38 protein-coding genes and 5 tRNA genes (2 of these 43 cut by a window edge) are annotated in these 46996 nt (G+C 46.4%); 15 read left to right on the forward strand and 28 right to left on the reverse strand.

What is annotated here, in order from left to right:
• A protein-coding gene (locus R8N46_RS12930; protein WP_318098388.1) for a transposase crosses the window boundary here: on the reverse strand, window positions 1-13 show its beginning. Its footprint begins 2168 nt before the window's first position; 13 of the gene's 2181 nt are visible here — the first part of the coding sequence; it begins with the start codon at window positions 11-13; its stop codon lies off the left edge, out of view.
• Window positions 1-809, reverse strand: partial view of a TnsA endonuclease N-terminal domain-containing protein gene (locus R8N46_RS12935; RefSeq protein ID WP_318098387.1) — the 5' portion only. The gene continues 19 nt to the left of window position 1, outside the view; only the first 809 of its 828 coding nucleotides appear in the window; the start codon lies at window positions 807-809; the stop codon falls past the left edge of the window. The genes R8N46_RS12930 and R8N46_RS12935 overlap by 32 nt, the downstream gene beginning before the upstream one ends.
• 123 nt (window positions 810-932) lie before the next feature.
• The gene (locus R8N46_RS12940; protein ID WP_005382944.1) at window positions 933-2126 is read right to left on the reverse strand and encodes an NAD(P)/FAD-dependent oxidoreductase; all 1194 of its coding nucleotides are present in this window, start codon (window positions 2124-2126) and stop codon (window positions 933-935) included.
• Window positions 2127-2305: 179 nt separating this feature from the next.
• Window positions 2306-2629 carry a universal stress protein UspB gene (uspB, locus tag R8N46_RS12945; protein ID WP_005379169.1) on the reverse strand — a complete coding sequence of 108 codons (324 nt, stop codon included), beginning with the start codon at window positions 2627-2629 and terminating at the stop codon, window positions 2306-2308.
• Window positions 2630-2720: 91 nt separating this feature from the next.
• Window positions 2721-3248, reverse strand: a complete 528-nt coding sequence (gene ftnA / locus R8N46_RS12950; RefSeq protein WP_005379167.1) for a non-heme ferritin — start codon at window positions 3246-3248, stop codon at window positions 2721-2723.
• Window positions 3249-3530: 282 nt separating this feature from the next.
• Here ftnA and uspA point away from each other — a divergent pair, with 282 nt between their 5' ends.
• Together uspA and R8N46_RS12960 are read left to right on the forward strand one after the other, a co-directional pair.
• Window positions 3531-3956 carry a universal stress protein UspA gene (gene uspA, locus R8N46_RS12955; RefSeq protein ID WP_005379165.1) on the forward strand — a complete coding sequence of 142 codons (426 nt, stop codon included), beginning with the start codon at window positions 3531-3533 and terminating at the stop codon, window positions 3954-3956.
• A 64-nt stretch (window positions 3957-4020) separates the two neighbouring features.
• On the forward strand, window positions 4021-4899 hold the full coding sequence (locus R8N46_RS12960; protein ID WP_017635030.1) for a carboxylate/amino acid/amine transporter: 879 nt from the start codon (window positions 4021-4023) through the stop codon (window positions 4897-4899).
• Window positions 4900-4968: 69 nt separating this feature from the next.
• Here the strand turns inward: R8N46_RS12960 and R8N46_RS12965 are convergent, their stop codons facing one another.
• From R8N46_RS12965 to R8N46_RS12975, 3 genes are all read right to left on the reverse strand, one after another.
• On the reverse strand, window positions 4969-5541 hold the full coding sequence (locus R8N46_RS12965; protein ID WP_213972337.1) for a hypothetical protein: 573 nt from the start codon (window positions 5539-5541) through the stop codon (window positions 4969-4971).
• Window positions 5542-5727: 186 nt separating this feature from the next.
• A complete protein-coding gene (locus tag R8N46_RS12970; RefSeq protein ID WP_025768285.1) occupies window positions 5728-6507 on the reverse strand; it encodes a class I SAM-dependent methyltransferase in 780 nt (259 codons plus the stop codon).
• A gap of 89 nt (window positions 6508-6596) precedes the next feature.
• Entirely contained in the window at window positions 6597-9722 is a 3126-nt protein-coding gene (locus R8N46_RS12975; RefSeq protein ID WP_318098386.1) for an EAL domain-containing protein, read from the reverse strand.
• A gap of 113 nt (window positions 9723-9835) precedes the next feature.
• Between R8N46_RS12975 and asnC the strand changes: the two genes are divergently transcribed.
• Entirely contained in the window at window positions 9836-10300 is a 465-nt protein-coding gene (asnC, locus tag R8N46_RS12980) for a transcriptional regulator AsnC (RefSeq protein ID WP_005389595.1), read from the forward strand.
• 66 nt (window positions 10301-10366) lie between these two features.
• On the opposite strand, the gene prlC is transcribed toward asnC, so the two are convergent.
• Window positions 10367-12409 (reverse strand): oligopeptidase A, encoded by a 2043-nt coding sequence (gene prlC, locus R8N46_RS12985; RefSeq protein WP_170897632.1) that lies wholly within the window; start codon window positions 12407-12409, stop codon window positions 10367-10369.
• A gap of 399 nt (window positions 12410-12808) precedes the next feature.
• Between prlC and R8N46_RS12990 the strand changes: the two genes are divergently transcribed.
• Window positions 12809-13648 carry a 23S rRNA (adenine(2030)-N(6))-methyltransferase RlmJ gene (locus tag R8N46_RS12990; protein WP_005379158.1) on the forward strand — a complete coding sequence of 280 codons (840 nt, stop codon included), beginning with the start codon at window positions 12809-12811 and terminating at the stop codon, window positions 13646-13648.
• A gap of 259 nt (window positions 13649-13907) precedes the next feature.
• Window positions 13908-15263: a glutathione-disulfide reductase gene (gene gorA / locus R8N46_RS12995; RefSeq protein ID WP_005379157.1), complete on the forward strand. Its 1356-nt coding sequence runs from the start codon at window positions 13908-13910 to the stop codon at window positions 15261-15263.
• 81 nt (window positions 15264-15344) lie between these two features.
• On the opposite strand, the gene R8N46_RS13000 is transcribed toward gorA, so the two are convergent.
• Window positions 15345-16250 carry a LysR family transcriptional regulator gene (locus R8N46_RS13000; RefSeq protein WP_162497013.1) on the reverse strand — a complete coding sequence of 302 codons (906 nt, stop codon included), beginning with the start codon at window positions 16248-16250 and terminating at the stop codon, window positions 15345-15347.
• 121 nt (window positions 16251-16371) lie between these two features.
• Between R8N46_RS13000 and xapA the strand changes: the two genes are divergently transcribed.
• On the forward strand, window positions 16372-17196 hold the full coding sequence (xapA, locus tag R8N46_RS13005; protein ID WP_213972335.1) for a xanthosine phosphorylase: 825 nt from the start codon (window positions 16372-16374) through the stop codon (window positions 17194-17196).
• A 105-nt stretch (window positions 17197-17301) separates the two neighbouring features.
• On the opposite strand, the gene R8N46_RS13010 is transcribed toward xapA, so the two are convergent.
• Both R8N46_RS13010 and R8N46_RS13015 read right to left on the reverse strand, forming a co-directional pair.
• Window positions 17302-17913, reverse strand: a complete 612-nt coding sequence (locus R8N46_RS13010) for a bifunctional 4-hydroxy-2-oxoglutarate aldolase/2-dehydro-3-deoxy-phosphogluconate aldolase (RefSeq protein ID WP_025624148.1) — start codon at window positions 17911-17913, stop codon at window positions 17302-17304.
• Between the two features lie 9 nt (window positions 17914-17922).
• The gene (locus R8N46_RS13015; protein WP_012841240.1) at window positions 17923-19299 is read right to left on the reverse strand and encodes a GntP family permease; all 1377 of its coding nucleotides are present in this window, start codon (window positions 19297-19299) and stop codon (window positions 17923-17925) included.
• Between the two features lie 153 nt (window positions 19300-19452).
• Here R8N46_RS13015 and R8N46_RS13020 point away from each other — a divergent pair, with 153 nt between their 5' ends.
• Window positions 19453-19977, forward strand: a complete 525-nt coding sequence (locus tag R8N46_RS13020; protein WP_053349770.1) for a gluconokinase — start codon at window positions 19453-19455, stop codon at window positions 19975-19977.
• On the forward strand, window positions 19977-21773 hold the full coding sequence (gene edd / locus R8N46_RS13025; protein WP_169628351.1) for a phosphogluconate dehydratase: 1797 nt from the start codon (window positions 19977-19979) through the stop codon (window positions 21771-21773). Before R8N46_RS13020 ends, edd begins: the two co-directional genes overlap by 1 nt.
• Before the next feature lie 2108 nt (window positions 21774-23881).
• On the opposite strand, the gene R8N46_RS13030 is transcribed toward edd, so the two are convergent.
• The 9 genes from R8N46_RS13030 to R8N46_RS13070 all read right to left on the reverse strand — a co-directional run bounded on the left by R8N46_RS13030 (window position 23882) and on the right by R8N46_RS13070 (window position 33721).
• Entirely contained in the window at window positions 23882-24211 is a 330-nt protein-coding gene (locus tag R8N46_RS13030) for an SMR family transporter (RefSeq protein ID WP_085570076.1), read from the reverse strand.
• Entirely contained in the window at window positions 24208-24612 is a 405-nt protein-coding gene (locus R8N46_RS13035) for an SMR family transporter (protein WP_005379135.1), read from the reverse strand. Before R8N46_RS13035 ends, R8N46_RS13030 begins: the two co-directional genes overlap by 4 nt.
• A gap of 267 nt (window positions 24613-24879) precedes the next feature.
• Entirely contained in the window at window positions 24880-25815 is a 936-nt protein-coding gene (locus R8N46_RS13040) for a LysR family transcriptional regulator (protein WP_005379132.1), read from the reverse strand.
• A 55-nt stretch (window positions 25816-25870) separates the two neighbouring features.
• Window positions 25871-26878 carry a substrate-binding domain-containing protein gene (locus R8N46_RS13045; RefSeq protein WP_017636149.1) on the reverse strand — a complete coding sequence of 336 codons (1008 nt, stop codon included), beginning with the start codon at window positions 26876-26878 and terminating at the stop codon, window positions 25871-25873.
• A gap of 226 nt (window positions 26879-27104) precedes the next feature.
• Window positions 27105-28124 carry an SPOR domain-containing protein gene (locus R8N46_RS13050; protein WP_213972334.1) on the reverse strand — a complete coding sequence of 340 codons (1020 nt, stop codon included), beginning with the start codon at window positions 28122-28124 and terminating at the stop codon, window positions 27105-27107.
• A gap of 157 nt (window positions 28125-28281) precedes the next feature.
• Window positions 28282-29232 (reverse strand): ABC transporter permease, encoded by a 951-nt coding sequence (locus R8N46_RS13055; RefSeq protein ID WP_005384239.1) that lies wholly within the window; start codon window positions 29230-29232, stop codon window positions 28282-28284.
• 2 nt (window positions 29233-29234) lie between these two features.
• Complete coding sequence (locus tag R8N46_RS13060) at window positions 29235-30212, reverse strand: ABC transporter permease (RefSeq protein WP_005379110.1); 978 nt, start codon at window positions 30210-30212, stop codon at window positions 29235-29237.
• 147 nt (window positions 30213-30359) lie between these two features.
• The gene (locus R8N46_RS13065) at window positions 30360-31913 is read right to left on the reverse strand and encodes an ABC transporter substrate-binding protein (RefSeq protein WP_005379109.1); all 1554 of its coding nucleotides are present in this window, start codon (window positions 31911-31913) and stop codon (window positions 30360-30362) included.
• Window positions 31914-32005: 92 nt separating this feature from the next.
• Window positions 32006-33721: an ABC transporter ATP-binding protein gene (locus tag R8N46_RS13070; protein ID WP_115385638.1), complete on the reverse strand. Its 1716-nt coding sequence runs from the start codon at window positions 33719-33721 to the stop codon at window positions 32006-32008.
• Window positions 33722-34382: 661 nt separating this feature from the next.
• On the opposite strand from R8N46_RS13070, the gene R8N46_RS13075 reads away from it, so the two are divergent.
• The gene (locus R8N46_RS13075) at window positions 34383-35108 is read left to right on the forward strand and encodes an HAD family hydrolase (RefSeq protein WP_005379107.1); all 726 of its coding nucleotides are present in this window, start codon (window positions 34383-34385) and stop codon (window positions 35106-35108) included.
• Window positions 35109-35303: 195 nt separating this feature from the next.
• Here R8N46_RS13075 and R8N46_RS13080 read toward each other — a convergent pair.
• The 5 genes from R8N46_RS13080 to R8N46_RS13100 all read right to left on the reverse strand — a co-directional run bounded on the left by R8N46_RS13080 (window position 35304) and on the right by R8N46_RS13100 (window position 35900).
• Window positions 35304-35380: transfer RNA gene (locus tag R8N46_RS13080), tRNA-Pro, on the reverse strand.
• A gap of 64 nt (window positions 35381-35444) precedes the next feature.
• Window positions 35445-35520, reverse strand: a tRNA-His gene (locus R8N46_RS13085).
• Window positions 35521-35568: 48 nt separating this feature from the next.
• Window positions 35569-35645, reverse strand: a tRNA-Pro gene (locus R8N46_RS13090).
• Window positions 35646-35714: 69 nt separating this feature from the next.
• Window positions 35715-35790: transfer RNA gene (locus tag R8N46_RS13095), tRNA-His, on the reverse strand.
• Window positions 35791-35823: 33 nt separating this feature from the next.
• Window positions 35824-35900: transfer RNA gene (locus R8N46_RS13100), tRNA-Arg, on the reverse strand.
• A gap of 335 nt (window positions 35901-36235) precedes the next feature.
• Between R8N46_RS13100 and R8N46_RS13105 the strand changes: the two genes are divergently transcribed.
• Window positions 36236-36649 (forward strand): c-type cytochrome, encoded by a 414-nt coding sequence (locus tag R8N46_RS13105; RefSeq protein ID WP_005384252.1) that lies wholly within the window; start codon window positions 36236-36238, stop codon window positions 36647-36649.
• Between the two features lie 73 nt (window positions 36650-36722).
• Here the strand turns inward: R8N46_RS13105 and rep are convergent, their stop codons facing one another.
• Window positions 36723-38738: a DNA helicase Rep gene (gene rep / locus R8N46_RS13110; RefSeq protein ID WP_005379104.1), complete on the reverse strand. Its 2016-nt coding sequence runs from the start codon at window positions 38736-38738 to the stop codon at window positions 36723-36725.
• 170 nt (window positions 38739-38908) lie between these two features.
• Here rep and R8N46_RS13115 point away from each other — a divergent pair, with 170 nt between their 5' ends.
• From R8N46_RS13115 to ubiK, 4 genes are all read left to right on the forward strand, one after another.
• Complete coding sequence (locus tag R8N46_RS13115) at window positions 38909-39490, forward strand: TetR/AcrR family transcriptional regulator (protein ID WP_005384254.1); 582 nt, start codon at window positions 38909-38911, stop codon at window positions 39488-39490.
• Between the two features lie 18 nt (window positions 39491-39508).
• Window positions 39509-40612 (forward strand): efflux RND transporter periplasmic adaptor subunit, encoded by a 1104-nt coding sequence (locus R8N46_RS13120; protein WP_213972333.1) that lies wholly within the window; start codon window positions 39509-39511, stop codon window positions 40610-40612.
• A 12-nt stretch (window positions 40613-40624) separates the two neighbouring features.
• The gene (gene vmeD, locus R8N46_RS13125; RefSeq protein ID WP_033907400.1) at window positions 40625-43747 is read left to right on the forward strand and encodes a multidrug efflux RND transporter permease subunit VmeD; all 3123 of its coding nucleotides are present in this window, start codon (window positions 40625-40627) and stop codon (window positions 43745-43747) included.
• A 131-nt stretch (window positions 43748-43878) separates the two neighbouring features.
• Window positions 43879-44130: a ubiquinone biosynthesis accessory factor UbiK gene (gene ubiK / locus R8N46_RS13130; RefSeq protein ID WP_005379099.1), complete on the forward strand. Its 252-nt coding sequence runs from the start codon at window positions 43879-43881 to the stop codon at window positions 44128-44130.
• 185 nt (window positions 44131-44315) lie between these two features.
• On the opposite strand, the gene ilvC is transcribed toward ubiK, so the two are convergent.
• Window positions 44316-45800, reverse strand: coding sequence for a ketol-acid reductoisomerase (gene ilvC / locus R8N46_RS13135; protein WP_005379098.1), 1485 nt, complete (start codon window positions 45798-45800; stop codon window positions 44316-44318).
• 143 nt (window positions 45801-45943) lie between these two features.
• Here ilvC and ilvY point away from each other — a divergent pair, with 143 nt between their 5' ends.
• Window positions 45944-46834 carry an HTH-type transcriptional activator IlvY gene (ilvY, locus tag R8N46_RS13140; RefSeq protein WP_318098385.1) on the forward strand — a complete coding sequence of 297 codons (891 nt, stop codon included), beginning with the start codon at window positions 45944-45946 and terminating at the stop codon, window positions 46832-46834.
• Window positions 46835-46996: the final 162 nt, after the last annotated feature.

Genomic DNA, 46996 nt, shown 5'->3' on the forward strand with positions numbered 1-46996 from the left:
TTTGAATTTCCATCTATCTTGACTTCCATGATTTCAATCATCCCTGATAGGACGATAGGGCGAGACAGGTCAACTGTTACTTCTTTGTCAGCCAACAGAGACTTTAACAACATCAAGGCATCATCTTGCGAAATGCCAATTTCATGAGAAAATGTTTCACAGATTTCATTAAATTGCATAGTTCCGATCGTCAACAGACGTTTAGCCACATCTCTAAATTCATTCGGTGTTGATGGGTATTTCTTGCGTTTAGCGTCTGTAATCCATTGAATATTCTTGGACTTAATCTGATTAAGCTCCGATAGGTAAAATATGTGAAAAGGGACGCCAAGCAACTCCCACCACACCCGCTCTATATCTAGTTTTTCGGCTGTTCTTTTGTCAGACAGTTTTTCTCTTGGTTTAACACATACAGCTTCATACCAAACCCTTTGACCATCACTACAGGTTAAAAGGAAATCGGTGGTCATGATGACAGGATCTTTGGTGACAGGGTGTTTCGGGTGCTCAATACCAAGTGATTGAGCGATTTTTAATGAGAGGGAGAGAGGAAGCAAAGGAAACTGCTCCCGAATATCTATAACTGAATCAGAAAACTCAGCCAAGTAGAAAAAACACGACTCTTGTTCCGATAGGGTATGGTGACTTCGACCTGATTTTATTCCTTCAATCTTACCGCTATGACCATGAGATTTAACATCTTGAACTCTTATCCAAGGTGTATAACTGGCTCCCTCACCTAAACCATAACTCTGTTTCAAAGCTCGCTTGAAGTCAGCGAGCTTCTCAAGTTTTCTTCGTCCAGCCACAACATATACTCAATCCAATTCGATACAGTGTATTATAGCCTAGTGTACAAACTTTATTATTCCAAAATGCTCCTTTGTACAAACTTTATCGACAGTGTACAAACTTTATTGTTCCAAAACAGATTAAACCCACTGCCCCGCAACAAAGCCGCTCGACCAGCACCACTGAAAATTGTAGCCCCCTAGCCAACCAGTCACATCCATCACTTCACCAATAAAATAAAGCCCTTTAATGTCTTTGCATTCCATGGTTTTCGAGGATAAGTGATCAGTATCGACACCGCCGAGTGTCACTTCCGCGGTTCGGTAGCCTTCAGTGCCATTCGGGGCGATATCCCAATGCTCTAGGCGCTCCACAATCGCCGCAAGCTCCTTTTGATTGAACTGTTTTAGCGGTTTATCGACTAGCTCTTTACGTTCAATTAAGACTTCAACCAGACGCTTAGGCAGCACTTTGGCAAGCGTATTCTTGAGTGACTGATTTGGATGCTTCTCACGACTGCGTTCTAATAACTCAGCAACATCATCGTTTGGCACAAGATTGATCAACACCTTTTGTCCGGCCCGCCAGAATGAAGAAATCTGTAACACTGCTGGACCAGATAACCCACGATGTGTGAACAACAGGGCTTCTTTGAACATGGTGCCATCTTCAGCCGTAATTTCCGCAGGTACCGCGATACCAGATAACTCAGCAAAGTCTTCTTTGTCTTCTTTATGTAGAGTAAATGGTACAAGCCCTGCCGTAGTTGGGATAACTCGAAGACCAAATTGTTCCGCGACTTTATAACCAAATGGTGTCGCCCCCAGTTTTGGCATCGACAAACCACCTGTTGCGATAACTAAAGACTCACATTCGACAATCTCAGTACCAGCATGCAAACGAAAGCCTTCATCAATTTTTTCAATCGAATGAACATCGCATTGGTAACGCTGCTCGATGTTCGGCATGTCACACTCAGCTAACAACATCTTCACGATATCTTTGGCCGTAAATGCATCGACACAAAACAACTGGCCGTGATCACGCTCTTCGAACTCAATGCCATGTTTACACACCATCGAGATGAAATCCCAGTTAGTGTATTGGGAGAGCGCCGACTTAACAAAGTGCGGGTTTTGACACAAATAGTGATTAGCTGAAACGTCGTAGTTAGTGAAGTTACAACGACCACCGCCCGAGATAAGGATTTTACGTCCTGGCTTTTTAGCATGATCGAGCACCAAAACACGGCGGCCTCGCTTGCCTGCTTCTGCAGCACACATTAAACCTGCTGCGCCTGCGCCAATTACAACAACATCAAATTTCTTACTCATCGGTAGCTCTTAGACTGATTGGTATCGAATCAAAATAAAAAAGGATGTGCACATTGCACATCCTTGCTTTCTAGGCGCGACATTCTACCGACAAATACCGAAAGGGAAAAGCGCTTAAACTCTAAGCGCTCTGTATGTCCGCAAAATCTCAGACAGAACAACTTCTGGATTATTGACTCTTAGAGAATGAAGGCCGCAAGTAGCGTCACGCCGAGCAACGCAGTCGATAGAACAAACAATTCACGCACTCTTTCACACTTACCAGTAAAAATTTCATCGTGGTGATGATGATATTCTTTACTTTTAATGTAGTGATACAACCTCACCTGCTTGGTGACATTTCCATGAGTAGTAAAAAAACCATTACCATCAACTTGCTGATATAACAGCGGATGCGCTTCACGCATGATATAAATTAGAGAACGAAGAGCGGTGAGATACCGGACCATATTAACTCCAGTTACCACCATTAGCGCAAATAAGATTGTGTCTCCACTGATCATCTTTTCCTCCCTACATCTTCAACAATGCTCAAGAGAAAAAGACGATCAACACTTCGTCTTTACCCGCTACTTACAACGTCCCAAAACGCGTTTACGCAGCTGGAGCATCCATGATTGAAGATGAACCTTCTTTCGCCATTTGTGCTAGATCTTTGTCAATGAAGAACAACGCTTTACCGTCTTCACCTACCAGTTCGATCTTATCTAAAATCCCTTTAAACAACTTCTCTTCTTCGTGCTGTTCTGACACGTACCACTGTAGGAAGTTAAACGTTGAGTAGTCTTGGCTAGTAAATGCAACGTGCGCCAGTTTGTTGATTTTTTCCGTGATCATTTGCTCATGTTCAAATGTCTCGCGGAAAACGTCACCTAGGCTCGCAAAGTCATGCTTTGGCGCATCAATAGCGCCTAAGATTGGCATTGAGCCAGTTTCACTCACGTAAGTGAATAGGCGTTGCATGTGCTCCATTTCTTCTACGGCGTGAGCGCGTAAAAATTCAGCCGCACCTTCAAAACCTTTGTCTTCACACCAAGCACTCATTTGTAAGTATAGATTGGATGAGAAAAATTCTAGGTTAATTTGCTCATTCAATTGTTCGACCATAGTTTGAGACAGCATGTTAACTCCTATTATTGTGCATGCAATATACCCAAGTAACCTCGAAATAAGTGACGCTGCGAGAATAGCTTGGTCCGGCAGACACGGCGAAGTTTCACTTCAACTCTAGTCAGTAACACTACGCTTATTTCAGCATATCAAAGTCACTTGGGTATAACGCCACTATAACATGATTACTGAGACAAGACTTTGTACCTACGGCACCGATATGAGATCACTTCAGCAAATTTTTTTTGGGGTTGGTGCTAATCTAAAACTATGACCTTACAAGGAGATAGCAATATGAGTTACAAACACATACTTGTGGCAGTCGACCTTTCAGACGACAGTAAAGTGTTGATTAAGAAAGCCGTATCACTGGCTAAACCTCTGGATGCGAAAGTCTCTTTTATTCACATCGACGTGAACTACGCAGAACTCTACACCGGGCTTATCGATATCAATATGGCAGAAGCGCAACATCAAGCAATGGAAGCATCGCGCACACAATTGGCAAACTTCGCTGAATATGCGCAATACCCAATTGCCCATACTTTAGTCGGTAGTGGCGATTTGAGTAATGAGCTGTGCGATACCATTCAAGATTACAGTATTGATTTGGTGGTTTGTGGTCATCACCAAGATTTCTGGAGCAAGATTCTATCTTCGACTCGACAGCTGATTAACTGCTCACCAGTCGATATGCTGGTCGTACCGCTAAAAGACTGATTGGCGCAGCGATAAAACTTGGTTAGACTGCGGGCACATTTGTTGTTGATAAAGATTCTCATCCATGGCTTATCTATCCGCAGTTACCCTACTTTGGGCATTCTCATTTAGCCTGATCGGCGTTTACCTCGCCGGTCAGGTTGATTCTTGGTTCTCGGTGTTCATGCGCGTGGCACTGGCGAGCCTGGTTTTCATTCCCTTTTTGAAATTCCGTGGCGTTAGCAAACCCCTGATCGCGAAACTGATGACCGTCGGTGGCTTCCAGCTCGGCTTGATGTATTGCTTCTACTACCAATCTTTTTTGCTCCTTTCCGTGCCAGAAGTATTGCTGTTCACCGTATTCACACCCATTTACGTCACGCTAATCTATGACTTCTTGAAAGGTCGCTTTTCACCTTGGTACTTAGTTACCGCTGCAATAGCCGTATTTGGTGCCGCCTGGATTAAATTTGCAGGCATTAATGAAGATTTCCTACTGGGCTTTTTGGTCGTACAAGGAGCAAACCTCTGCTTTGCCATCGGTCAGGTGGGCTACAAATATATCATGGAGAGTGAACCCGTCGATTTGCCACAACACACCGTGTTTGGCTACTTCTACTTAGGTGCACTTTGTGTAGCAACCGTGGCTTTCGCGCTCATGGGTAACCTCGACAAACTACCTACCACTGCAACACAATGGGGCATTCTGACATACCTTGGGTTGATTGCTTCTGGTTTTGGTTACTTTGCTTGGAACAAAGGCGCGACTATGGTGAACGCAGGTGCACTGGCAGTAATGAACAATGCATTGGTTCCGGCGGGCTTGATTGTAAACATTGTGATTTGGAACCGCGATGTTGATGTCATGCGACTCGCCATTGGCGGTGCGATCATCATGCTATCCCTATGGATTAACGAAACCTGGGTGAAAAAGCGCGTAGAGATGAGCTACGCCAATAAGTAACGCAGCTAATCCTATAAACATTTCGACAATAAAAAACGCTCTCCGACTGGAGAGCGTTTTTTTATTTGATTAATGCACTTTGGCTTGTGAGATTGCGTTCATCAAAGCATTAGGTGGCGTTGGCAGCAACACTTCTAGTTTCGCATTACGCGCTTCCAGTTTACGCTGACGCTTAAGTAACTTTTGTTGTTTTTTCGCCACTTTTAGCAACTTCTTTTGCTGCTTATAGTGCTTTTTCAGTGCTTTTTTCGCTTTCTTGAGCGATTTTTTATCGGCCAAATCAAACAGTGCAGGAGCCGCCATCGACACTGGTGTCACCACTTTCGCGGCTTGTTTCTTCTCTTTCACTCGCTCGACCACACGTTTCACGATCGCCGCCTTTTCTGCGCTGTGTTTTGACGTGACGGAAATGGATTGCGCAGGCAGCGCTTCAGCTAACAAACCGCATGCTTGTTGCTCGTTTAACGGCTTGTCTTGGCATTTTTGTGGAGGAATTGCGGCTGGCTTACAAAGGGTATCTTTGGCCGATGAAGAGCGTGCGCAAGAACGACAAACGAATTTTGGTGCGACAACTAAACGATGGATATCACCAAGTTCTGCCGCGATCTGTTTGCGACTCATTTTACATAAACGTTTAGCCATTCTACTACTCCAGCTTCCCAGTTATCGACCGCATCACAACAAGTGAAATAATAATAATTCTTAGTTAGATATACAGTCAGGGAAGGGAATTAGCAAGAGAAAACTATCAATAGAGACGAGGAAAGAGAGGCTGAGTCACAGCACGACACACCGTACTGTGACAAGAAAAGTTGAGCCGTCAGGAAGTTATGCCATCGATGCTTTAACGTAGACATCGAAGCGATTTTTTTTCGTTTCAATCGCCATGGTCGGTTTTTTCTCGTTCAGCCAGTTAGCATAGTCTGGGCGTTTAACTACTACACGCTTTGTGGCTAACGCCATGGCTGGTTCTAGTAGGCCATCGGCGTCCAAATCAGCGCCAACCAACGATTGGAAAACGCGCATTTCTTTTTTCACGAGCGCCGACTTCTTTTTATTTTCTGGGTGCGGATACATCGGGTCAAGATACACCACATCTGGCTGGACAAAGTCTTTATCTTGCGCCAATTGTTCCAGCGCATCATGGCTAGAGGCATGGATTAGCGACATGCGCTCAGATACCCAGGTGCCGATTTCTGGGTCTTGTTTCGCTCGATCCAAGCCATCATCTAACAAAGCCGCGACGACTGGATGACGCTCGACCATCTGCACTTTACAACCTAGTGAGGCGAGCACAAACGCATCACGACCAAGACCTGCCGTGCCGTCTAACACGGTTGGCGTTGCCCCTTTGTTCAACCCCGCCGCTTTCGCAATTGCCTGACCTTTACCACCACCGAACTTGCGACGATGACCGACCGCACCACCAATCAAATCCACAAAGATTGCACCCAGCTTTGGCTCATCCACTTTACGTAGCTCCAAACGCTCGGTGGTTAGCACCAAAGCAAAATCGCTATCGTCAGTATGAGAAAGCCGCCAACGCGCAGCGAGTTCATCAAGATGAGATTGTTGAGACAGGTTTTCACAGATCAATTGCAGTTGCAAAAGGAGGCTCCAATAAAAATCGAGGTAACTGGCGCTGAGTGTATACCTAAGTTACCTATTAATGCTAGGTTGAGCTTGCTACGCAGAGGTTATACAACCGTCAGTTGCTCCACTAGCTCAGAAAGCGGCTTAGGATGACCAATACCGTAGCCTTGGCCGTAGTCCACACCGAGGTCTATCAAATGCTGCATGACCTGGTCATTTTCGACAAACTCCGCCACCGTCACTTTGCCTAGTTGTTTCGCCAAGTCATTGATTGAACGAACCATCACGCGGTCCATTTCATTTACGTTGATATCTTGCACGAAAAGACCATCAATTTTCACGATATCGACAGGAAGTTTCTTTAAGTAACCAAATGAAGACAATCCAGATCCGAAATCATCCAATGCAATCATGCAACCCAAAGCCTTTAGCTTGGTAAACAGCTCAATGGCTTGATCCAGATTGCTCATCGCCGCTGTCTCGGTGATTTCTAAGCAGATTTTTTCACACGGCAGAGTCGAACTTTCCAATCGCTCCAATAAGAAGTCAATAAACTCTTGATTCCCCATAGATTGACCTGAAAGGTTTATCGAACAGCGACCAAGCTGTTCAATCACCTCAGGACGCTGTTCAAACCACTCTAGCGTTTGAGTAATAACCTGCTTATCAATCCAATGGGCAATGTTGTAGCGCTCGGAAGCAGGGATAAACAGCGCAGGAGAAACATAATCACCGTACCCATTGCGAATACGCACCAAAATCTCAAAATACATTTGAGTCTCGTGCTTTTGTAAGCTTTTTATCGGTTGAGCAAACAGTTCTAAACGTTGATTCGACAATGCCTCATGCACCAAATTGACGCTCTGCATTTCCATCTGACGACGCTGCAACTCTTCGTTATCTAAGCTGAATAGATTATAGCGGTTACGGCCTTGCTCTTTAGCGGCGTGACAAGCAGAGTCTGCTTGAGCGTGCACCATTTGTGGCGTATCAGCGGTATGATCGATGATACGGATACCAATTGAGCAACTGATGAACAGGCGTGTGTCTTCCCAAATAAAGAGGTGTTCGCTTAGTGTCGAGATGATCAGTTTGGCAATATTGATGGCGCCATATTCGTCACAGTCTTTGAGTAACACCGCAAACTCATCGCCTCCCATTCGAGCCAAGATGGAATTGTACGGCAGAACGCCTTCCAGCATACTGGCGCAGAATTGAATCGCCGCATCACCTGCATCATGCCCAACCGTATCATTGAGGACTTTTAGCTGATCTAAGTCGAGGTACAGCATGGCGTGGACTCGACGATGGCTGTCCACTTCGCACAGTGCGGTCTTAAGCTCTAGTTCAAAATGGTTTCTGTTGTAAGTCCCCGTCAGTAAGTCATAGCGAGCTTGGTATTCCAATTTCTCGGAGAGCAGTTTGGTTTCGGTAATATCTTCGCCCACAATCAGCAGTTGCTCAGATTCACTCAGCGGACGAATATTCTCGCGCACCCAAACACGATGACCATTTGCATGACGATACTCGACTTCACGTCGCCAAACACCATGCACTTGCTGGTTGGGTTGCAATAACACTTGGCGAGGGAACAGCACTTTGTCATCAAAATAGAGCTCCCTCAGGCGATGTCCGAGCATGTCCATCGGTTTGTAGCCAAGAAGTAGTTGAGCAAATCGATTCACTTCTTGAATTCGGTTATTACTATCAAGCGTCACCATCATCACGGGCTGCTGCTCGTAATAGTTGCGTAGGGTTGACTCACGTTGGTAGAGCTTGTCCTCCATCAATTTACGACTGGTAATATCGCGCGCTTCAAACAAGTATTGCTTATGATTCCCTACTTGCTGAGAAAAAGGCTTGAGCGAAACTTCTAACACCAATGCGCCGTGTTCTTTACTCCAAATTTCAGCTTCAAACGTCGACACTTGATGGTGAGGCGCGTGGAAATACTCCTCTAGCAACGCTTGTGCTTTTTCACTCCAGTTGGGGTGAAACCAAAGTGGTCGGTCTAAGCGCAGTCCTTGGTGATAAAGTAAGGATTGAAGGTGATCGTTGCCCGATTTAAGCACACCGTTGGCATCCAAAATGCCCATATACTGCATGCTCTGATCGAAAATCGATTCTAGAATAGCCTGGCTTTCTCGCGCAGCGCTCTCACTGCGACGCATCCGCTGTAAATAATAACCCATCAGCAAAATGACCACCGACATCACCACAAACAGACTACCAAACAGGCGAATTTCCTTGGCAAAACGTTCAGAAAGCTTCATTGGCTTATTAAAAAATACCGCAGAAACCTCTTGTTCAGCCCCCAATCCCCAACGCGCTACCGCTTGGTAATCGAGCTTTATTTCAGAATCACTTTTTTTCACCTCAGGCAGAGGCTGATCAGGGTTATCCAAAACGAATTCAAGCATCTCTGCACTCTCAATACCATGCCGATAACCACTTTGAATAACCCCTCCAACTGCGCCATGACCCAAACCAATGTCATGCACCATAAACAGCGGCGCGTTTGAGACTTTGTTGACACCAACCCAGTCACGCTCGCTGCCTACCATACCTTGTTTATCTCGGTAATAGGTCCAGAACAAGACGACTTTATCGGAACTCAGTTTTGCGACTTGTTGTTTTAGATCGATGATGCTGTCTGGGACAAGTTGTACGATTTTGTCTCTATATTGCGGGAACTTGAGGACAAAATTGTCGATTTGATAACGCAACACCTCACCGGTCACCGAGTGGTCACTGACGATGAGAACTTGTGTGTAGTTCGGATGTAAGCGCTCAATAAGAGCGAGATTCGCTTCCAAATCGACATCTTCCATGACTCCGGTTGCATTCAGAGAACGATGTAAAGAAGGATGGTAGTTATTAATGCCGTTAAATATAACTGGGGTGTCTTTGATGATTGGGGCTAAACGCTGCATGAGTTCAAGTGCATTGTTATCGCTCACTAAAATGGCATCGAATCGCTCTTTGCGTAATTTCGTAAGATACAAGGATTTTAGTTGCGCAAAAAACTGCTCACTCTGGTTACGTTTCGAGTCTAGATAGAGCACACGCATGTCCAGCGCTCGATCGCCCAGCTGTTGCTCGATGCCTCGCTGTATGGAGTCCGTCCAGAAAAAACCCTGATGATAGGAGTGCACGACCAACACCTTCGGATCTGAGGCCGTAGCAAACGCGCTCCAACATAGCGCGGCAATAACCAGAAAACGCTGCACATTATCTCCATAGCTCGGAGTTAACCCGCAGTTACTCCTGCCAAACCTTGTGAATCCTATCCGCTATGAGTATAAAAGGGAGGTAAAACTCTATCCCTAACGGAAATCATAGTATGAATGCGAGCCTGCCGAAACTCGACGACCTTGACCGCGCAATATTAAAAACACTGATGGCTGACGCCAGAACGCCCTACGCAGAAATGGCAAAGCAGTTCGATGTCAGCCCTGCCACTATCCATGTGCGTATCGAGAAGATGAAGTCGGCGGACATCATCGAAGGAACGGAGGTGATCATCAATACTAAAAAGCTTGGCTACGATGTGTGCTGCTTTATTGGTATTAACCTCAATGCAGCTCGTGATTACCACTCCGCGTTAGAAAAACTCAACGCGCTCGACGAAGTCGTTGAAGCTTACTACACCACGGGCGCGTATAACATATTCGTCAAATTGATGTGCAAATCGATTGAAGAGCTGCAATTTGTACTGATCGACAAGCTGCAAGCCATTGATGAGGTTCAGTCCACGGAGACATTGATATCGTTGCAGAACCCGATCAACCGAAACGTAAATCCGTAAAATTTTTTATAAAAAATGTACAAAAAAGGCCAACCATTCGGTTGGCCTTGATGTTTTTTGCTCAATTTACGCCGCAATACCCGAATGGCGCAACAGTGCATCGATTTGTGGCTCGCGGCCACGGAAGCGCTTAAACAGCTCCATTGGCTCTTCACTGCCCCCCATTTCTAGGATGTTGTTCAGGAAGCTTAGACCCGTCTCTTTGTTGAAGATGCCTTCTTCTTCAAAGCGAGAATACGCGTCTGACGACAGCACTTCAGCCCATAGGTAGCTGTAGTAACCCGCACTGTAGCCACCAGCAAAAATATGGCCGAAGCTGTGTGAGAAACGCGCCCACTCAACCGCAGGAACTACCGCGACTTTCTCTTTCACTTTCGCCAGAGTTTCCAGTACACGCGCACCCACTTCTGGGTCATATTCAGTGTGAAGCGTGAAATCGAACAAGCCGAATTCTAGCTGACGCAAAATACCCATCGCAGATTGGAAGTTTTTCGCTGCGAGCATTTTGTCTAGCATCGCTTTCGGTAGCGGCTCACCAGTCTCATAGTGACCAGAAATGAACGCCAGAGCGTCCTCTTCCCAACACCAGTTTTCTAGGAACTGACTTGGTAGCTCAACCGCATCCCAAGGCACGCCATTAATACCTGAAACAGCACCTGTATCAACTTGCGTCAACATGTGGTGGATTCCATGACCAAACTCATGGAATAGCGTCACGACTTCATCGTGCGTGAACAGTGCTGGTTTGTCGCCTACAGGACGGTTGAAGTTACACGTTAGATACGCAACCGGCGTTTGCAGTTCACCAGATAACGTAATACGACGACCACGACAGTCATCCATCCACGCGCCGCCACGTTTGTGTTCACGAGCGTAGAGATCTAGGTAGAAACTGCCACGGAGTGTGCCTTCAGCATCAAAGATATCGAAAAAGCGCACAGATTCGTGCCAAGTGTCTACGCCTTCGCGCTCTTTTACTGTCATACCAAACACGCGGTTTAGCACTTCAAACAGACCGCTCACGACTTTTGACTCTGGGAAGTATGGGCGCAGTTCTTCATCCGAAATTTGGAACAGGTGCTGCTTTTGTTTCTCGCTGTAGTAAGCGATATCCCAAACGTTCAGCTCTTCAACACCAAACTCACTTTTCGCAAACTGACGTAACTCTTCGACTTCACGTTCACCTTGCGGTTTCGCACGTGTCGCTAGGTCATTCAGGAAGCCCAGCACTTGATCCGGCGTTTCAGCCATCTTTGTTGCTAACGACTTTTCACTGTAAGTATTGAAACCTAGCATACGTGAAATTTCATGGCGCAGTTTTAGCTGCTCAGTAATGATTTCTGAGTTATCCCATTTGCCTGCGTTTGGACCTCGATCAGAAGCGCGCGTCACGTACGCTTCGTACACTTCTTTACGCAACTCTTGGTTATCGCAGTACGTCATGACAGGTAGGTAAGATGGGATATCTAGCGTAATGAGGTAACCATCTAACTCTTTTGCTTCTGCGGCAGCTTTCGCTGCTGCCAGCGCCGATTCTGGCATACCTGCTAGGTCTTTCTCGTCTGTGATGTGCTTGGTCCAACCCATGGTGGCATCCAGCACATTGTTAGAGAATTTAGAGCTCAGCTCAGACATACGTTTGCTGATCTCGCCGTAACGGTGCTGCTCATCGGATGGCAAACCAATGCCTGATAACTCGAAATCACGCAGTGCATCAGTGATGGTTTTCTGCTGGGCACGAGTTAACGTTGCAAATTCTTCGCTCGCTTTGATGGTTTTGTACGCTTCGTACAACCCTTTGTGCTGACCAACCCAAGTGCCGTACTCTGACAAAATTGGTAGGCAACTTTCGTAAGCTTCACGTAGCTCTTCGCTGTTCACTACCGAGTTCATGTGACCCACTGGCGACCAGATGCGGCTTAAGCGATCATCCGCTTCTTCAATTGGCGCAATCACACTGTCCCAAGTTGGGTGAGCGTTGTCTTGTAGAACTTCATCGATTTTTGCTCGGCAGTCAGCAATCGCTTGCTCAACGGCAGGCTTGATGTGTTCTGGTTTAATTTGAGAAAACGGAGGTAGGTCCGTAAACGTCAGAAGAGGATTAGACATGAATAATTCCTTTTGTGTTTTGACTCTGTGATTGCCTGTCTATTTTGTGTAGATAGGCCAACTCAATGTACAGACGAGCCAGCAACATGGATTGGGGGAGCTCCGTTCCCTTTCTCTATGCCGCGATGACCATCATATAGTCAACCAGCGCTACTCTGTCCTTGAGTCTTGTTATACCTAAATGAAATTTCACACCCTTTTGAGTGCGAGAAACTCACCTAGTTCAATTCGATTACCAATAGTAAGTGTGGGTGACTTAAAGAAATTTCAATAGCGTCCCCTTATCAGAGGAACAGATTTGATTGGAAGTTCTACATCTTTAAGTTACTTGAGTATAATACCGCCATAGAGTGAAAATCACAGACCACACTCAGCCAAAGAGTGTTTCGAGAGTTTAATTTGTTAAGTTACCGCCACAGCTTCCACGCTGGCAACCATGCCGACGTGGTCAAACACATCGTTCAAAGCCTCATTCTTGATGCGCTGAAACAAAAAGATAAGCCATTCGTTTATCACGATACCCACTCGGGTGTGGGCCGTTACGATCTGACTCACGAATGGTCTGAAAAAACGGGCGAATACAAACAAGGCATCGCACGTATTTGGGATAACCCAAGCATTCCTGAAGACATCAAAAGCTACATCGATGCCATTAAAGTGCTCAACAATGGCGAGAAGCTGCGTTACTACCCAGGCTCACCACGTGTGGCGCGCGCGCAAATCCGCCCACAAGATCGCATGGTGCTGACCGAGTTGCACCCGGCCGATCACCCATTGTTAGAGCAAGAATTCCATCGTGATCGCCAAGTGAGCATCTTCAAAGAAGACGGATTCCAACGCCTCAAAGCAAGCTTACCGCCACAAGAGCGTCGTGGTTTGGTGCTGATTGACCCACCATACGAACTCGCGAAAGAGTACCGCGATGTGGTACGAGCGATTCATCAGAGCCATAAACGTTGGGCAACCGGTATCTACGCGATTTGGTACCCAGTGGTAAACCGCCACGACATCGAAGATATGATCGAAGGCTTGGAAGCACTGGGCATTCGTAAAATTCTGCAAATCGAGTTAGGTGTTGCACCAGATACCAACGAGCGCGGCATGACGGCATCCGGCATGATTGTGATTAACCCGCCCTGGAAACTGGAAAGCCAGATGAAAGAAATTCTGCCATTCCTGCAAGACGCGATCGCACCAGCAACTGGCCACTGGAAAGTGGACTGGATTGTGCCAGAGTAAGCACTTCAGTACTGATATCTTCAAGCGCAACGATATTCTCGTTGCGCTTTTTTATGCTCTCACCTTCTCCCTCCAATCGTGCTTATTCTTCTTTTTGTGCCTCTCATCGCTATTTGTCATAAGTATTGTCGCTTTTTCCCATTTAGGAATTAGTCGAATTCGATTTATGATAGTGGGATAACGGTGGCATTGAGTTCGGGCAAGGTCATCCCAATCTATCTATGTACCAGATAAAATTTATAAGCTCTTGGAGAAAGTAATGGCGACTCATTTTGACTATATCTGTATCGGTGGCGGCAGTGGCGGCATCGCATCTGCAAACCGTGCGGCGATGTACGGCGCGAAAGTTGCGCTAATCGAAGCTCAAGACCTTGGCGGTACCTGTGTAAACGTAGGTTGTGTACCGAAAAAAGTGATGTGGCATGGCGCGCAAATCGCAGAAGCGATGAACCTGTACGCAGAAGATTACGGTTTTGATGTCGACGTGAAAGGTTTCGACTGGAGCAAACTGGTTGAGAGCCGTCAGGCATACATCGGTCGTATTCACCAATCTTACGATCGCGTTCTAGGCAACAATAAAGTAAACGTGATTAAAGGCTTTGCTAAGTTTGTTGACGAAAAAACTGTCGAAGTAAACGGTGAACACTACACAGCAGATCACATCCTGATCGCGGTTGGTGGTCGTCCTACTATTCCAAACATTCCAGGCGCTGAATACGGCATCGATTCAAACGGCTTCTTCGACCTAGCAGAGCAACCAAAACGCGTTGCGGTTGTGGGCGCTGGCTACATCGCAGTTGAAATTGCTGGCGTACTGCACGCGCTAGGTACAGAAACGCACCTGTTCGTACGTAAAGAGTCACCACTGCGTAGCTTCGATCCAATGATCATCGATACGTTGGTTGAAGTGATGGACGCAGAAGGTCCAAAACTGCACACCCACTCTGTACCAAAAGAAGTGGTAAAAGAAGCCGATGGCAGCCTAACTCTGCACCTAGAAAACGGTGAAAGCCAAAACGTTGACCAACTGATTTGGGCAATCGGTCGTCACCCAGCGACAGACGCAATCAACCTAGCGTCAACCGGTGTGGCAACGAACGAAAAAGGCTACATCAAGGTAGACGAATACCAAGAAACCAACGTGAAAGGCATCTACTGTGTGGGTGACATCATGGAAGGCGGTATCGAACTAACACCAGTAGCAGTGAAAGCGGGTCGTCAACTTTCTGAGCGTCTTTTCAACAACAAACCAAACGCGAAGATGGACTACGATTTGGTACCAACTGTGGTATTTAGCCACCCACCAATCGGCACTATCGGTCTAACAACGCAAGAAGCAGAAGAGAAGTACGGCAAAGACAACATCAAAGTCTACACATCTGGCTTTACTGCGATGTACACCGCTGTTACTAAGCACCGTCAACCATGTAAGATGAAGCTTGTATGTGCGGGCGAAGAAGAAACGGTTGTTGGCCTACACGGCATCGGCTTCACGGTAGATGAAATGATCCAAGGCTTCGGCGTAGCAATGAAGATGGGCGCAACCAAAGCAGACTTCGACTCTGTTGTGGCTATCCACCCAACGGGCTCTGAAGAGTTCGTAACGATGCGTTAATTGCGCGCTAATCGCATTGCTGATTTCAGCGAATCATTTGAAAAGGTCATCTTAGGATGACCTTTTTTTGTTAGACCATGCTTAACTCGCATTCTCCAATAACGTGCGAATAAACTCGGCTTTGATAGCACTCTCCTGCTTACCGTCATGAATCAGACACAAGTCTGCACGCAGTGACTCTTTCAGCTTGATAAAACGAATCCCATGCCAATGATGCTGAGAAAACGTCGACGGCACCAACGTCACGGTATTGCTGTTTGCCACATACGCCATCAAGGTGCTTGGCTCCACCACTTGTTTGCCAAGATGGGGTGAAAAGCCTTCTTGCAGACAGGCATTGATGATGAAGTTTGCCGAGGCAGAATTCGCCAAACTCATAAACGCAAACTCACACGTCTTTAAATCTTGGAGCCGCAGCAAAGATTTGCTGGCTAACTCATGTTGCTCCGACACCGCCACCACAAACACATCTTTGCCCAAAGATACCGACTGATACGGATAAATGTTGAGTGCATCAGCAAAACGCACAATGCCCACATCGATTTTCTTCTCGCTAAGGTGCTTCTTTTGCGTCTCTGGGTTGAGGTCAAAAATGTCGGCGTGATAAGTGTCATGCTCAGCATGGAAGCGCTGTAACAGACGATCAAATCCGCCCCAAAATGCGCTACTTACCACACCAACTCGCAAAATGTTTCTCTGGTTCAACCCCACTTGCTGAACTTGATTGAGCGAGACATCCAAGGTCTGAAAAATCAGTTGGCATTTGGACTCCAACAATCGCCCGGCCTCCGTCAGCATGACGTTTCTTGAATCACGCTCAAACAGTTTGACGTTAAGCACCTCTTCCAACTCTTTGATGCGATTGCTCAACGGCGAATTGGTGATATTGAGGTTCTCGGCCGCCTTAGTGAAATGCTTGGTTTGTGCGACCTCGTAAAAGTAACGCAGCATCTTCAGCGTCACGCGCTCAAATGGTTCTGACTTCATGCATTGAGTCCTAGCGAATTTCATCATCCTCTTTTTAAGGATGATAGTAGCGAATAAAGCAAAGATAACCAGCGCAGAAAGTCACACAATAGAATCAACACACAACCAGAAGGTGACTAACATGAATCACGATCCAGTAATCGGTGCGCTACAAACCATTCGCGAACGCAAACCAAACTTCCAACCTAAAGCGGCGTTTATTTTAGGCTCTGGCTTGGGCGTATTGGCAGATGAACTACAAGACAAAGTGGTCATTCCATACGAAGAGCTCGAAGGCTTTCCGGTTAGCACCGTGCTAGGCCACTCTGGTGAGTTGGTACTTGGTACCATGGGTGGCGTAGACGTAGTGTGCATGAAAGGTCGCGGTCACTACTACGAACACGGCTCAATGAAGGTCATGACCACGCCCGTGCGCACCTTTAAAAAGCTGGGCTGTGAGTTTCTGCTCGTCACCAACGCGGCAGGCTCCCTTCGCCCTGAGCGTATTGATGTCGGTTCTCTGGTGGTATTTCATGACCACATCAACACCATGCCTGAATCGCCAATGATCGGTCCGAATGATGAAGAGTACGGCCCGAGGTTCTTCAGCCTCGCCAATGTCTACGACAAAGACCTGCGAGCAGAAGCGTTTGAAGTCGGCAAAGCCAATGGCATTCACCTCAATGAAGGCGTGTTTGTCTCTTACACAGGCCCCAACTTTGAGACCACAGCCGAAATCCGCATGATGCAAATCATCGGTGGTGATGTGGTGGGCATGTCGGTCGTGCCAGAAGTGATTTCTGCGGCGCATTGCGGCTTACCCGTATTGGCAGTGTGTGCGATCACCAACATGGCAGAAGGCTTGGGAGATGTAGAATTGTCTCACGCCCAAACATTGAAGTGCGCGAAGCTAGCCGAAGCAGATTTCATTCGCTTTATTAAGCGCTTTATGAAGCATCACTTCTAAAGCCGTTTCATTCCAAAAAGCAAAAGGGTCATCAAGTAACTTGATGACCCTTTTTCGTATCACGTTTTCTAACGTTCGGGGGTATTTCGGAGCCGTTTGTGCGTTTTACTTAACTGCGCGCACCAATTCAGCAATGCCTTCCCAATCGCCGTTGTCCATCATTGCGGTTGGCACCATCCAAGTACCGCCACAAGCCACAACCGATTTCAGCGCTAGGTAATCTTCCACGTTGGATGGGCTTACGCCACCTGTCGGCATGAATTCCACAGGGTAAACCGCCGTCAGTGCTTTCAGCATGTTTACGCCGCCTGATGGCTCAGCAGGGAAGAACTTCAACGTACGCAGACCCATTTCCATCGCTTGCTCAACCAAGCTTGGGTTGTTTACACCCGGTACGATAGTCACACCACGTTGCTGACAGTATTTCACTGTGGTTGGGTTGAAGCCTGGGCTAACGATAAAGTCCACGCCCGCTTCGATCGCGATATCCACTTGTTCTGTGGTCAGAACGGTGCCCGCGCCAATCAACAATTCTGGGTACGCTTCACGCATGATGCGAATCGACTCCGCCGCCGCTTCGGTGCGGAATGTCACTTCCGCACATGGTAAACCGTTTTCTACCAACACTTTTGCCAGTGGCAGAGCGTGTGCTACGTCGTTGATTGCGATAACTGGGACGATTTTGATATCTCTTAATCGTTGTTCAAGTGTTGTCATGGGGAACCTCTAAAGAATAAAGCTTAATGTTGCGACGATAATAAACGCGATACCGCCAAGTAACGTTTCCATTACCGTCCAAGTTTTTAATGTGGTTTTCTCATCCATCTCAAGCAAACGAGATACCAACCAGAAACCAGAGTCATTGAAGTGAGACAGTACCGTTGCACCACCCGCAATCGCGATTACGATAAAGCAAAGGTCTAGTTCACTCAAACCTGTTGATGCAGCCACAACTGGCGCGATAAGAGCTGCCGTAGTGGTTAGCGCTACCGTTGCCGAGCCTTGAGCAACACGCAGACAGGTTGAAATCACAAACGCCGCCACAATCACAGGCATACCTGTGTCTGTAAGAACGTCAGCCAGTGCATCACCGATACCACTTGAACGCAGTACGCCGCCAAACATGCCACCAGCACCCGTTACTAGGATAACGCCACAGATTGGAGCCAATGACTCACCACACAATTTTTCTAGTTTTGCCATGCCGTAGTCTTTGGCAAACACAGCCAGACAGACAATCAAAGTAATCAGCAACGCGACTGGAGTTTTACCTAGCATACGTAGGAACTCAACCAGTGCCGTTTTGCCATCAATCACACCCGCAACCGCCAGTGTGTTCAGTACCGTATCCAAACAGATTAGCAGGACTGGCAGCACAAGGATGGTCATAACCGTGCCAAATTTTGGTGCGTTGCGCTCATCCACCATCGCTTCGCCATTAAAGAAGGCTTTAGATAGTGGGATATCGAATTTTTTGCCCGCGTACAAACCAAATAGGTAAGCGCCAAGGTACCAAGTTGGAATAGCCACCAGAATACCCACCACCAATAACAGACCGATGTTTGCACCAAGGAATTCTGCCGCTGCAACCGGACCTGGGTGTGGTGGAACAAACGCGTGCATAACCGCAAAAGCACCAGCTGCAGGCAACGCGTATTTAATTGGTGAGCCACCAAAACGAGCCGCCACACTTAGGATGATTGGCATCATCACTACAAGGCCAGCATCGAAGAAGATTGGGAAGCCAAACAGTAATGAAGCGACGCCCAAAGCAAATGGTGCGCGCTCTTTACCAAAGCGACCAATCAAAGTGTCTGCCAGCACTTTCGCACCGCCAGTCACTTCAAGAATTTTACCGATCATCGCACCAAGACCAACCAGCAATGCCACGGAAGCCAGCGTGCCGCCGAAGCCGCCCATCATGGTCGATACGACTTTCTCTGAAGGAACGCCAGTGGCGATTGCCGTACCTAAACTCACCATAGTAAGGGAAGCAAAAGCATGGACTTTCAGTTTAATGATCAGAACGAGTAACGCTGCAATGGCAAGGCCTGCAATCGTCAGTAGGAACGTAGGATCTGGGGCTTGGGTTAATTGCTCCATAGGTTCACCTTTAAGAATTATTGTTTGTGTTATGGTTCACATTTATTTCAGTTACCGGTAACATGTTACCGATAACATGAATAAGATAAACCCATATTTTAAAGTGAATTCAAAAATTGAGATCACGCGCAAATTTGGTTATGAGGATAAGTTATGGCTGGTAGTAGTGTCATCGTTATGGGCGTTTGTGCTAGTGGTAAAAGCACAATTGGTGAGCATCTAGCGAAAAAGCTAGGGCGTAAATTCATTGATGGTGATGATCTTCATCCACGAGCGAACATTCAGAAAATGGCTTCGGGCCAGCCTCTGAACGATGATGATCGCAAGCCATGGCTAGAACGCATTCGTGATGCGGCGTACAGCCTAGAAAGCAAAAACGAACACGGCATCATTGTCTGTTCAGCACTGAAAAAGATTTACCGCGATCAGATCCGCGAAGGCAACAACAACGTGACCTTCCTGTTCCTTGATGGCGATATGGAGTTGATCCTTAATCGCATGCGTATGCGCAAAGGCCACTTCATGAAAGAAAACATGGTGAAGAGCCAATTCGAGACACTAGAGCGCCCAGACAACGAGCCTCAAACTCTGATCGTCAGTATCGACGGAGACATCAGCGACGTGGTGGAACGCTCTGCCGCTGAGCTAATCAAAATGCAAGCGATCGAGGTGGCGTAATGACTCACTCTGTTGTTCTTGAGGTCACACAACGTTTGACCGAGCGCAGCCGTGAAGCGCGCGCTGCCTTTCTTACTCGCACCGAAGTGCAAGCCGAAGCGGGCAAAGGCCGCGTTGGTTTATCTTGTGGTAACTTAGCCCATGCAGTCGCCGCTTCTTGCTCTTCTGAAAAGAAAAATATTCTCGATTTTACTCATGCCAATGTCGCGCTGATCAGCGCCTACAACGACATGTTGAGCGCCCACCAGCCGTACCAAGATTACCCAGTGCAAATCAAACAAGTGCTGGCGGACTACGGCCATACAGCGCAAGTCGCAGGTTGTGTGCCAGCGATGTGCGATGGGGTGACTCAAGGTCAAGCAGGCATGGATATGTCGCTGTTTTCACGTGACTTAATTGCGCAATCAACGGCGTTGTCTTTGAGCCACAATGTCTTTGATGCCACATTACTGCTTGGTATCTGTGACAAAATTGCCCCGGGGCAACTGATGGGCGCGCTGTCTTACGCGCACCTGCCGACTGCGTTTGTACCAGCGGGTCTGATGGCAACGGGCATCAGCAACGAAGAGAAAGTCGACGTGCGCCAAAAATACGCAGCGGGTGAAGTCGGCAAAGACGCTCTGCTGGATATGGAGTGTCGCGCTTACCATTCTGCGGGTACCTGTACGTTTTACGGCACCGCCAACACCAACCAGTTAGTGTTCGAAGCCATGGGCTTGATGCTGCCGGGCGCGGCGTTTATTCATCCCCATACCCAACTGCGTAAAGCGTTAACCGATCACGCCGCTCTGAAAATCGCCTCAATGACGGCGGGTTCTGCACACTTCCGTCCGCTGGCCGAGGTGGTCACAGAAAAGAGCTTGGTCAACGGCATCATCGCTCTACTTGCATCTGGCGGCAGCACCAATCACACCATTCATATGATCGCCGTGGCGCGTGCTGCTGGCATCTTGCTCACCTGGCAAGACATCAGCGATCTGTCGGATGTGGTTCCTTTATTAGCGCGCGTTTACCCGAACGGCCCAGCCGATATGAACGCGTTCCAAGACGCGGGGGGCGTGCCAGCGTTATTGCACCGCTTGAACCAATCCGAGCTTTTGCATCGCGATGTGAAACCCGTGTTTGGTGAATTTGAAGACCAAATGACGCTGCCGAGCCTTGTCGATGGCCAACTGACTTGGACACCGTGCCAAGGCAGCCAAGACGGTGACGTGATCGCCAAACCAGACGCCACATTCCAAAATACTGGCGGCACTCGCGTATTGACTGGCAACTTAGGCAAAGCCGTGGTGAAAGTGTCTGCGGTGAAAGAAGAGCAACGCGTGATTGTGGCACCAGCGATCGTATTCCAATGCCAACACGAAGTGGAGGCCGCGTACAAACGTGGCGACCTGAACAAAGACTGCATCGTTGTGGTCACACACAACGGCCCAGCGGCAAACGGCATGCCTGAACTGCACAAGCTGATGCCAATTTTAGGGAACGTGCAAAAAGCGGGCTTTAAAGTGGCGTTAGTGACTGACGGTCGTTTATCTGGTGCATCCGGTAAAATTCCGTCTGCGATTCACGTTTCTCCAGAAGCCATTCGTGGTGGCGCGATTGGTTTGGTGCGCAACGGTGATTTGATTCGCCTTGATTGCCAAACGGGCGAACTGAACAACTTAAGCGACACCACTGGTCGCGAGTTGATTCATTTCGATACCGAATCGACCCAACAAACTTGGGGACGAGGCTTGTTTAGCGTGATCCGCCAAAACGTATCGAGTGCAGAAGAAGGCGCAAGCTTTATTGTTTAAGGCGAGAAGAAAGACCTCGTCATTCCGACGAGCCTAGGCGAGATCAGGAATCTACTATCAACGTGTTGTGAAGCTAGAGAAAACTCCTCTGCCACTGCACTTTTTGTTGGTAGATTCTGAATCACGCTCGTCCCTCGCTGTTCAGAATGACGAGCTTTGGGATTAGCCTCAGTTCTTTCTAAAAAACGAATGAATCCGTCATTCCGACGAGCCTAAGCGAGATCAGGAATCTAATAGCAAAATGCGTGAAGCCAGAGAAAACTCCTCTGCCACAGCACTTTTTGTTGGTAGATTCTGAATCACACTCGTCCCTCGCTGTTCAGAATGACGAGTTTTTGAGATTGGCCACCGCTCTTTCTAAAAACGAATGAATCCGTAATTCCGACGAGTCTAAGCGAGATCAGGAATCTAATATCAATGAGCTGTGAAGCCAGAGAAAATCCCCTCTGCCACTGCACTTTTTGTTGGTAGATTCTGAATCACACTCGTTCCTCGCTATTCAGAATGGCAAGCTTTGGAGTTGGCCTCGGTTCTTTCTAGAAACGAATGAATCCGTCATTCCGACGAGCCTAAGCAAAATCAGGAATTTAATATCAGCGTGCAGTGAAGTCAGAGAAAACTCCTCTGCCACTGCACTTTTTGTTGGTAGATTCTGAATCACACTCGTTCCTCGCTATTCAGAATGGCAAGCTTTAGGATTGGTCACTGCTCTTTCTAAAAAAATGAATCCGTCATTCCGACGAGCCTAGGCGAGATCAGGAATCTACTATCAACGTGTTGTGAAGCTAGAGAAAACTCCTCTGCCACTGCACTTTTTGTTGGTAGATTCTGAATCACGCTCGTCCCTCGCTGTTCAGAATGACGAGCTTTGGGATTAGCCTCAGTTCTTTCTAAAAAACGAATGAATCCGTCATTCCGACGAGCCTAGGCGAGATCAGGAATCCACTATCAACGTGCTGTGAAGCCAGAAAAAACACTTCTGCCACAGCACTGTTTGTTGGTAGATTCTGAATCACGCTCATCCCTCGCTTTTCAAAATGGCAAGCTTTGGGATTGGCCTCAGTTCTTTCTAAAAAACGAATGAATCCGTCATTCCGACGAGCCTCAGCAGGATCAGGAATCTAATATCGACATGCTATGAAGTCAGAGAAAACACCTCTGCCACAGCACTTTTTGTTGGTAGATTCTGAATCACACTCGTCCCTCGCTGTTCAGAATGACGAGCTTTGAGATTGGCCACCGCTCTTTCTAAAAACGAATGAATCCGTCATTCCGACGAGCCTAGGCGAGATCAGGAATCTAATATCAACGTGCTGTGAAGCCAGAGAAAATCCCCTCTGCTACAGCACTTTTTGTTGGTAGATTCTGAATCTTGCTCGTCCTTCGCTGTTCAGAATGACAAGCTTTAGGATTGGTCACTGCTCTTTCTAAAAAAATGAATCCGTCGTTCCGACGAGCCTAGGCGAGATCAGGAATTTAATATCAACGTGCTGTGAAGCCAGAGAAACCCCCTCTACCACAGCACTTTTTGTTGGTAGATTCTGAATCACGAGCTTTAGGATTGGTCACTGCTCTTTCTAAAAAAATGAATCCGTCATTCCGACGAGCCTAGGCGAGATCAGGAATCTACTATCAACGTGTTGTGAAGCTAGAGAAAACTCCTCTGCCACAGCACTTTTTGTTGGTAGATTCTGAATCACACTCGTCCCTCGCTATTCAGAATGACGAGCTTTGAGATTGGCCACCGCTCTTTCTAAAAACGAATGAATCCGTCATTCCGACGAGCCTAGGCGAGATCAGGAATCTAATATCAACGTGCTGTGAAGCCAGAGAAAATCCCCTCTGCTACAGCACTTTTTGTTGGTAGATTCTGAATCACGCTCGTCTCTTGCTGTTCAAAATGACGAACTTTAGGATTGGCCTCTGTTCTTTTTAAAAATGAATGAGTCCGTCATTCCGACGAGCCTAGGCGAGATCAGGAATCTAATATCAAGGTGCTGTGAAGCCAGAGAAAACCCCTCTTCCACAGCACTTTTTGTTGGTAGATTCTGAATCACGCTCGTCTCTTGCTGCTCAGAATGACGATATCTAGCATTCAGTAAATTACATCAAGCGGTCTTCATCACTACGACGGCAGCAATCACCACAAAGATACCAAACCAGCCGATTGGTTTGAGTTTCTGCTTAAACAGCAAGGCTCCACCCACTGCGGTACCCAAGATACCGATCGCACCCCAAGAGGCATAAGCAATGGCTAAGTCGATCTCTTTCACCGCTTGTGCCAACAGCGTGAATGCTGTCAGTACCAACACAATCGCCGCAATGCCCCAGCTTTTATATTTAAAGCCTTTTGAGCGTGTCAGCGCCATATTGGCCATGATATCGACCAAGGCAGCCATCACGACAAATCCAAATGACATCGTAAAAAATTGACTCATGATTCGCACCTTGTACTAGTAGAAAATGAACGTTCTTTTGCCGGTTTATCGGCATTTTTCTTGGCGTTAGGTTGACCATGTGATTCCCCTAAGGTCACACACACAATGCCAACAACGGCTAACATCAAACCAAACAATTCTTGATGGTTTAAGTTGGCATCAAAGGCGATGATCGACACCACGGTGATCAACGAGATACCTAACCCTTCCCAAACAGCGTATGCCACACCTATCGATATTTTCTTCGCGGCAAACGCGAGAAAGTAGTAAGAGATTGCGATCAGCACATACATTACGATGTAGCCCCACCACCCGTGCCCTTGTCCGATAAGAGACATAGTGCTGGTGCCAGCCACTTCGGCAACGATGGCGAGCAATAAAAATAGACGTGCAACTAGCATGATTAATCCTCCATCAGAAATTAAAAAAATGCATAACGGAGAATGGTGAATGCCGCGTACCTGTATCGACATTCAAAAAGTTAAAAAGATAAAAATGAGCCACTTCTCCTGACTATTTGAGATAAGGTTAGCGCTGGGTAGGAAAAAGAGACAGGTAATTGAGATATTCATTTTTGAATATCTTAAGAAGTAAGTTGTCTATGTAATCACACAATATTGATAAGGTTAAAGCATCTACTCTCATTCAGCCGATGCCATAAAGTGACATCACTGCGTAAAAATCAGAGGCGTGTTGAGGGTTTGTCGCACCACTTTATGTAGGTGTCTGTGCAAAGGATGGTTGCGGTTGGTTTGAAGGAAACCGCCAGAGACAACAAACTGGCTAAACTCACGATTAACGGGTGGCATTGCGTAAGAGGCGAGTTCTGGCATCAACAATGCCGAGCTTTGACTGGCATACATAATCGCGTCGGTTTCTTGCAACATTTGGCAAGCCAAACGCAAATTATAGGACTTCAGTAACACTACTGGCTCATAACCCATGCGTCGATACTCGGACTCCACGGTACAAAGCGGTTTATATGACGCAGGCGCAGGCAAAGAGACGAGTGGTAGTTTGGACACCGTGTCCCAATCATTGCTGACTTTCGACAACGTTGGGTGGTTTTTGCGCGCCAAAATCACTCGTTTTTCAACGAATAACGGGCGCATGTAAATGTCTTTCGACAGCTCGGTCTCTTGGTCAAGAATGCAGTAATCGTGCTCGCCTTCTAACATTTCATCGTGCGAGTAAGTATTCCAGCTGGAAAAGGCAAAGTGCGCTTTGGGAAAGGCTCGATGACAACCAGTGAGCAGTCGCTGCCCTTGTTCATCCATCAAATAAGGGTCAGTTACAATCGCAATCTGCCCTTGGTATTGCAGTGGGTCGAACACTTCAAATTCTTGCACCACTTTTTCCAGTGGCGCAACCATATTGTCGAACTCGGCGGCGAGACGAATCGCCATGGGTGATGGCTCTACCCCATGTGCTTTACGCACAAAAAGCGGGTCATCAAACACTTGCTTCAACTTCATCACACCGCGGCTGGCGCTCGGTTGAGAAATGCCAAGCTGCATTGCGGCCAGCTTGATGCTGCGGTTTTCCACCACGGCTTTTAATAAACGCATTAAGTTGAGATCCAATGCATCCAGCTGATGTGCCATACCCTAACCTACCAATACCATTGATGAGCGAATACAAAGAGCAGTTAACAATTAGTTAAACACTCTCTCCCGACGTGATCTGATAACCCATATCGAAGACTTTTTCTTCTTGCGTTTCGCCTTTCAGGCGCGCAATTAATAGCTCTGCGCTCTTTACACCAATTTGGAAACGCGGCGTATCAACGCTGGTCAGTTTCGGACTGATGGTTTGACCGATATCCAGCGCGTTATAGCCCGCCACTGCCAATTGCTGTGGAACTTGAATGCCACGTTGCTGCGCACTCAGCATGGTGCCAATTGCGATGTCATCGTTGGTACAGAACACCCCATCGAGCGTTGGGTGCGTTTCCAGTGCACGTTCGAGCAAATCATGCGCTAAAGAAAAACTCGAATGATCACCAGTTAATACATGTTTAGGTTCTAGCCCTGCTTCTGTCATCGCGCGATCGTAACCTTGCATCCGCAATTTGGTTCGCGTATCCAGACGCGCGCCAAAATAGACGATTGTACGCTTCCCCGTATCTAGCATCTGCTTAACCACGGTGTACGACGCATCTTCATGATCGAGTCCAACCGCCATATCAATCGGCTCCGATGGCAGTTCCATGGTTTCGACCACCGGAATGCCCGCATTTTTGATCATCTGTAATGTACGCGGCGTGTGATGGCTTTCAGTTAGAATAAGCCCATCGACTTGATAAGAGAGTAATGACGCGATCTTGCGCTCTTCTTCAAGCTCATCGTAGCTAAAATGCGCTAAAAGCGTCTCATAGCCATTGGCTTTGGTCACCATCTCTATGCCCTGAACAAAGGAAGCAAAAATTTGGTTGGACAAAGACGGCAGTAAAATACCAATGGCTTTACTGGAGGACTTTGACAACATCGCCGGTGCACGGTTTTCGATGTAACCCATCTCTTCAATCGCAGTCGCAATCTTGGCCCGAGTCTTTTCTGCCACCGATTCAGGGTTACGCATATAGCGTGAAACGGTCATCTTCGTGACGCCAACCTGGTCTGCGACATCCTGCAATGTCGTACGAGTTTTCTTATTCTGTTGAGCCATAAATATGTGATTTATCAGTAATGTTACAAGTAACATTATGACGAATAGACTCTCTGCCGACAAGTTCAGTGAAAATAATTCGCAAAATGAGATGAATATCAGTGGTAGAGCGTATTAGCAAACGCATCACAAAGAAACGCCACTTAAATAGCGATAATATTTGAGACCGCAAAAAAGCCCCGAACTCGGGGCTTTCTTCTATATTTTGACCACAATATCTGAGTCGTTATTTCACGCACACCACGTTCAATAATGAGGTCCCGGTGAGCTGATTGGGCTCACGATCGGCGAACAAACCTTTCTTATCTTTGCCCCAATACGGCAGTTGCAGTGGCCATTGATTTTTTTCCATCACCCCAGACGCCCTCAGCGCTTTAAACTCTGCAGGGTTAGCTAAGCTCATACCCAGTTGCTGACATATTTTGTGCGAGTTTTCGTAGTTGAGGCGGTTCCACGGCTTACCATGTTCCATGTAAAACTGATTATGGTGATCGAGTAAATATGGGACCACGTACGTTTTGCCCTGTACTGAAGTTCTCAACCGAACTTCAATGTCATCATTTCCAGTGACAATTGGCTTCGCTTTGGTCTTAGCAACAGGCGTAGACGAAGAGCTATCACGTGAACTTTTTGCCTTGGTATCTGGCTTCTCTGCCCGCGCTTTAAAGGCGTCGGTATCAGATCGCACAGCAGGAACTGGCGCGGGTTTCGGGGTCACCGTCGGTGTTGGCTTAACCGAAGATGCGGCTGATTTCGACGATACAGTAGATTTAGGTGTAGGTGGTGTTACTGGTTGTTTCGTCCCTTTCCCAACCACTCGGATGAACGCCTCTTTGTAATTCGACAAGGTTTTGACTCCTCGTAAGTCATCCCTCGCATCAGACAATGCCTTGTAAGGTCCAATCAAACAGCGATAGCCTTTGGATTCAGGCTTCATCCATACGTCAGTCGTGATTTTACTATAGAGAGGCTTAGCTTTCGCGAGAGACATAGGCTTGGGTAGCAATCCGCATTGAATCCAGTAAAGGTAGTTGCCCCCCTGCGGCACTTTCTTTCCCCATACTCCGTTACCAATTGGGCACGTTTTCTCAAGCATCGGTAATTCTTTCTCGCTGGCTTGAGTGGCTTGGCAAAGGAACTCCTCCGCCGATACTGGGCTAGAAAACTGGGCGCATACCAGCAACAAGCCGAAAGCTAGGCTTGCTTGGAAGATACGAGATGGGTGTTGTGCCTTCTTCATTTCCATACACTTCACTCTAAATTAGTGGGTAAGGTCATTATGGCGGCAAAGCGCCAAAAAAATGTGAACAAAGAATAACTAGCAAAAAAAGAGCCGGAATTTGCATCCGGCTCTCAGTTTAGGAAGGAATTAAGCGAATTTACAACGCTTGGTGGGAAAATTCTTATCCTTTGTACAGTTTCGGGTTGAATACATCACGTAGCCAGTCGCCCAACAGGTTGATAACCAAAACCAATGTTACGAGCACGATGCCTGGGAAGGCAGTAATCCACCACGCACCTGAGAAGATGTAGTTAAAGCCGATGCTGATCAGCGCACCTAGTGACGGCTGATCAACAGGAAGACCCAAACCTAGGAATGACAGTGCCGCTTCCGACATGATCGCGTTCGCTACCTGTACCGTCGAGATAACCAAGATTGGCGATAGACAGTTTGGCAGAATGTGACGGAACATGATTCGCGGAGCTTTAAAGCCCATCACACGCGCCGCTTCGACGTATTCTTTCTTCTTCTCTGCCAATACCGAGGCACGAATTGTCCGTGCGTATTGCGGCCATTCAGCCACACCGATGATCACCACCAGCATCACCACTGCGTATTGGCTGTAAAAATCGCTGCCAAAGCTGGCTTTGAAAATGGCCGATACGATGATCGCCACCATCATGGTTGAGAACGATAGTTGAACATCGGCAAAGCGCATCAAGAAGCTATCGATACGACCACCGAAGTAACCCGCCGACAAACCAATGATGATACCCAGAATCAACTGAAGACCGACGGCTAAAAAGCCGATCGTCAAAGACAAACGAGAACCGTAAAGAATGGTCGATAAAATATCACGGCCTTGCTCATCAGTACCAAGAACAAAACGCTCATCGCCATCTTCCATCCACGAAGGTGGCAACTCAGAATCCATGATGTCGATAGACGTCAGATCGTACGGATCTGTTGGCGCAAGAATCGGTGCAGCCAATGCCAATACTAAGAACATCATAAAGACGGTAAAACTCGCCATCGCCACTTTGTCGCGTTTGAAGTAATACAGAAAATCTGACTCTTTGAAACGCTGCCACGCTGATGGAGCAGGAGCTGGTGTTAAATTTGATTGGCTCATGATTAAGCTCCTTTTCCAGTTAGGTTCACAGTTGGGTTGATGATGCCGTACAGCAAGTCAACGATGGTATTGGTTACCACGAAGATCAGACCAACAAAGATAACGTAGGCAGTGATCAGCGGTGTATCTACACGGTTGATTGCCTCTAGGAAAAGGAAGCCAGTGCCCGGCCATTGGAACACGGTTTCAGTAAGAATGGTGTAGGCCACCATGGTACCAATCTGCACACCACCTACTGTCAATACTGGCAGCATGGTGTTCTTAAGTGCATGTTGGTAATAAATCTTTTGTAAGTTCAAACCTTTTGCTTTGGCGAACTTAATGTATTCCGAACTCAGAACTTCCAGCATTTCTGAACGCACCAAGCGGATGAACAACGGCAACATGATAGACGCTAGCGCAATACAAGGTAGGATGAGGTGCTTGATACCATCAATGGTAAAGAAGCCAGATTCCCAACCGAGCACATTAGCGGTCTCGCCCCGCCCGTAGGAAGGCAGCCAACCGAGTTCTATAGAGAAGACATACATCAGCATGATTGCGGTTAAGAACACCGGAATCGAGATACCGACACTGCTCATCGCCATGACAAATTTGGTAAAAACACTCTTAGGATGAATCGCAGAGTACACCCCAAGCGGAATAGAGAAAACAATGATGATAAGCGTCGCGCCAAACACGAGCTCTAATGTAGCTACCAGCTTGTCGAGAATCACCTCAACCGCAGGTCGCTTGAAAAAATATGAGGTACCCAAATCACCTTGCAATGCATTACCCACAAAGCGCGTGTACTTTGTGATAAAGGGATCGTTCAGGCCCAAGTCGTCGCGTAGCGCTTGACGCTCCGATTCCGAAACCGACTGACCTACAAGCTCACGCAGCGGATCACCCAGGTTGTCCTGAATGGCAAACGCCACCAAACTGATCACAAACATCACTATCAGTGCCTGAAACAGGCGCTTGACCAGAAACGAAAACATTCCTTGCCCCTTAACTATCCATAGATCTCTAAATTAGAGAGAAAATTCAGTCTAAATAACCAACTCAATCCGACTGAAACAAAACTGAGTCGAGTGCTTTAAGTTGAGGAGGGAAATCCATCCCTCCTCAAAGTCGACTAACCGTGATTATTCAACCACTAGGTCACCGAAGTAAGGCATTACCATTGGGTTAACGATATCTGCCGCTTTCACGTTAGACTTCGCGCCCCATGCTTCACTTTGCCAGTGTAGCGGTACGAATGCTGCGTCGTTGTATAGTGTCGCTTCTACGCCCTTCAGCATTTCTGCACGTTTCGCAGGATCCGTCTCTACGTTCGCAGCTTCAACCACTTTGTCCATTTCTGGGTTTGAGTAGTAACCACAGTTGTACTGACCACGACCAGTTTCTTCGTTACGAGTCATGGTTAGGAACTCGTTGAAGTTCGCCGAATCTTCCGTATCTGAGTGCCAACCGATCATCAGCATGTCTGCCGCACACTTGTCGAACTCTGGCCAGTATTGCGCTTTTGGCATGGTCTTCAGATCAACCTTGATACCGATCTTAGACAACATTGCCGCCGCCGCTTGTGCTACTTTCGCATCATTCACGTAACGGTTGTTTGGTGCGATCATCGTTAGCGTCAGGCCGTTTTCGTAACCCGCTTCTTTCATCAGTTCTTTCGCTTTCTTCAAATCGTAGCGAGGAACCAGTTTGTCATCGTGACCTACGTAACCTGCCGGGCTTTGCTGACCAGCGGCCGTTGCGAAACCTTTCATGATTTTCTTCACGATACCTTCGTTATTGATTGCGTGAACAATCGCTTGGCGAACGCGAACGTCTTTCAATGCTTCGTTGCTGTTTTGGTTTAGTTGGAACGTGATGATACGAGTACCAGGTAGCGTAACTAGGTCGATGCCGTCAGCATCTTCAACGCGTTTGTGGTCGTTTGGCGCTACAGGGTGAATCATGTCAACACCGCCAGAAAGCAGCGCTGCTACACGAGTTGCGTCTTCTTTAATTGGCACAAGCGTTAGCTTATCAACGTTACCTTTCGACTCTTTGTCCCAGTAATCTTTAAAGCGTTCAAATTCCACTTTTACGCCCTGTTCACGAGAAGTCACAATGAATGGACCCGTGCCAGAAACGTTAGTCGATGCGAATGAATTACCGTGCTTCACTAGCTCAGACTTATCTTTGCCGTCCGCAGTTTTGCCAGTGTAGAACTTGCTGTCCATTGGGAAAATGTACGTTGCGGTTTGCAGCACTAGTGGGTAAGGACCTTTAGTTACAAGATCGAACGTGTTGTCGTCAACTTTGACGATTTTCTCGTACGGGTCGAAGATGTTTTTAAAGTCAGGAGAGCTTTGTAAACGCTGGAACGTCCACACGACGTCGTCAGCCGTTAGAGTATTGCCAGAATGGAATTTCACACCTTCACGCAGTTTGAAACGAACAGTCGTATCGTTAATACGTTCCCAGCTTTCCGCTAGGCGAGGCTCGAAATCCATTTTTTGAGTAAAGCGAACCAACGGATCAAATACCATGTGTGACATTTGCAGTGTGCCACCTGATAGCTGCTCATGTGGGTCAAGCGATACTGGGTCAGCTGCATAGCCAACTTTGATATCTGCTGCCATTGCGTTAAAGCTTAGGCCCGCAGCCATTAGCGCCACTGCTAATTTGCTTTTCATGGTTTTCATTTGCATAACTCCTTCATGCGGGGATACGGATCCCTTGTTGTTGTGTTTGCGTCTTTGTTATGACTAAAGGTTAGCCAAGCGAATTGCTTGGTTTATGCCGTTTCGATCTCTTCTCGCAAGCCTGTAAACTCCGGCATCAGAGAAATCAATTTTTTGCTGTATTCGTGTTGAGGTGCCGTGAATAACTGTTCTGTTGGTGCCACTTCTAAAAGTGTACCCATTTGCATCACACCTACTCGGTCACACATCTGACGAATAACAGGTAAATCGTGGCTGATAAACAACATAGTCAAGTTCAGCTCACTTTGCAGATCTTTCAGCAAGTTTAGAATTTGTGCCTGTACCGATACGTCCAGTGCTGAGGTCGGTTCATCACAAATCAAAAGTCGAGGACGAGTCGCCAACGCACGCGCAATAGAAATACGCTGACGCTGACCACCGGAGAATTCATGAGGATACTTTAGCCCAGCCATTCGACCCAAACCAACATGATCCAATAGGTCATTCACGATTTGGCGAGTTTCCGACTCGTTTTTCGTCAATTTATGAAAACGGATTGGCTCAGCAATAATATCAAATACCTTCATACGAGGGTTCATTGAAGTATACGGGTTTTGGAACACCATCTGCATTTGACGACGCATCGGGCGGCGCTCTTTCTCAGAGGTTAAAGCGGTCAGGTCAATGCCCTCGAATTTCACCTGACCAGAGTTAGGTTGGTATAAACCAGCAATCACACGTGCAATGGTCGATTTACCTGAACCAGACTCGCCCACCAAACCAAAGGTTTCGCCTTCGTGCACTTCAAAGCTCACATTATTAGATGCTTGCACGTATTCTCGGCGGCTCTCGAACAAAGAGTCTTTGGTCACAAAGCGAAGATTGACGTTCTTCACGTCCAAAAGCGGGCCAGCGTACTCACGCTCATCTTGGCTTTGTCCTAACCAGTGGTTCTTGATATCGAGTGGCTCCATTTCCGCCGCTTCTTCTATATAGCTTACTAACGGGAAACGATCTAGCTTTCTGTCTGAACGTGGTACCGCTGAAATTAGACTGCGAGTATAAGAGTGATCAGGATCGCCCAATACTTTGGCTGTTGGTCCAAACTCCACTAAGTCACCACGATACATTACCGCCACGCGATCGGTGACGTTGGAGACGACACCCATATCGTGAGTAACCAACATACAGCCGACATTGTTCTTGATACACAGCTCGCGGATCAAGTTGAGGATTTGGTCTTGGATAGAAACGTCTAACGCTGTAGTTGGTTCGTCCGCAATGATGAGATCAGGCTCACCAGCCAAAGCAATGGCAATGACAACACGCTGACGCATACCACCAGAGAATTGGTGCGGGTACTGTTTTAAGCGGTTTTCTGGTTGCGGAATACCAACCTGCTGCATAAGAGAAAGCGCGCGCTGATACGCCTCTTCATCAGAGACCTTCATGTTGGCGTGGATCGTCTCTTTCAGCTGTTGCTCAACAGTAAAAAGTGGATTGAGCGAGGTCATCGGATCTTGGAAAATAAAACCTATTTTCGAGCCGCGAACCTTACGCATCGCTTCTGGTGATAGGCCAGAAATTTTTTCTCCATCCAAGAAAACATCGCCGCTAGCAACGCGACCTGGAGGGCTAAGCAAATCAATAACGGCGTTACCAACGGTGGATTTACCCGCACCTGATTCGCCAACAACACCCACGATTTCACCACGTTCAATATGAAAAGAAAGTGACTTCACGGCAGCGTGAACGCCGTGTCGGGATGGGTATTCAATACGAAGGTTTTTCACTTCTAATAGTGACATTTCAGACCTCTACTGCCTTGTCTGTGGTATCGAATCATGCCAAAGGCACCATTCATCACCTGAATGAATCCGTTCAAATTCAGAATAATACTCTGAAATCTTAATGCGGAAATAATTTGGCAAAAATCACACAAAAAAGCAACAATTAAAGTATATTCCGCCGAAAAAACATTAAATAAACGCACAATTAGCGAATAAAAATGCATTAACAAGTATTTAACCATTTTCATATCACACTATTTTTGTGCGTCATGCACCAATAAAACTAGAAAAATGCTCTAAAAGCAAACATGAGCTAAACAAGATCATTAACCATATTATTCATGTGCATTTATTAACATTTAACAAACAATATCATATGCAAAAAGTGTTTTTTCAACATAAAAAACTATTAATAAAATAGTCGGCAAATACAAAAAGCCAAACTTAGGAAGAGAAAGGATAGGTCAAAACGTGAACAAAACAGCAAAACCACACAAATCCTGCTCCAATGCAGATTATGCGCCACTTAAGCGGTTTATTGACTAAGCAAAGGAAAGTACCGCTATCTTCATTCGTACGTCATAAGAAAACTCGCCGGTTTTAACCCTTTACGACACAATTGAGAGTGGGATAATAGATGAACAGTGTCAAAGCCAAGCCGTAAATAAAAGGAGCCCCTGTGCTTAAAGCGATTTTTTTTGATATGGACGAGACTTTATGTGCAACGTCACAAGCCGATAAAGTTGCAGGACAAGCGTTTACAACTTGGATTCATAAAACCTACCCACAAGTGACTGAGCCAAAAGCTTTTTTGCAGCGCTACTTACAGGGTGTATACAAAAAGCTGAATGCTGAGTTCCCTCACCTTGTTGCTCTGCTACCCGATGAAAATGCCTTCCGTTGTGGCCTGATCCAAAACATCTTGGCGGAGCAAGGCGTCAGCATCACTGCAAAAGAGGCTCAACAAGCTCAAGACTACTTTGACTCTGCACGTATGGGCGCGTTCACTTTCTTCCCTGGTGTAAAAGAAATGCTCAGCGACCTTCGTCAACATTACAAACTCGTCGTGATCACTAACGGCCCGATTTTTTCTCAACACCCTAAATTAAACGCGACACAAATGAGCAACTGGGTGGACCATATTATTGTGGGAGGAGAAGAGCCAGAAGAGAAACCTGCTACAAGTATTTTCCAAAAAGCGCTCGACTTGGTCGAAGTAAAACCAGAAGAGGCTCTACACGTGGGCGACTCTTTACCTGCTGACATTGCTGGCGCTAACAATATGGGCATTTTGAGTGTATGGGTGAATGCGACAGGCGCAAGCAACTCAACGGATATAACGCCAAGTTTTGAAATCCAAGAAACGGTAGAACTGAAAGAAATCCTTAAAACACTCGCCCAATAAAAGCAGCGGATTAGAAAACTACAAAACCCCAGACACTGCTCTGGGGTTTATTTTGTCAGCTCGAAAAGCATTTGGATCATAGGTGGTCAAAAGCCCCTAGAGCTGTACACTTTTGGGAAAAATTGAAATGGAATGCCGATTCTTTTCAGGAGAGATGCAAAAAAGCCCCAGTCTTTCGACTGAGGCTTTAAATAGTGGTCGGTGAAGAGGGATTCGAACCCCCGACCCTCTGGTCCCAAACCAGATGCGCTACCAAGCTGCGCTATTCACCGAACTGTATTTGCTGATTTTCTCAAATCAGACAGGACACTTCAACTAAGAAGTCACCTTAATTAATGGGGTGGCTAACGAGATTCGAACTCGCGACCACCGGAATCACAATCCAGGGCTCTACCAACTGAGCTATAGCCACCATCAATTTTTGCTGTTTACCGCTCTATTAGAGCCATAAACTAAATAGTGGTCGGTGAAGAGGGATTCGAACCCCCGACCCTCTGGTCCCAAACCAGATGCGCTACCAAGCTGCGCTATTCACCGACGATGTTTTATCTTGATTGAATCAAGATTGGGAGCAATGCTACCGCATTCAATCTAAAAAAGAAAGAATGGGGTGGCTAACGAGACTTGAACTCGCGACAACCGGAATCACAATCCGGGGCTCTACCAACTGAGCTATAGCCACCACTGATTTTTACCGATGTATCCTCCGAGGCAATGGTACGCCCGAAAGGATTCGAACCTTCGACCTTTGGCTCCGGAGGCCAACGCTCTATCCAACTGAGCTACGGGCGCATGCCCTATCGGCGGAGTGGAATAATACGGATATCACACTATGCCGTCTAGTACTTTTTTTACTTTTTTTATCGTTTGGTCTCTTTTTCGACAGTTATCTTCCGTTAAAGTGGATTTTTGATGTGATTCACGCCCTGTCATGGATAACTTGTTGTTTATTGCAACAAGTTATCGGGATATAATCACCCATTATTTACATTGATTTAACAGCTGCAACCAAGTTGTCTAATCATTCTATGCCATTCAGTGGAATTTAATGATTTCTCTGCTCGGCATTAATACTCTAACTATATAAATAGGTAAGTCACTTACCTCGGGAATGTGAAGTGGGTTTAATGGATATGTCTCGACAAATGATTAGCGTTTTGTTCGCTGCCTTAACGTTTTCTACGGCAGCTTTAGCTTCTGACATCAGCCAAACTGAATACGATGCGATCGCAGAACGCATCCAACCTGTCGGTGATGTTTATCTAGCGGGTTCTGAGCCAGTGAAAGAAGAGCCAACCGGTCCACGTGATGGCGCCACAGTTTATGGTACTTTTTGTATTGCTTGTCACGCATCTGGTGTAAACGGCGCACCTAAAACAGGTAATGCCGATGATTGGGCACCACGTATTGCACAAGGCAAAGATACGTTAGTGAAGCACGCATTAGAAGGCTTCAATGCGATGCCAGCCAAAGGAACCTGTATGGACTGTTCTGACGATGAAATCATCGCAGCAATTGACCACATGATTGAAGGTCTATAAGTAAAGACATCAACGAAAAAGGCTTGCCAGTTGGCAAGCCTTTTTGTTTTTAGTCAGTGAGAACAGGGTTACTTTACTTCTTAAACATTGCTCGAATATTGGCAATGTGTGCTTGACCTTTCGCCATACGCTCTTCTGCTGATACTGGCTTTTTGTTTACTTCCCATTCAACGTCATCAAATGGCAACTCATCCAAAAAGCGGCTTTGAGTCGGTTTGATCAACTCGCCGAACTGCCGACGCTCTTTGCACATAGTGAAAGTCAGTTCACGTTGCGCGCGAGTAATACCAACGTACATCAGGCGACGCTCTTCTTCCACGTTATCTTCATCAATACTGGTTTGGTGCGGTAAAATACCTTCTTCGGACCCAATTAAGTATACATATGGGAACTCAAGGCCTTTTGATGCGTGCAAGGTCATCAGTTGTACTGCATCACTGTCTTCATCTTCTTCACCGCGCTCCATCATGTCACGCAAGGTCAAACGTTGAACGACTTCTTTTAACGTTTTCTCTTCTTGATCGTAGTTGTCACCCTCTAGGTCCGCCACTATCCATGAATAAAGATCAGAAACGTTCTTCATTCGCATTTCAGCGGCTTTCGGACTTGCTGAAGTTTCGTATAGCCAATCTTCATAATGGATATCACGAACTAGCGAACGAACCGCTTCGACGGTATCACCACGCTCAGCTTGATCAGCAATCGCCACTAGCCATTGGGTGAAACGACGCAGGTTTTCTAGGCCACGTCCCGTTAGGTGCTGTTCGAGCCCCATTTCAAAGCTCGACTCAAACAGGCTCTTCCCTCGCATATTGGCATAACTGCCTAACTTCTCTAACGTTACTGGGCCAATTTCACGTCGTGGAGTATTCACAATGCGCAAAAATGCATTGTCGTCATCCGGATTAACCAAAACGCGCAAATACGCCATGATGTCTTTAATCTCTGCGCGCGCAAAAAACGAGGTGCCGCCAGAAATTTTATACGGTACACGGTTTTGCATCAGAGACTTTTCAATCAAACGTGATTGGTGGTTACCACGGTATAGAATCGCATAATCTTTATATTCGGTACGGTTTAGGAACTTATGCGCAATTAGTTCACCCGTTACGCGCTCTGCTTCATGCTCTTCATTTTTAGCCAACAACACTTTGAGTTTTTCACCGTCAGGAATTTCAGAGAACAAGGACTTCTCATAGACGTGAGGGTTGTTAGCTATCAAAATGTTGGCCGCACGCAGGATTCGACTCGTTGAACGGTAGTTTTGCTCTAGCTTAATCAAACGCAAATTTGGATAATCTTCACCCAGCAACACGAGGTTCTGAGGTTTCGCACCACGCCATGAATAAATAGACTGATCGTCATCCCCTACAACCGTCAATCGCCCACGTTCTCCGACAATTAATTTGACCAGCTCATACTGACTCGTGTTGGTATCTTGATACTCGTCAACCAGTAGGTAACGGATACGATTCTGCCAACGCTGACGAACATCTTCATGATTACGTAAGAGTAAAACGGGCATCAAAATTAGGTCATCAAAATCGAGCGCGTTATAGGCTTTCATTTGCTTTTGGTACATATCAAAACAGAACGCAAACAATTGTTGCTGTTCACCTTGCGCACGCGCTTTGGCTTGCTCTGGCGTCAACATGTCGTTTTTCCAGTTGGAAATACAACTCAGAAGCTGACGTAGCAGATCTTTATCACCATCAAGCTGCTTTTCGGTAAGTTCTTTGAGCAGCGCTAGCTGGTCTTGGTCATCAAACAGTGAGAAGCCCGCTTTCAACCCTAAATGCTTGTACTCACGCTTGATGATGTTCAATCCTAAAGTGTGGAATGTTGATACCATCAAACCTTTAGACTCACCTTTCCCTAACGTTTGACCTACACGCTCCTTCATTTCACGTGCTGCTTTGTTGGTAAACGTCACCGCAGCAATATTACGCGCTTTGTAACCACATTGCTGAACCAGATAAGCGATTTTATTGGTAATAACACGAGTTTTGCCCGAGCCAGCACCAGCTAGCACTAGGCATGGACCAGACACGTATTTCACGGCTTCATCTTGACTAGGGTTCAGCTTCATAGAAATTCTCTGCGGGTGATGAATGTGGCGCCTATGATAAAGGGGTGGCCTCGTGAAAGCTATGCTGATTTCTTGTAATTTTCACACCAATTAAGTGCAATATTCTGTTGCATAAATAGCGGGTATTTAAGCTATAATGAATGAACGTTCATTCACTAAAGGGTGACATTATGAAGGATAACCCTGCTGTAGATAAACGAGAACAAATCTTAGTCGCTGCTGAACAACTCATTGCTGAATCTGGCTTTCAAGGGCTTTCCATGCAAAAGCTCGCCAATGAGGCAGGTGTCGCAGCAGGGACGATTTACCGTTATTTCTCAGATAAAGAACATCTTTTAGAGGAACTACGCCTTAACGTTGCTAAGCGTGTTGCTACTGCGGTGCAACTAGGTGTTAGTGAAGAGATGCCTTTAAAACAGCGTTATCGAACCATGTGGCTCAATATTTGGAATCTAGCGAGCTCGAACTTAAGTGCGATCAGCAACCGAGTCCAATATGAGTCTTTACCCTGTTCAAATAGTAGCAAAGCTCGGGAACTTGAGAGACAAATGTTTGCCCAAGTAGATCTTCTTTTTAATCAGGGTAAAGACGAGGGAGTATTCAAGCTTCTCGATAACGAAGTACTTTCTGGATTAAGTTTTGAGGCAAGTGTTGCACTTGCTCGGAAACACGCTTTGGGATTTTATCAACTGGATAAGACGGCATTAGAGGCCGCTATTGAAGCCAGTTGGGATGCAATTATTAAACACTAACTTGGAGTTCTTAATAGAATGAAAAAGTGGATTTTGATGCTATCAATTGTTTTATTACTTTTTGGTAGCGTTGTTACATACAGACTAATTGATATCAAAGACAAAATGGAGCAGTTTGCCAATCGCCCTGAACCAGCATTCCCAGTAACCGTAACTGAAGTGCAAGCGGTGGATTGGGTACCAGTCATCGAGGAAATTGGTTTTATCGAGCCAAATCAAGGCGTGACGGTAGCGAACGAAACGAGCGGTGTTATCGATAAAATCGCATTTGATTCCGGTACTCAAGTCAAAGCAGGTCAGCCACTAGTACTGCTTGACTCTGACGTTGAGAAAGCGAATTTAAAGAGCTCGCAAGCCAAGTTGCCAGCAGCAGAAGCGAAATACAAACGCTACCAAGGGCTATTTAAAAAAGGCTCTATTTCTAAAGAAGCGTATGACGAAGCAGAAGCGAACTACTTCTCCTTAAAAGCGGACATTGAAAGCTTGAAAGCGACCATCGACCGACGCGAAATCAAAGCGCCATTTGATGGTGTAGTAGGTATTCGTAACGTGTACCTCGGTCAGTACCTACAAGCGGGTACCGATATTGTTCGCCTGGAAGACACCAGCGTGATGCGTTTACGCTTTACCGTGCCGCAAACCGATATTTCACGTATCAATATCGACCAAGAAGTGGATATCTTCGTGGATGCCTACCCAGAACAGCCTTTCAAAGGTTCAATTTCTGCGATTGAGCCTGCGGTTAACGTACAAAGTGGTTTGATTCAAGTTCAAGCGGATATCCCTAACAGTGACGGTAAACTGCGTAGTGGTATGTTCGCGCGTGCAAACATCATTCTGCCTAAGTTAGAAAATCAGGTCACTCTACCTCAAACCGCGATCACATTTACGCTATATGGCGACAATGTTTACATCGTAACAGAAGAAGATGGCGAAAAACGCGTTAAGCAGCATGTGGTAAAAGTTGGCGAACGCTCTAAAGATATCGCACACATTCTAGAAGGCGTGAAGCCAGGTGATGTGGTAGTGACATCGGGTCAAGTCCGTTTGAGTAACCATGCGAAAGTAAGCATTGTCGAAAGCGATGCAACTACCCCACCTGCTGAAACACCAATGCTTTAAGTTGGAGGCATCATGCGCTTTACAGATGTTTTTATAAAACGTCCAGTTTTAGCGGTATCGATCAGCTTTTTGATTGCATTGCTTGGTTTGCAAGCGGTGTTCAAAATGCAAGTTCGTGAGTACCCTGAAATGACGAATACGGTGGTCACCGTGACCACCAGTTACTACGGTGCAAGTGCCAACTTGATCCAAGGCTTTATTACTCAGCCATTGGAGCAAGCGGTGGCGCAAGCCGATAATATTGATTACATGACTTCGCAATCGGTACTAGGTAAATCAACCATTACTGTCAACATGAAGTTGAATACTGACCCGAATGCAGCATTGGCTGATATCTTAGCGAAAACGAACTCAGTACGTTCTCAGCTTCCAAAAGAAGCCGAAGATCCAACCGTAACCATGTCGACAGGTTCGACAACGGCGGTACTGTACATCGGCTTTACGAGTGACGAGTTATCTTCAAGCCAGATCACTGACTACCTTGAGCGTGTAATCAACCCGCAGTTGTTCACTGTAAACGGTGTATCCAAAGTTGACCTGTATGGTGGTATGAAGTACGCACTGCGCGTATGGCTAGATCCTGCCAAAATGGGCGCTTTGAAGTTGACCGCTACGGATGTGATGAGCGTTCTTAACGCCAACAACTACCAATCTGCAACCGGTCAAGCGACGGGTGAGTTCGTACTTTATAACGGTAGCGCAGATACTCAGGTATCAAACGTTGCTGAACTTGAAGCATTGGTCGTGAAAACTGGTGAAGGGGATGTCATCCGTCTAGGTGATATCGCTAAAGTAACGCTGGAGAAGAGTCACGACGTTTATCGCGCAAGTGCAAACGGTCAAGAAGCCGTGGTTGCGGCGATCAACGCAGCACCAAGCGCTAACCCAATCAACATTGCAGCAGACGTACTTGAACTGTTGCCTCAGCTTGAGCGCAACCTACCAAGTAACATCAAAATGAACGTGATGTACGACTCAACTATCGCCATCAACGAATCGATTCACGAAGTAGTGAAAACGATTCTTGAAGCAGCGGTCATCGTACTTGTGGTTATCACACTGTTCCTAGGTTCATTCCGCGCGGTAATCATTCCTATCGTGACCATTCCACTTTCATTGATTGGTGTGGCAATGGTGATGCAGGCAATGGGTTTCTCTTGGAACTTGATGACGCTACTGGCGATGGTGCTTGCCATCGGTCTGGTGGTGGATGACGCGATCGTTGTACTAGAAAACGTTGACCGTCACATCAAAGAAGGGGAATCGCCATTCCGAGCTGCAATTATTGGTACGCGTGAAATTGCGGTTCCAGTTATCGCGATGACATTGACGCTAGGTGCAGTGTACGCGCCGATCGCATTGATGGGTGGTATCACCGGTTCATTGTTCAAAGAGTTCGCTTTGACACTGGCAGGTTCAGTATTCGTATCCGGCATCATCGCTTTGACACTATCACCAATGATGTGTTCGAAGATGCTGAAGGCGAACGAGAAGCCAAGCAAGTTTGAGCAAAAAGTTCACCATGTACTTGATGGCATGACTAATCGCTACGCAAGCATGTTAAAAGCAATAATGGCTAGCCGACCAGTGGTGATCGTGTTTGCGATAATTGTATTCGCAAGTTTACCAGTCCTATTCAAGTTTATTCCTAGCGAGCTAGCTCCATCTGAAGATAAAGGTGTTGTAGTACTCATAGGGACCGCACCATCAAATTCGAATTTGGACTACATCCAAAACACCATGGATGATGTGAATAAGATTCTCTCTGATCAACCAGAAGTGGAATACGCTCAGGTATTTAACGGTGTACCGGATTCTAATCAAGCGTTTGGTTTAGCTACACTCAAACCATGGGGCGAACGAGAAGCGAGCCAAGCAGAAATCAAACAGCGTGTTGGTGGGCTTGTTTCGAGCATTCCGGGAATGTCTATTGCTGCCTACGAAATGCCGGAGCTACCAGGTGCTGGTTCAGGCCTTCCTGTACAGTTCGTAATTACAACGCCAAACAACTTTGAAAGTTTGTTTACCGTTGCAAATGACATTCTGTCGGAAGTAGCAAGCAGTCCAATGTTTGTCTATTCCGATCTGGATCTGAAATATGATTCTGCAACGATGAAGATCAAGATCGATAAAGACAAAGCAGGTGCCTACGGTGTGACTATGCAAGACATTGGTATCACCCTCAGCACCATGATGGCAGATGGTTATGTAAACCGTATCGACCTAAATGGCCGCTCTTATGAGGTAATTCCTCAGGTTGAGCGTAAATGGCGTCTAAACCCAGAATCGATGAAGAACTACTATGTACGCTCTGTGGATGGTAAAGCGGTTCCATTAGGTAGTCTGATTACCATTGATGTGGTGGCTGAGCCTCGCTCTTTGCCACACTTCAACCAGCTAAACTCAGCAACTGTGGGTGCTGTTACAGGCCCTGGTGTTTCGATGGGGGATGCAGTTAATTGGTTTGAAAATATTGCACAAACCAAACTGCCTGCAGGGTATAACCATGATTACATGGGCGAATCTCGTCAGTTTGTAACGGAAGGTAGTGCCTTGTATGCAACCTTCGGTCTTGCACTTGCGATCATCTTCCTCGTTCTGGCGATTCAATTTGAATCACTCCGCGATCCTATTGTCATCATGGTATCTGTACCTCTGGCAATATGTGGTGCCTTGATCGCATTGGCCTGGGGTACGGCCTCGATGAACATATACTCGCAGGTTGGTTTGATCACGCTGGTCGGCCTAATAACCAAGCACGGTATCTTGATCTGTGAAGTCGCCAAGGAAGAGCAGTTACATAATAAACTGTCTCGTATTGATGCGGTGATGGAAGCTGCGAAAGTGCGTCTTCGCCCTATCCTAATGACCACTGCAGCGATGATCGCAGGTCTGATCCCACTGATGTACGCAACAGGTGCAGGTGCCGCGCAACGTTTCAGTATCGGTATCGTCATCGTTGCTGGCCTTGCAATCGGTACACTGTTCACACTATTCGTGCTACCTGTGATTTACAGCTACCTAGCTGAAAAACACAAACCTCTGCCAGTATTTGTTGAAGACAAAGACTTGGAGAAGTTAGCGCGAGTTGACGAAGCGAAAGCAGCTCATCGTGAATTAGCGGATAACAGATAAGCTATTAAGGCATTCAAAAAGGTCACTTCGGTGGCCTTTTTTATTGCCGCTCTCTTTTTTGCCATCTAAATGGCGACTTTCACGTATCATTTACTTAAAATGAGGACAAATCAAAAGGAGTTTTAGCCACTATGTTTGACCCAAAGAAATTAGAGCAAATTGCTAAACAGATTCACGACTCAATGCCTCAACCTGTAAAAGAGTTGGGCTCTGATGTCGATCAGAAAGTTCGTCAAGTAATCCAAGGCCAGCTAAACAAGCTAGATGTTGTAAGTCGCGAAGAGTTTGATGTTCAAACTCAAGTTTTACTACGTACACGTCAAAAGCTAACAGAAATGGAACAGAAGTTGGCGCAACTTGAAGAAAAGCTTGCTGAAAAATAAGTATCAAAGCGCTCCTCACAAAGGAGCGTTTTTCTTATCGGCGCGCAGATAAATCGGCTAAAAACAAAAAGGCTTGGTCAACGGCGACCAAGCCTTTTGATTAGATGTTGTGTTTTATTTTGTATTTATCACTCCAGTCTGGCCAGAGTTCATTTAATATTTTCTCTACTTTGAAGCAAAGAAAATTAGCCACCAACCGCGATGCGCTTCATATCTGTCATATAACCACGTAGTTCTTCACCGATGTACTCTACAGGGTGGTTACGGATTGTTTCATTCACAGCGATAAGAGTCGCGTTATCCACTTGGTTAGACGTTTCACCTAAACCTTTACCAATTACGTCAGTATTTACGGCTGGCATAAACTTCTCACGTAGAAGCGGCGTTGCTACGTTAGCGAACAGGTAGTTACCGTATTCAGCCGTATCAGAGATAACCACGTTCATCTCGTATAAACGCTTACGTGCGATAGTGTTTGCGATAAGTGGCAGCTCGTGTAGAGACTCGTAGTAAGCAGACTCATCGATGATGCCAGAAGCGGTCATCGCTTCAAATGCTAGCTCAACACCCGCACGAACCATAGCAACCATCAGGATACCGTTATCGAAGTACTCCTGCTCAGAAATTTCTACGTCAGTTTCTGGGTAGTTTTCGAAAGCAGTTTCACCCGTTTCTGCACGCCAGCCTAGTAGGTTTGCATCGTCGTTTGCCCAGTCAGCCATCATCGTGCTAGAGAAGTGACCTGTGATGATGTCATCCATGTGCTTGTTGTATAGCGGACGCATCAGCTCTTTTAGCTCTTCAGAAAGTTCAAATGCTTTTACTTTCGCAGGGTTAGTTAAGCGATCCATCATATGAGTGATACCACCAAACTTCAGAGCTTCCGTGATCGTTTCCCAGCCGTATTGAAGAAGCTTGCCTGCGTAGCCAGGATCGATACCATCAGCAATCATCTTCTCGTAACACACGATAGAGCCAGCCTGTAGCATGCCACAAAGGATAGTTTGCTCACCCATTAGGTCAGATTTCACCTCAGCAACGAAAGAAGACTCTAGACAGCCTGCACGGTGACCACCGGTTGCTGCAGCCCAAGCTTTCGCGATATCCCAACCTTCACCTTTTGGGTCGTTCTCTGGGTGAACAGCGATAAGAGTCGGTACACCGAAACCACGCTTGTATTCTTCACGAACTTCCGTACCTGGACATTTAGGTGCAACCATTACTACCGTTAGGTCTTTACGGATTTGCATGCCTTCTTCAACAACGTTGAAACCATGAGAGTAACCCAGTGCTGCGCCTTCTTTCATTAACGGCATTACCGTCTCAACAACGTTTGTGTGCTGCTTATCTGGAGTAAGGTTTACTACTAGATCAGCTTGTGGAATTAGCGTTTCGTAGCTACCTACCTCAAAACCGTTGTCTTTTGCGTTTTTGAATGACTGGCGTTGCTCATCAATCGCGGCTTGGCGAAGCGCATAAGCAACGTCTAGACCAGAGTCGCGCATGTTCAGACCTTGGTTAAGACCTTGAGCACCACAACCTACAATGACTACTTTCTTACCTTTCAGATAATCCGCTTCTGAAGCGAACTCACTGCGGTCCATAAAACGACAACGACCTAATTGGTCCAACTGCTCGCGCAAGTTTAGGGTATTGAAATAATTAGCCATCTGGGTGCTCCTTTGAGATTCTTCCATTGAGGTCAGTAATTGCCTTACCGAATAACTTCATACTAAAACAGACATGAGATTGCTTAAAGTGATATATTCACAATTAATTATTGCAATTTATGCAACATGGAAATGAAAATTTAATGAATATCAAAAGCCTGCAACTTTTCATTCATCTCTGTGAGAGTAAAAGTTTCGCCAAGACCGCAGCGGCAATGCATATTAGCCCTTCAGCCTTAAGCCGACAGATACAAAAATTAGAGGAGGAAACCAGCCAACAATTGTTTTTACGCGACAACCGTAGCGTTGATTTAACTATCCAAGGTAAAAAGCTAGTCCCAGTCGCCTTAAAGATTCTTGGCGAATGGCAGCAGTATCAGAGTCACCTGAAGGGAACCGAGGATGAATTGAAAGGAGAAATCCGTCTCTTTTGTTCTGTTACTGCAAGCTACAGCCATCTTCCGGAGCTAATATCTGACTTTCGTATTCAGAACCCTTTCATTGAATTCAAACTATCAACCGGCGATCCAGCTCAAGCGATCGACAAAATACTAGCAGATGAAGCCGATATTGCCATATCAGCCAAGTCAGAACAGATGTCAAATAAAATCGCATTTGAAACGATCAGTGAAATCCCACTTTCTGTCATCGTACCTGTTGGGGTTAGTGCGTTTGCTGAAGAGCTACAAAAAGAAAAACCAGACTGGTCGGTCATTCCATTCATACTCCCAGAAGCAGGAACGGCAAGAGACAGGGCCAATAGTTGGCTCAAACAAATGAAAATAAAGCCAAAGATTTACGCACAAACTTCCGGACATGAAGCCATCGTAAGTATGGTTGCATTGGGGTGTGGAGTAGGTATCGCACCTGATGTTGTAATCAATAACAGTCCGGTAAGAGAAAAGATAAATCGTTTAAAAGTCTTACCAATTAAACCTTTTAAACTTGGTGTTTGCTGCAACAAAACTCAGCTGGAAAATCCGCTTGTTAAAGCCTTTTGGAAGGTTGCAGAGAGCAAGTATATCGCACCTTAGATGAACACTTTTTAGGTATAAAGTGAGCTAATTTTAAAACTCTATAGATGCAAAAAAGCCCGCTCTTTCGAGCGGGCTTCTTAAATTTAAAGCCTGGCGATGTCCTACTCTCACATGGGGAAGCCCCACACTACCATCGGCGCTATTTCGTTTCACTTCTGA

It is taken from the genome of Vibrio sp. 1874 (assembly GCF_033344395.1).
Classification (GTDB): domain Bacteria; phylum Pseudomonadota; class Gammaproteobacteria; order Enterobacterales; family Vibrionaceae; genus Vibrio; species Vibrio alginolyticus.

Bases quoted from the DNA above. Each gene is read 5' to 3' on its own strand.
- R8N46_RS12940 (WP_005382944.1), bottom strand. From the start codon at position 2,126: ATGAGTAAGAAATTTGATGTTGTTGTAATTGGCGCAGGCGCAGCAGGT.
- uspB (WP_005379169.1), bottom strand. From the start codon at position 2,629: ATGATCAGTGGAGACACAATCTTATTTGCGCTAATGGTGGTAACTGGA.
- ftnA (WP_005379167.1), bottom strand. From the start codon at position 3,248: ATGCTGTCTCAAACTATGGTCGAACAATTGAATGAGCAAATTAACCTA.
- uspA (WP_005379165.1), top strand. From the start codon at position 3,531: ATGAGTTACAAACACATACTTGTGGCAGTCGACCTTTCAGACGACAGT.
- R8N46_RS12960 (WP_017635030.1), top strand. From the start codon at position 4,021: ATGGCTTATCTATCCGCAGTTACCCTACTTTGGGCATTCTCATTTAGC.
- R8N46_RS12965 (WP_213972337.1), bottom strand. From the start codon at position 5,541: ATGGCTAAACGTTTATGTAAAATGAGTCGCAAACAGATCGCGGCAGAA.
- asnC (WP_005389595.1), top strand. From the start codon at position 9,836: ATGAATGCGAGCCTGCCGAAACTCGACGACCTTGACCGCGCAATATTA.
- prlC (WP_170897632.1), bottom strand. From the start codon at position 12,409: ATGTCTAATCCTCTTCTGACGTTTACGGACCTACCTCCGTTTTCTCAA.
- gorA (WP_005379157.1), top strand. From the start codon at position 13,908: ATGGCGACTCATTTTGACTATATCTGTATCGGTGGCGGCAGTGGCGGC.
- R8N46_RS13000 (WP_162497013.1), bottom strand. From the start codon at position 16,250: ATGAAGTCAGAACCATTTGAGCGCGTGACGCTGAAGATGCTGCGTTAC.
- xapA (WP_213972335.1), top strand. From the start codon at position 16,372: ATGAATCACGATCCAGTAATCGGTGCGCTACAAACCATTCGCGAACGC.
- R8N46_RS13010 (WP_025624148.1), bottom strand. From the start codon at position 17,913: ATGACAACACTTGAACAACGATTAAGAGATATCAAAATCGTCCCAGTT.
- R8N46_RS13015 (WP_012841240.1), bottom strand. From the start codon at position 19,299: ATGGAGCAATTAACCCAAGCCCCAGATCCTACGTTCCTACTGACGATT.
- R8N46_RS13020 (WP_053349770.1), top strand. From the start codon at position 19,453: ATGGCTGGTAGTAGTGTCATCGTTATGGGCGTTTGTGCTAGTGGTAAA.
- edd (WP_169628351.1), top strand. From the start codon at position 19,977: ATGACTCACTCTGTTGTTCTTGAGGTCACACAACGTTTGACCGAGCGC.
- R8N46_RS13030 (WP_085570076.1), bottom strand. From the start codon at position 24,211: ATGAGTCAATTTTTTACGATGTCATTTGGATTTGTCGTGATGGCTGCC.
- R8N46_RS13035 (WP_005379135.1), bottom strand. From the start codon at position 24,612: ATGCTAGTTGCACGTCTATTTTTATTGCTCGCCATCGTTGCCGAAGTG.
- R8N46_RS13040 (WP_005379132.1), bottom strand. From the start codon at position 25,815: ATGGCACATCAGCTGGATGCATTGGATCTCAACTTAATGCGTTTATTA.
- R8N46_RS13045 (WP_017636149.1), bottom strand. From the start codon at position 26,878: ATGGCTCAACAGAATAAGAAAACTCGTACGACATTGCAGGATGTCGCA.
- R8N46_RS13050 (WP_213972334.1), bottom strand. From the start codon at position 28,124: ATGGAAATGAAGAAGGCACAACACCCATCTCGTATCTTCCAAGCAAGC.
- R8N46_RS13055 (WP_005384239.1), bottom strand. From the start codon at position 29,232: ATGAGCCAATCAAATTTAACACCAGCTCCTGCTCCATCAGCGTGGCAG.
- R8N46_RS13060 (WP_005379110.1), bottom strand. From the start codon at position 30,212: ATGTTTTCGTTTCTGGTCAAGCGCCTGTTTCAGGCACTGATAGTGATG.
- R8N46_RS13065 (WP_005379109.1), bottom strand. From the start codon at position 31,913: ATGAAAACCATGAAAAGCAAATTAGCAGTGGCGCTAATGGCTGCGGGC.
- R8N46_RS13070 (WP_115385638.1), bottom strand. From the start codon at position 33,721: ATGTCACTATTAGAAGTGAAAAACCTTCGTATTGAATACCCATCCCGA.
- R8N46_RS13105 (WP_005384252.1), top strand. From the start codon at position 36,236: ATGGATATGTCTCGACAAATGATTAGCGTTTTGTTCGCTGCCTTAACG.
- rep (WP_005379104.1), bottom strand. From the start codon at position 38,738: ATGAAGCTGAACCCTAGTCAAGATGAAGCCGTGAAATACGTGTCTGGT.
- R8N46_RS13115 (WP_005384254.1), top strand. From the start codon at position 38,909: ATGAAGGATAACCCTGCTGTAGATAAACGAGAACAAATCTTAGTCGCT.
- R8N46_RS13120 (WP_213972333.1), top strand. From the start codon at position 39,509: ATGAAAAAGTGGATTTTGATGCTATCAATTGTTTTATTACTTTTTGGT.
- vmeD (WP_033907400.1), top strand. From the start codon at position 40,625: ATGCGCTTTACAGATGTTTTTATAAAACGTCCAGTTTTAGCGGTATCG.
- ubiK (WP_005379099.1), top strand. From the start codon at position 43,879: ATGTTTGACCCAAAGAAATTAGAGCAAATTGCTAAACAGATTCACGAC.
- ilvC (WP_005379098.1), bottom strand. From the start codon at position 45,800: ATGGCTAATTATTTCAATACCCTAAACTTGCGCGAGCAGTTGGACCAA.
- ilvY (WP_318098385.1), top strand. From the start codon at position 45,944: ATGAATATCAAAAGCCTGCAACTTTTCATTCATCTCTGTGAGAGTAAA.